The sequence below is a fragment of the Epilithonimonas sp. KH_059 genome (assembly GCF_057838485.1).
This window is the reverse complement of record NZ_CM174468.1, coordinates 461,371-519,041: the sequence shown is the minus strand read 5'-3', so window position 1 is coordinate 519,041 and position 57,671 is coordinate 461,371. Positions and strand designations below refer to the sequence as shown.

Below are 57,671 nucleotides of genomic sequence, written 5' to 3'. Positions count from 1 at the left end.
TTTAATTTCCAATGCCCTGTTTTGGCTCGATCGATACCATGTGGATGGACTTCGCGTAGATGCCGTCACCTCCATGCTTTATTTGGATTATGCACGAGAAGAAGGGCAGTGGATACCCAACGAGCACGGAGGCAATGTAAATTTAGAGGCCAAAACCTTTTTAGAAGAATTTAATACGGCTGTGGGAGAGTATTTCCCCCATACCCTTACAATAGCAGAAGAAAGTTCCGATTTTCCTCAGCTCACAAAACCGGTTTCAGAGGGAGGCGTAGGCTTTCATATGAAATGGATGATGGGATGGATGCACGATACCCTTAGCTATTTTTCGAGTGAGTTTACCTCTCGAAAAGAATTGCACCATAAACTAACCTTTTCAAGTGTTTATAAGGACAATGAGAGGTACATGATGCCCCTTTCGCACGATGAGGTGGTGCACGGAAAGAGTCCCCTGATCTACAAGATGCCGGGAGACGAATGGCAAAAGTTTGCAAACCTAAGGGCGCTCTACACCTATATGTTTACGCATCCGGGCGCAAAACTACTTTTTATGGGTGGAGAATTTGGGCAAACGAGCGAGTGGGATTTTTCCCAAAGTTTAGATTGGTCCTTGTTAGAACACAAGGTACATCAGGGACTTCAGTTGCTCGTGAAGGATTTAAATACGCTCTATAGAAATCAAAGAGCGCTCTTCGAGGCGCAGTTTAGTCCGGAGGGCTTTGAATGGGTAGAGGCGGACGATCTTGAGAATTCAGTTTTTGCTTATCTAAGGAAAACTTCCTCTGAAACCAAAGGCTATGAACAGATCCTTGTGATTTTGAATCTTAAGCCAAGCGTCCTAGAGTACCGTTTGGGAGCAGAGTATGGAACTTCGTGGGAAGTTCTACTCAATTCGGACGATCCTAGCTATGGAGGAAGCGGACAAAAAGTGGAGTTCTCTAGTGTAGAGTCCCATGAATGGAAAGACCAAAAGGAGAGTTATAGGGTAAGTCTTCCCCCCTTAAGTGCTGTCGTGTTAAAACAAGTTCAATTGCCAAACGGATCGAAGTAGGCTTTTACTCCTTTTGGGAAGTGAAAGTATGCAGTATTCAACTATAAAGAAATAAGGTATGAAAATTTACCATCTTTCAATGGAATGTTACCCAATCGCCAAAGTAGGCGGCTTGGGAGATGTCGTTGGGGCACTTCCAAAATACCAAAATAAAATTCCAGGGATAGAGGCCAGCGTCATTATGCCCTGGTACAACCGAGACTATGTCCACAGCCATGCATTTGAATCTGTTTTCGAAGGGTGGATTCATCAGAATCAGAAGGGATATTTTTTTGAGGTTTTAAAACAAAAAGAGTCTACTCTTGGTTTTGAACTCTATCTTGTTCGAATTCCCGGTCTTTTGGACCGAGAGAATCCCTACGGGTATTGGGACGAGAGTCAACAATTCTTAGCGTTTCAGCATGCGACCCTTCATTATTTATGTGGAAGTGGCGAAAAAGTGGACGTTCTGCATTGCCACGACTACCATACAGGTCTAATCCCCTTTATGGTGGAGCACTGCCCTGAATTTGAAGCGCTTCGGGGAGTCCTTACTTTTGGAACCATCCACAACGGAGAGTACCAAGGACAAATGCATTGGGAGATGCTTTCTTACTTTCCTTTGGTGAGGGACCGATCTCATTTAGGACTCTTAGATTGGGATGGGAAAATTAATCCCCTCGCCTCCATGATCAAATGCGCCCATGCCTTTAATGCGGTTTCCAGCGGGTATATGGAAGAATTGCTCACGGAGTTTAAAGGCTTAGAACATTTAATTCGTGCGGAAAAAGCCAAAGCCTTTGGGATTATCAATGGAATTGATACGGAGGTTTGGGATTCCCAGACGGATCCTTATTTGCCTTACACGTTTTCGAAAGAAAACGCTCTTAAAGGCAAAACAAAAAACAAAGCCAAAATTTGTGAAGAGTTCGGCCTGAATCCTGAGCTTCCGCTCTTTGGGTTTATTGGCCGTTTTGCGGGGGAAAAAGGAGCGGATTTTCTACCCGAAATCATCGTAGAGAGCATTGTGAAAACATATGGAGCACTAAATATTATTGTTTTGGGCTCAGGAGACAAAGCCTTAGAGCATTCCCTTGCAGAGTTAAATGAGAAGTTTTCTAATTTGGCTCTTGGACTCGGATATAACGAAGCGCTGTCTCATCAAATTTATGCGTCTTGTGATTTCCTACTCATGCCCTCGCGCGTGGAGCCCTGTGGGCTGAATCAAATGTACGCTATGCGCTATGGCACCGTGCCGATCGTCCGCTATACCGGTGGATTAAAAGATACCGTTCAGGACGTGAGTACAGGAGGAGCGGGACTGAATTTCGCATATGCAAGCGCAGAGGCCTGTGTGGATGCGATGATGAGAGCCTTAAGTCTCTACCAAGATCCTCCCACGATGGAAGCGCTTGTTTACGCAAACATGAATTTTGATTTTTCATGGGAGCGTTCCGCACAAAATTATGTAACTTTATATCAGAAATTTGAAGCGTAAAATGCAATTAATTGCGGATTTTTACGAGCACACTCGATAGCCAAGTTTTTAAAAACCATTACAAAAAAAAATTCAGTATGAAACCCAATGTAATTTCCATTGTTTTGGGCGGTGGGCGCGGAAGTCGCCTCTTTCCATTGACGCAATCCAGAAGCAAGCCTGCGGTACCTATTGCAGGGAAATACCGTCTCGTGGACATTCCGATTTCCAATTGTTTGAATTCGGGATTTAACCGAATTATGGTGCTTACACAGTTTAATTCTGCCTCCTTAAACTCTCACATTAAGAATTCCTATCACTTCGATATCTTTAGTCGAGGCTTTGTGGATATTCTAGCGGCGGAACAAAATATGGATAGCGAGGAGTGGTTTCAGGGCACCGCCGATGCGGTGCGTCAAAGCATGCGACACCTCGAAAAGTACGATTTTGATTACGTGCTCATTCTTTCCGGAGATCAATTGTATCAAATGGATTTCAGAGAAATGATTGATTTTCATATTGCACAAAAAGGTGACATTACGATTGCAACCATTCCGGTCAGCGCAAAAGATGCGCCTGGTTTTGGAATCTTAAAATCCAACGAGAGTAGTGCCATTGAATCGTTTGTGGAGAAACCGAGTGAAGAGGAACTTTCCGAATGGAGAAGCGAAGTCTCAGAACAAAATAAAAACAAAGGAAACCATTACTTGGCCTCGATGGGGATCTATGTATTCAACAAAGGCATTATTAGAAAAATGTTTGAAGAGGATCCCGGCGATGATTTTGGAAAGGACTTAATTCCGAATGCTATTGAAAAGGGATACAAGACCCTTAGTTTTCAATACGACGGGTATTGGACCGACATTGGGACCATTGAATCTTTTTACGAGGCGAACATTGACCTCGCTCAGGATTTTCCAAAATTCAATCTCTTTAGTAGCAAACCGATTTATTCTAGAGCGAGAATGCTACCGCCTACCAAAATTTTAGGCTCCTATGTGCAGCGCGCTGTCTTTGCAGACGGGTGCATTATTATGGCCGATAAGATTGAGAATTCAGTCATTGGAAACCGAACTAGGGTAGACAAGGGAAGTACAGTTCTAAATTCCTACATGATGGGGTCGGATTTTTACCAATCCACGATGGATATTGTAGAAAATGACCGCACGGGTGAACCCAACCTTGGCATTGGAAAATACTGCTACATTGACCGCGCGATCATTGATAAAAATGCGCGCATTGGTAACCACGTGAAGATCATTGGAGGGAAGCACCTCCAAGACGGAGATTTTCATACGCATTCCATTAAAGACGGCGTTGTGGTGATTAAAAAAGGAGCTGTGATTCCAGAAGGAACTCAGATTGGTTGATTTAAAAATTAGTTACTCAATTATTTTTCGTTAGCGGGGAGCAGGGGTTGCTCACTCGCTAGCGAATTGTTATTTTTGCCCATGCGTTGGATTCGATTTGCCTTTATTTTTGCGGCTCTTATTTTGCTAGGATACGGACTGTCTCTTCTTTTTGAAAAAGGCAGCACACAGTATACGATTGAAAAAAATGTAGACTATCCCCTTGAGAAAGTGTTTCCGATGTTTCGGGACTTAAAGCAATTTGCAAGATGGAACGTTTTAGTGAAAGGCTCAGAGTCCTCACAGATTCATTTCTTTCGCCCGTACGAGGGAAAAGGCGCCTCGCTTCATTATTTTGATCCGAAAAACAGCCATACGATGGAAATGTTTCTTCGCTACGAAAATCCCAATTCCACCCTTCGTTACCAACTTTTTGAAGGAACGGAAAGTCTTCCGTATCTGATTGATTTAAAGTTCAAAGAAATGGGTCCGAATCAAACCAAGATTCGTTGGAGTGTAAAGACCCCGAGTCGGTCTGTTTTTAAAAGTTCACTTAGCCGATGGAACGAAGAAGAATTTAGAAAGATCGTGGACCAAAGTATGCTTTCGCTTTCTTCGGTTTTGAGTAACCGCGTGGACAGGGACCAGTTGCTCTCCAAAATCACGTACGATTCTCTAATGGTAGAGGAGCAGGAGGGAGCCCTATTGGTGGGTGTCAATGTGAGTACTTCCAACCATGGCGATGCCCTGTTCAAAAACATTGTTTTGAATCACAACAAAGTCTTTAATTACATTACAACCGATTTGGGTAAAGACGAGGAAGAATTTGGCTTTCCGATCTTAGTTTCACAGGCTCAGAATACAAAATCGAGCGAAGTCTCGTACTTTTATGGGTTTCCGGTATCAAAACGCAGTGCGCTTTCAGACAATAGTTTTAGTTTTAAAACACTTAATGCTGCGAAAACCTATGTGCTTTATTACAAAGGCCCATTTGAAAAAAGACAAGGGGCCGTGGCGAAATTAGTGGCAAAAGCAAAGGCGGACTCCCTTCGTTATGGGGAACTCTCACAGCGATTTTTTCAAGCGCCGAAAGAAAACTCAGAGGTGAATTTAAAATTGTCACTACCCGTTTTTCGCTAAGGCGAAAAATTGGCGAATCATGCATAATTATTTTAGCGCTTTCATTCCCTTTGGGTCATAGAAATTTATTAAATTTGTAGACTAACATTTTTATTGAACAGAAACTGTAAATAATGGATCGATTTTCCTTTCTAAACGCAGCACATTCTCAACTCATTGAGGATTTGTACCAAAAATATTTAAAATACCCGGATTCTTTGGAGCCTTCTTGGAAGGCCTTTTTTCAAGGTTTTGACTTTGCCTTAGAGAATTATGGGGAAGATGGGCCCCCGGTAGTTTCTAGTTCCTCCTCGCTTAATACGACTCAAAAAGCCGTAAGTGCAAAGCCGGCGGTGGGTCAGGGAGAAATTCCTGAAGAAATTGTCAAAGAATTTAAGGTTTTGGATTTGATAAATGCGTACCGATTAAGAGGGCATCTTTTTACCCAAACCAATCCGATTCGCGAGCGTCGCCATTTTGAGCCGACCTTAGATATTGAGAACTTTGGCCTTAGCCAAGGGGATTTGTCTTTAAAATTTAATTGCGCCACCCAAACCGGGATGCCTAGCGCAGCCACTCTTCAAGACATTCTTGCGCATTTGCAGAAAATTTATTGCGATTCCATCGGAGTGGAGTATATGCATATAGACAATGTAGAGGAAAAGAACTTTGTTCAACAATGGTTGCAAGTCAATGAAAACCATCCGACGCTTTCTGCGGACGAAAAGGTCGAGATTTTGCAAAAATTAAACCAAGCGGTTGCCTTCGAGAATTACCTTCATACGAAATTCGTAGGTCAAAAAAGGTTTTCCTTAGAAGGAGGAGAATCTCTTATTCCAGCCTTAGACCAACTCATTACGCGTTCCTCTCAACTGGGTGTGGACGAAGTTGTACTAGGGATGGCTCACCGAGGAAGATTAAATGTACTCACGAATATATTTGGAAAATCCTACAAACAAATCTTTTCTGAATTTGAGGGAAAGGAATTTGAAGAGGATGTTTTTTCAGGAGACGTAAAATACCATTTAGGTTCTTCTAAACGAATTGTAACAGCCAACGGAGAAGAGGTTTCTATTAACCTAACTCCAAACCCTTCCCACCTTGAAACTGTAGGATCCCTTGTCATGGGAATTTGCCGTGCGAAAGTGGATCATTTGTACGAGGGAGATTTCTCCAAAGTGCTTCCTATCGTAATTCATGGAGACGGCGCGATTGCCGCGCAAGGAATTGTATACGAAGTCGCACAGATGATGTCTCTTGAAGGATACAAAACAGGAGGAAGTGTTCATATTGTAGTGAATAACCAAGTTTCCTTTACTACGAACTATGCGGATGCAAGATCGTCCAACTACTGTACGGACATTGCGAAAGTAACGAGTTCCCCGGTGATGCATGTCAATGCAGACAATGTGGAATCGGTCGTGCATGCCATTCGCTTTGCGGCAGAGTTTAGAGCGAAATTCGGGAAAGATGTTTACATTGACTTATTAGGCTACCGTAAATACGGACATAACGAAGGGGATGAACCTCGTTTCACCCAACCGAATCTTTATAAAGCCATCTCAAAGCACCCCAATCCACGTGAAATTTACAAGACTCAACTGGTAAAAGAAAATGTGGTTTCGGAAGAGGTTCTTAAAGCGATGGAAACGGACTTTAAGGCCCTACTTGATGAGGATTTTGATGCGTCAAAACAAATCGAGAAGAACGTCATGGATATTTTCATGAGTGAGGCTTGGAAAAAATTCCCACTGGGAAAAAGAGGGGGTCTGCAAGAACCGGTGAATACCAGTTTTAATTTAGAGACTTTAAAAGACTTAGCCGTAAAAATGGTAAGTCTTCCAAAGGATAAAAATTTCATTAAGAAAATCACGCGTCTTTTTGATCAGCGACTTAAGATGATTGAAACGGATTCCTTAGATTGGGCGATGGGTGAGTGGCTTGCCTATGCAACCCTACTTAACGAAGGCCATGACATTCGAATTTCAGGAGAAGACGTAGAGAGAGGAACTTTCTCTCACCGTCACGCAATCGTAAAAACTGAGGACACAGAAGAAGAATACATCCCGTTAGATCATTTAGGAGACACCACCTTCCGAATTTACAATTCCCACCTTTCTGAGTACGGAGTTCTAGGATTTGATTACGGATATGCCATGGCTTCTCCAAACACCCTTACCATTTGGGAGGCGCAGTTTGGTGACTTTGTCAACGGTGCCCAAATTATTATTGACCAGTATTTAGCGGCGGCTGAAGAAAAGTGGAAAACGCAAAACGGACTCGTAATGTTACTTCCTCACGGATCAGAAGGCCAAGGGGCAGAGCATTCCTCTGCAAGACTTGAGAGATTCTTAGGACTGGCTGCGAATGAAAACATGGTGGTGGCGAACATTACCTCACCTGCCAACTTCTTCCACTTATTAAGACGTCAATTAAAGTGGAACTTTAGAAAGCCTTTAATTGTCATGTCTCCAAAATCTCTTTTACGTCACCCGAAAGTGGTTTCGAAATTAGAAGATTTTGCTCAAGGCGGATTCCAGCCTATTTTAGACGATCCGATCGCGAAAGCGGAGAAGGTGAAAAAAGTAGTGCTTTGTAGTGGAAAATTTTACTTTGAGCTTTTAGCCAAACAAGAAGAACTCGGAAGAGAAGATGTTGCGATTGTTCGTTTGGAACAGATTTACCCAATTCAAGAGGATAAAATGCAAGAAATTCTTCAAAAATATAGTGGAAGAACAGAGCTTGTTTGGGCTCAGGAAGAACCAGAGAACATGGGAGCATGGTCTTACATTCTTCGAAATTTCCGCAAGGAAAATATTGAAGTGGTCGCTCCGATTGCAAGTGGATCGCCTGCACCGGGTAGCCATAAGATGTACGAGAACAACCAAGCCGATATCCTTCAGCGCGTGTTTACTTCGGCTTAAATTAAAAAGTACCGTCTTTAGAAAAATCAATAAAATAATTAACGAAAAAAAAACATTCAAATATGTCAATTCTAGAAATGAAAGTTCCTTCACCGGGCGAATCCATTACAGAGGTTGAAATTGCAACCTGGTTAGTGAAAGACGGTGACTACGTAGAGAAAGACCAGCCAATTGCCGAAGTAGATTCTGACAAAGCTACCCTAGAGCTTCCTGCAGAGGAAAGTGGGATTATTACCTTGAAAGCAGAAGAAGGTGATTTGGTAGAAGTAGGTCAGGTGGTATGTCTTATCGACCGATCTGGACAAAAGCCAGCAGCAGGAGCAGAGGCTCCGAAAGCAGAAGCACCAAAAGCAGAAGCTCCGAAACAAGAAGCTCCGGCGCCAGCAGCCCCGAAACAAGAAGCTCCTAAATCGGATTCTTACGCAGCAGGTACGCCTTCTCCGGCCGCTAAAAAAGTACTAGACGAAAAGGGAATTGACCCCTCTACGGTATCTGGAACTGGACGTGATGCTAGAATTACAAAAGAAGATGCGGTAAACGCAAACCCTTCTTTTGGAGCCGTATCCTCAACTTCAGGATCAAGAGAAATGACCACAACAAAACTCTCTATGCTTAGAAGAAAAGTGGCTAGTAGACTTGTTTCTGTGAAGAATGAAACCGCAATGCTAACTACTTTTAACGAAGTGGACATGTCTGAAATTTTCAGAATTCGCAAGGCGCACAAAGAAGAATTTACAGCGAAGCATGGAATTGGACTTGGATTCATGTCTTTCTTTACGAAGGCAGTGACAAGAGCCTTAGAAATGTATCCTGACGTGAACGCATCCATCGACGGAGATTACAAAATCAATTACGATTTTGCAGATATTTCGATTGCCGTTTCGGGTCCAAAAGGACTGATGGTCCCTGTATTAAGAAATGCAGAGAACATGAGCTTTAGAGGCGTAGAGGCAAACATTAAATCTCTTGCAGACAAAGTACGTGAAGGAAGCATTAGTGTAGACGAAATGACAGGAGGTACCTTTACCATCACCAATGGAGGTGTATTTGGATCGATGCTTTCGACTCCAATTATCAACCCACCTCAATCTGCGATCTTAGGAATGCACAACATTCTTCAAAGACCCGTAGCCATTAACGGACAAGTGGAGATTCGTCCGATGATGTACCTGGCCATGTCTTACGACCACCGTATCATCGATGGGAAAGAATCTGTAGGATTCCTTGTGGCTGTGAAAGAAGCCATTGACAATCCTTTGGAATTCCTATTGGGTGGAGACGAGCGCAAAGGACTAGAACTCTAATTAGTTCCTTTTTAAATAATAAGAAATCCTACAGCTAAATAGCTTGTAGGATTTTTTTTTGGCCCTAGATGGACTTAGGCAACCTTTTTGCAGCCATTCAGCAAAAACCTGGCATGGAGTCTAAAACGAGTTTCAATATTAAGGTAACCGCGCGCCCCGTATACGATAGCAAAAACAGCTATCCACTCGAGAATCGATTTGTCTTTCGGTACGATATTACCATCGAAAATCTGAGCAAAATTCCCATTCAATTGCTACGAAGGGAATGGCTGATCTACGATTTAGGTTTCGGATTTACCGAGGTGAAAGGGGAAGGGGTCATTGGGCTTACGCCTGTGATTTTACCAGGGCATGATTTTGACTATTTTTCCAATGTACTCTTAAGTTCTGGCGTAGGCTATATGACAGGAGAATATCAATTTCGAAACTTACTCACTCAGGAACTTATCAACGTCGAAATTCCAAAGTTCAAATTGCACTCGCTCGTTTTGTGCAATTAAAAGAGCTAAAGCTTTTTAATCTGCTTTTGAAAAACAGGCAGGATTTCCTCTGTCGAGGTAATGATAAGTCTTTCAAAGCCAAGTAGCGCTAATTTAGCGCACACTTCTGCATCTTCGCCCGCACGGTGGTGTTTAAACTCCAACTGATGTGCAAGGGCCAAATTCTTCAAACTATAACTCCCTAAACCTTTCCAAGAGCGTTTGGCCACCTGAATGGAACAGAGGTAATTTAATTTGGGAGTAAACAGACCATAATGTTCTAGACTCGCTCTTAACACGCCTGCATCAAAGCCAGCATTGTGCGCTAGGAAAAGATTACCATAAAGCAGCTCGTAGATCTCATCCCAAATCTCTGCAAAGGTCGGAGCGTGTGCGACGTCCTTAGGCTCAATCCCATGCACTTCAATGTTTCGGGGATGGAAGTACGGAAAACTTGGCGGTTTGATGAGCCAGGTTTTGGTCTGTACGATTTTTCCTTGCTCTACGACGGTGACCCCAAGCTCACAAGCGGAACTTCTCTCATGGGTGGCTGTTTCAAAATCGATGGCGCAAAAATCAATCATGGCTTAGCGTTTATTTGACTGAGCACTAAATAGGCCCAGGGTTCTAAAACGAGGCTTTGGTTAGGGCTCAGGGTTTGTTTTTTGCCCTCAAACACATTATTGTACTCTCCGCTATGCTCGCTTAGATCTAACGTGAAATTTTGAGCTGTAGGGCTTAGATTTACAACCGTAAGGACTTTGTCTCCGTTTTTTTCTCGAACAAAACTAAGTACGTGGTCTTTTTTTGAGTTGGTAATGCGCTGCATTTCTCCGCCCCATTTGCCATTCCATAAGGCTTGGTTTTGGTGTTTCAATTGAAATAGCGTGGTGTAAATTGCGCGGTTTTCATGCGCTTGCCACGAGATCGGATCTTTCTCAAAAAAATCAAGGGATCGGGAGAGGCCTGCTTCTTGTCCGCTATACACTAAGGGCATCCCATCGAGGGTGGTCATGAGTACCATAGCGGCTTTGAGGCCTTCTTTGAAATTGAGGTTTTGATTGCCTTCCCAAGAGTTTTTATCGTGGTTGTCCGTGAATTGAAGTCGGATGGCTTCTCTGGGGAAGATAGACACATGTTCTGCGATATAGCCTTCCGTGAGCGGAAAGATTGGGGTGTGCTTCGTTGTGATCTGATGAAGTACATTGTAGAGTTCCCATGCGTAGGTGGCATCGAATGCGTGACGATGGAGCTCTTTGTCCTGCGCTTCTGCTAGGAGAAATACCGGCTTTATTTCTTCTAGTTCTGCTCTTGCGTTTTCCCAAAACTCAAGAGGAACAAAACTAGCCATGTCAGATCGGTACCCGTCGATATCAAACTCCTCGACCCAGTAGGTAAGGGCCCTAGTCATGTATTCTCTTAAAGCAGGTTTTGAATAATCAAAATCAATTATATCGTCGTAATCTCGCCAAGGTGTAGGCTGAAACTCTCCCTTAGAATTGCGTAAATACCAATCCGGGTGGTCCGTCACAAGAGCATTGTCCCAACTGCTGTGGTTTGCTACCCAATCGAGAATGACATGCATTCCTTGGGCATGAATAGCCTCGATCAATTCTTTGAAATCTTCTTTGGTTCCAAACTCGGGATTGACACCATAATAGTCTTTCACCGAATAATAACTCCCTAAGGTGCCTTTGCGGTTTTTCTCTCCAATGGGATGAATTGGCATGAGCCAAAGGATGTCAATGCCCATCGCTTTTAGCTCGGGCAGTGCTTTTTGAACTGCCTTAAAATTACCCTCTTTCGAGAATTGTCTTACGTTCAGTTCGTAGAGTGTAGCGTTTTTAACCCACGAAGGGGTATTTAACTCTACATAGGGTTTAGGCTGGTAGTTAGGGGATCTTTTTTGGGCAGCAAGTAACGTTATATAGAGCAAAAGGGAAAGGCTAAGAAAAGAGCGAAGACATCTCATCGGTATGGAATTAAGGGTTCAATTTACTTAATTCCGAGCGTTATTTCAAAAGAAAATGTCTGAAAATAAGCCATTTGCTTTGGTAGAATTTTTTCATTTGATAAGCGCCTCTTCTCTTCCAGGTTTCTTTGGCCTGTCCATAGAATGCGAAGTGCGCTCGTACTACGGCCCAAAGGTGAGGCAGTCCGTTTTGGATTCCAAAACGAATGCCTGCGATTCCATCCAGACAAAGGCGAAGAAAAATCAGGCCCAGTAAAGAAGGAAAAGGAAGGTTCTTGAGTAGCATGGATAGGTTGTTTCGGAAGTTTAAATAGGTCTTTTGTGGACTTTGCTTATTAAGAGTTCCACCGCCCACATGGTATACTTTTGAAAATCCCGTATAGAAAATTTTTCTCCCCGAATTTTTGAGTCTCCAGCAAAGGTCAATTTCTTCCTGATGAGCGAAATATCGCTCATCAAATCCCCCTTGTACCCAAAAATCTTTGCTTCGAATAAAAAGACAGCAACCTGAGGCCCAGAAGATTTCTGTTTGGTCGTTGTATTGACCTAGGTCTTTTTCAAGAGTATCAAACTCTCTTCCCCGGCAATAGGGATAGCCTAAATTGTCAATGAGTCCTCCTGCAGCTCCTGCAAATTCAAATGTATCCTTTTGCGAATAGCTAAGAATTTTGGGCTGAATTGCGGCAATGTCAGGACGCGCGTAGAAAAGTTCAAGTGGCGCAGAAAGCCAGTCCGCAGTCACTTCTACATCGGAATTTAAAAGACAATAGAATTTCGCTTTGATCTTTTTTAACCCTTCGTTATAGCCTGCCGCAAAGCCATGGTTTTGCGTGTTTACCACGATATGAACCTGAGGGTAGTTCTCTTTCAAAAAAGTAAGAGAATCGTCGCTCGAGGCGTTGTCGATCACATAGATTTGGGCGCCTTCTGAGTGCACTAAAACCGAGGGAAGAAATTTTTCGAGCCATTTCTTGCCGTTCCAATTCAAAATGGCGATGGCTAAATCAGGAGTTGAAGTCATAGGGATCAAAGCATTATAAGGGCGGGAGTAGACTTTTAATCTGCTTTTGGTATTTCCACCTGCGGTGGGACCAAAGGTAATTTGCAGGTCTTTTTTGAATGGTATTTTCTAAAAGATGATGGAATTTTTGAACCACTTCGAAAGCAGCAAAGCGCTCCTGTTCAGGGTAAATTCTTTCGTAGTTAATTTGGTAATAGCCCCGTTTTACCTTTTTCATGTCGCAATAAATGAAGAAAAGATCCTTTCGTGTGGCGAGCTTATCGTACCCGATAAACACAGGGGTCTCTTGATTTAAAAAATCAAGACCTTTGTCCACGTGAGTGTGGTGAGGGGATTGATCCGCGACAAACATATACACGGAGTCTCCGTCATTGGGATGGCTTAAAATATGTTTTATTACGTCCTTATCTTCAAGAGACTGGTTTTGAAATCGGTTTCGGATTTTCAAAATCTGCTGATCCCAAAACGAATTGTTGATTTTTCGATAAACCGGATAGGAGTGGGATTGAGGAAGCGAGGTGGCTAATGCGGAAATCCACTCCCAATTAAAGACATGACCCGCTAAAAGGATGACGTTTTTCCCTTCCTCTTTTGCCTCTTTAAATACATTCTGATTAATATGCTGTACTCGGACTCTTAATTCTCGCTCTGAAATGCTCCAAAGCTTTACTGTTTCTACAAGATAATCCGTAAAATTTCGATAGAATTCTTTTTGAATTTTTGAGATTTCTTCTTTGCTTTTTTCTGGAAAGGCATTCTGAAGATTGGTTCTCACTACTTTTTTTCGGTAGCCAATCAAATAATAATTTAAAAAGTACAGAATATCGGACATGCCGTAATGCAGCCACAAGGGGAGTTTTGAGATCCAAAGGAATAAGCGTAAGAGTACCTTCATAAAGTGTACAAATTTAAGAATTAAATCCCGAGACAAGGTAAGGAGTAAAATAAAAGCTGTATTTTTGATTCCAATTTGAACTTATTAATATGAAAAAAATCAAAATTTTAGCCCTCGCCGTCTTTTCGTTAACGCTTTTTTCTTGTGCAAAGAAAAGCGAAACGGGCAAGACGACAGTGGACTCTACAGTAGTTGAAGTGCAGGACAGTGCGGCAATTGCGGCGAAGAAGAAGGCGGATCAAGATAAAGAAAAGGCCGCTCTTCCCAAGCCCTATAGTGAGACAGAAGATGCAGAAGCCAAAATTAAAGAACTCGTAGTGCAAGCACAAAAAGAAAACAAGAACATTATACTTCAAGCCGGAGGGAACTGGTGTATTTGGTGTTTGCGATTTAATCAATACGTACAAACCACGCCAGAGTTAAAAGAAATTATTGATCAGAATTACCTTTATTACCATTTGAACTATTCGCCAAAGAACAAAAACGAAAAAGTTTTTGCGAGCTATGGAAATCCTGGGGATGAGTTCGGATATCCTGTTTTTATCGTCCTTGATAAAAACGGAAAACAAATTCACACCCAAGAGAGTGGAAGTTTAGAACAAGATAAAGGCTACAGCCTAGAGAAGGTGAAAGCATTTTTCAATGCGTGGAAGCCAAAGGCATAAGCAGCAAAGAAATCAAGTAATATTTTTCTGAAGCCGTCTCAATTTGATTTTGAGACGGTTTTCTATTCAATATTTAAGTGAAATCGCAATGCAAACCTAACGAAAATTAAAGTTACCGGCCTAGAGGCTATCCTATACAACCGTCTAAACCTACCAAATGAAATTGCCAAAACGTCAGATACGCTGCGATATGAGTATTTAGCCAATGGCAGAAAACTGCAATTACAACATCAAGATACGGGTATAATCTACCATGGCGATTTCCTTTACAAAACTCAAGGACTATCTGGAATGAGGGTGAATTACCAGAAAATTGGACGGTGGCAAAACTGAAGGTAAAGCATCCTTCCCGACCCTACAATCCTGACATTGCTAATGCTTTTTTCAGAAGCGGACTTATCGAATCCTGGGGAAGAGGAACAATTAAAATTTTTAACGAAGCTAAAGTCGCCAAAATACCTGTCCCAATTTTTAGATATGAGGATAATGGATTCTATGTGATTTTTAATTACATAGAAGTAAGTATGCAGCAACAAGTTCTGGATTTGATTAAGGAAGATCCGAAAATTACTATTGTTGAAATGGGAAATAATCTTAGCACTTCCGTTCGAACAATGAACCGTATTCTTAATGAATTAAAAGATGAAAATGTTATAAAAAGATCGGGTAGTAAAAAAGAAGGGTTTTGGGAAATATTGTAATTATTGGCACATAAGTGGCACAAAAGAATTCTTGAAAGGTGTTTAATAATAGGCAATGTACACCATATGATTTTTATTTAGGATAAAATGTGACACTAAAATGGCACATCAGAAATGTGATTTTATTGGTAGGTCATTCCATATCTCAAACCCTTGAAAATTTTTTCTTGTGGATTTTGTCTTTCTCCTCACAAGTCTCTGGCTTGTTTTGAGATATATAAATATTCTACGCCATCCGTTTTTTCTTGTCGGAAATTGACCCTAGAAGTATCACCTTCATCACGAACTTCTTTCCAAATTAAAAAACTAATATCTGACCAGCGTAATCCTGATAAACACGAAAAAAGAAAAGTTTTCTTCAATACTGGATATTATTTTCTGCTTTGGCTAAGCGTTGTAACTCATCAAAAATCAGATATTCTCTTTGACTTTCAGCCTGTTCAAATGATTACTTTTACCCATAGTAGTTGATAGTGTAGGAACTTCAAACTTACTAAAAATTGAGTAGCCATTTTTTTGGTTACTCTTTTATCGGACAACAATGAAAAAGAATGATAAGATCCTGAATTTGTTTATCAGAGATGGTGTCTTATTCAGATTTGTCGTAGATGCTCTAGAGGTAAATCGTTTCATTTTGGACGGTCCTGCTTCACCTCTAGTCATCTAAAAAAAAATGAAGCAAAGCTAAAGCCTCAATTCAGGTCAGACAATATGTAGTTCGTAGGGCGGATACGTCTCATTTCTCAATTTCCTTTAAGATTACCGGAGCTAATTTATGACCAAACATTAAAAGAACTTGGTTTACTTTTGTTAAACTTAAATTCTCCTTTCCTTGTTCTATTTTTCTAACCACAGTCAAAGCAACACCTGCTTTTTCAGCAAATTCTTGCTGTGTAAGATGGGCTTCTTTGCGTTTATCTTTGGTAAATTGTGCTAAACTTCTATACATTTTTATATGCTTTTGCAGGTATTTACTACAAATATATAAAAGTATATGTAAATGCGTATATTATTTGTTTAGAAGTGTATTTTATATGCGATGTGATATAAAATACTTGAAATAATAGAGCATATTAAAAGAAAAAATAACTGTTTAATGTTAAATTTTCACATGGGTTTCATCAAATGATTCTGTCACAAATTTAGGAGATATTTGTAACAGAGCGTATTATCATTTGAATATGTTGAATGAGATAGGGTCGAAACTTAGTTATTTCGATTCAAAAGCCTAATCACTAACTTCTTCTAAAATGACATAAGTCTTTTAATCCATTCTAATTTGGACTTCGAGTAGGGAGGATATTTAATTGAGGGCTCTCCCCAAGTGGTTCGCTTAAGAATTGATTTTTCATGGGAAAAAGTGCGAAAGCCCTTTTCTCCATGGTAACTGCCCATTCCTGAAGAGCCCACACCGCCAAAGGGTAAACTTGGATTGGTGAGATGCATAACCACATCGTTTATGCAGCCCCCACCAAAGGAAAGCTGAGTTAAAAAGGCCTCTTTTTCCTGTTTTCGATTTGAAAAAAGATAGGCTGCTAGAGGTTTTTCGTCATGAAGTACGCTCTGAAGTGCCTGTGAAAAAGAGCTGTAAGAGAGGATCGGTAAAATAGGTCCAAATATTTCTTCTTGCATTAACGGACTCTCCCTAGTGACGCCGCGAATGACGGTAGGTTCAAAATAAAGGGTCTCTTTATTTCGATTGCCTCCATAATAGGGATCCTCTCCGACTAAGAGGCCTTCCAGCCTTTCGAAATGAGAAGGGGAGATGATCTTTGTGTAATGCGTACTTTGAGCTTCGTATCGAAACTTTTTAAGATAGTGAGTCACGTGCGATAAAAACTGGGATTCAATAGCAGAATCAACGAATACATAATCCGGTGCCACGCATGTTTGTCCCGCATTTAGGAATTTTCCCCACACGATTCTTTTGGCTGCCGTTTTTAAATCGGCGGAACGCGTGATGATTGCGGGAGACTTGCCTCCAAGTTCGAGAGTCACAGGGGTCAAATGTTTCGCGGCCGCTTCGTAAACGATTTTCCCGACTTTGGTGCTTCCTGTGAAAAAGATCTTGTCCCATTTGTACTCTAGTAGTTCACTTGCAACTTCTTGTCCTCCCTTTGCGCAGTAAAAGGAATGAGATGAAAACGTGGAGTTGATGAGACTAGTGAGGAGTGCCATCGTATGGGGTGCATGTTCACTCGGTTTTAGAATCACCGTATTCCCTGCTGCAAGGGCAGCGATTGCAGGGCACAATGAGAGTTGAAGAGGGTAGTTCCATGGAGCCATGACCAAAACTAAGCCTAAAGGCTCTAGATAGATGCGGCTTTGTCCCGGAAGGTTTGCAAGGTTGGTTCTTACTCTCTTAGGCCGAGATAGAGAGCGGAGATTCTTCAAATAGTAACCCAGTTCACTATAAACCATAGAAAGTTCGGTTGCATAAGTGTCGAATCGGGACTTACCCAAATCTTTCTCCAGCGCTTCATAGAGTAAATTTTCATTTTTCTTGAGCGTAGATCGCAGAAGTTCTAATTGAATTCTTCTGAATTTTAAATCTTTGGTTTTATGCGATTGAAAAAAGGTTCTTTGGGTAGAGATTATATCTTGGAAGTTCATTACATTTAAGCTTATTTGTAAAATTAGCACTTTTTAAATTCATTAAAGGAAACTTTGAAAAAGGAATTTGTATGAACTTTCAAAATAAAACCGTTCTGATTACAGGAGGTGCCTCTGGCATCGGAAAAATTATGGCTAGAAAAAGCCTTGAAAGGGGCTGTAAATCCCTTTTGCTATGGGACCTGAACCTTGATGCCCTTGAGGCGGTGTCGCAAGAATTTGAAAGTCTAGGCGCTGCCGTGGAGATCTATAAGGTAGATGTTTCTAAAGGCGAGGAAATTGCCGCGGCGGCAAAGCAGGTTTTAGAAAAGCACGGTGCAGTGGATGTTTTGATTAACAATGCAGGCGTTGTTTTTAAAGGCTATTTTCATGAAAATTCGGCTTTTCAGATTGAGCAGTCCCTTCGGGTTAATTCCACAGGACCCATGCTAATTGCGAAAGAGTTTCTAGGACCGATGACGGCGCAGAACAGCGGATCCATCTGTAATATTGCTTCTTCGGCAGGACTGATTTCAAATCCGAAAATGGCGGTCTATGCGGCCTCTAAATGGGCGTTAACGGGCTGGAGTGACAGTCTTCGTTTGGAAATGGAGGAGCTCAAAAAACAGGTGCATGTCACAACCATTATGCCCTTTTTCATAAATACGGGAATGTTTGACGGCGTAAAATCGAAGGTACTTCCGATTTTGGATCCGGAAAAAACCTCCGAAAAAATTATTAGAGCCATTGAAAAGCATTCAGGATTACTAGCTCTCCCGCTTCCTTATTGGTTCATAAGGCTTACGCAAGGAATTTTACCCGCAAAAGTATACCAGTGGGTCATGCGTGATGTTTTTGGAATTTACGACACGATGAACGGATTCAAAGGACGTACTCAAAAATAAAGCCTTACCATTTGCGCCGTTTTACATAAATATAGGTAACAATCACAATCGTAGCCATGACAAGGAGCACCCCAATGTACCCGTATGGACTACTTAACTCGGGCATGTGACGAAAATTCATTCCGTAAAGTCCCACAATAAAGCTAAGGGGTAAAAAGTACATAGAATAGATAGCTAGAACCTTCATCACATAATTGGCTTTTTGGTCCGAAATGGCCAAGAACAGGGAAATCAAATTTGTGATCTGAGAGAGCATATGCTCATAATCGGTCATGACATCTACGTATTTATCATGTAGGTCGGTCGACTGTGTACTGGAAAGCTCAAGATGCGCAAACTTTTCAACCCACTGAGAGGAATTGTTAAGGATGCGGATTGAAAGCCCGATTTTTCTCTTTAGTTTGTAGAGGCCACGAAGTTGGTTGGCTCGGTCCGCTTTCTTTAAAAAGATTTGCTCTTCTTTTTTGTTTAAGATTTCAAAAATATCCTGGGATTCTTGGTCGAAGGTTTGAATGACTTCTAGAGCAATCCTAAGGAGGATGTCTTCAGCACGAAGGGGCTTCTTTTTGGAGTGCAGGTATTCTTTTGCTTTTTGAATGCTGGTGTTGGGAAGTCGGTGAACCGTAATAATTTTCGAACCCATTAAAAAAACACCAATTTTTGTCGAGATATCACTTATCGCATTGTGAGCGCCTTGGGTTGAACCTGTGCTTTCTCGAATTAGGAAGAATTCGAGATTTTCGTCCTTTTCGTATTTCGGTAGGTGATTGGGATCGACCACGTCTTCTAAGAGTAGTCGTCCAATCTTATGTTCCTTGTGGAGATTCTCCAAGTCTTCTGCACTTGGTTTTTCCAGATCTAGCCATTGGCACTGGTCATTTTGATAAAGGGTTTCTAAGGGCATCTTAAAAGGGAATAGGTTGAGGGCGCTTGCTAGTTTAGATAACGAATTTAGTGCAAATTTTAACACAAGAGATTGCAATGTGTAAATTTATCCTGTCTTTTTTCAAGTTCGCTCGATTCCATGGCAAAACGTTTACCCGCCGCCCAGGCTTTGCACAGCGTAAAAATTCATAGGAAAGAGTTGAAAAAAATCCATTCTCACTCTTTTTCTTATATTTACTGTAATTTGTAAGGGAGCTTAAGAGTCCACTTACTTACGCAGAAAATAGAAAGAAAAGCAAAACGATAAACGAATACGAATTATGATAAGAAGTATCATCAAAGGAACGGGATACTATGTTCCCGAGAATGTAGTTACGAATGACGATTTGTCAAAGTTAATGACCACAAACGATGAATGGATCACAGAGAGAACTGGGATTAAACAGCGTCATCACCGAAAGGAGCGTAACGATGCCGAAGAAACGACTTCCTATTTAGGGCTAAAAGCAAGCCAAATGGCCTTAGAAAACGCGAAATTAGAGGCGAAAGACCTTGATTTCATCGTTTTTGCAACGCTCTCACCCGATTATTTTTTTCCAGGATGTGGAGTCTTACTGCAAGAACAACTAGGCTGTGATACCATCGGTGCACTCGATGTTAGAAACCAATGCTCCGGTTTTGTTTATGCTTTAAGCGTTGCGAATGCCTTTATTAAATCCGGTACGTATAAAAACATTTTGGTGGTGGGAGCAGAGGTACATTCCTTTGGTCTTGATTTTTCCGACGAGGGTAGAGGCGTTTCGGTCATCTTTGGGGACGGTGCAGGAGCCGTGGTTCTTTCTCGTGCCAGTGAAGACGAGAAAGGAGACATTCTCTCCTTCAACATGCACTCTGAGGGGAAATATGCCGAGGAGCTGTGCACGAAATTCCCAGGGTCTAAGTACGGATGGAGCGATCGAATGAGACTTGAGCCAGAGGCGGTTACAAGCGCAGAGATATATCCCCACATGAATGGAAATTTCGTATTCAAGCATGCCGTCACAAGGTTCCCTGAAACGATGCAAGAAGCCCTTGCAGAGGCCGGTAAAACGGTGGAGGATCTTGATGTATTCATCCCGCATCAAGCGAATTTAAGAATTGCTCAGTTCGTTCAAAAGAAGCTGGGTCTAAAAGACGAGCAGGTTTACAACAATATTGAGCGTTTTGGAAATACCACAGCCGCTTCAATTCCTTTAGCGTTTGCAGAGGCGGTAGAAAAAGGAAAGGTAAACAGGGGAGACCTTGTGCTACTTTCTGCTTTTGGAAGTGGCTTCACATGGGGAAGCGTCCTATTTGAATATTAGAAGAATTTTAGACACACACACATAGTTTAAAAAAAGACTACTCGATAAAGAATCGAGTAGTCTTTTTTGTATAGTTGTGTCTAGTCCTGAACCTACTGTTTCAATAGTTTGTACTGCGGGTTGAAGTTTCGATCTCCAACTTTGGTCACTTGAAATAGGTGCCCTTCCGCCACAAAATAAACAGAGGGAGTAGGCGCCAAGTCCTTTTCGTTTGACTTGAGGCTGATGTAGGACCCGTCTTTACTAAACTGAAAAGTGCCTTCTTCCTTAAATTCTGCCCCATCCTTTTGATCTGCCCCTTCATACACTTGATTTAAGGTGTACTTATCGTCCGTATTTATAGTCAGAGTCGTTTCAATTCCGCTGCAAGAAGCGCACGGAAGTGTACCTTTATAGGTGCCTTGCCAATCTAAAGAGTTCTGCGTGGTATCTCCAATAGGAATCTCTTGCGCGCTCGTAGAATCCTCTAGAGCTGCAATAGTAATGGTGTCCGCTGGGTTTTCAATCGTCTCGGTTTGTTTTTTCTGGCAGGAACCTAGAAAGAGTAGTACTGCTGCAGAAAGTATAATCGGTTTTTTCATCTTGTTTTTTATTTGAAAGTATAAATTCAAAAACTGTGCTAAAGGCCTTTTGCAGGTGCTTTTATTTATTTTTAGAAGTGCCATGTATTTGCATTGCTTTTGTTAGCATTTGTTACTCAATATAGTAAGAAGTGGAAAAAACAAAAGACCCCGCTTTGCGCGAGGTCTTTCTAAGAAATTCTTCTTCTTCGGCTTAGCCTAAGAAAGGGTATTTGTAGTCTTTTGGAGAAACAAAGGTTTCTTTGATTGAGCGAACAGAAACCCAACGAAGAAGGTTCATTTTTGATCCTGCTTTGTCATTGGTTCCAGAGGCTCTAGACCCTCCAAAAGGTTGTTGTCCTACAACGGCACCGGTAGGTTTATCGTTGATATAGAAGTTACCGGATGCATTTTCAAGGGCAGTGTATGCCTCTGCAATCGCGTAACGGTCTTGAGCGAAAATAGACCCTGTTAGAGAGTAAGGAGAGGTTTGATCTACTAACTCTAAGGTTTCATCCCAAGCTTTGTCTTCGTATACATAAACGGTAAGAATAGGGCCAAAGATTTCTTCGCAGATACTTTCGTACTGAGGATTGGTGGTTTCAATCACGGTAGGTTCAACAAACCAACCTTTCTTTCCATCGCAATTTCCTCCGAAAATAACTTTTGAATCTTTTGATTTTTTAGCTCTCTCAATATAACCTGCACATTTGTCAAAGGATTTTTTATCAATCACCGCATTAACAAAGTTCGATGGATCTTCTGGTGAGCCCACTTTGATGGTCTTTAATTGAGCGTCCATTACTTTTTTCACGTCTTTCCACAAAGATTTAGGAATGTACGCTCTTGAAGCCGCTGAACATTTTTGACCTTGGTATTCGAAAGCACCTCTTACAAGGGCGGTTGCCACAGCTTCTACATTGGCAGAAGGGTGAACCATTACGAAGTCTTTTCCTCCAGTTTCTCCTACGATTCTAGGGTAGGTTTTGTATTGGTGAATGTTTTCCCCAATCATCTTCCACATGCTTTGGAATACAGGCGTAGATCCCGTGAAATGAAGTCCTGCAAAGTCTGGGTGAGAAAGAACGCGTTTCGCAGTATCCGCTCCGTCTGCAAAGACCATGTTGATTACCCCTGCAGGTAAACCTGCTTCCGTAAGCACCTCCATAATCACTTTTGCAGAATAGATTTGCATGTTGGAAGGTTTCCAAACCACTACATTTCCCATTAGAGCCATACAAGTAGGAAGGTTCCCAGCAATAGCAGTAAAGTTAAATGGTGTAATCGCAAAACAGAATCCTTCTAACGGTCTGTATTCAGAGCGGTTCCAGATTCCTTCGTCAGAAACAGGCTGTTCGCTGTAAAGGTCCGTCATGAATTCTACGTTGAAACGTAGGAAGTCAATAAATTCACAAGCAGCGTCAATTTCCGCTTGGTGTACGTTTTTACCTTGACCGATCATGGTCGCTGCATTAAGTTTGTCACGGTAAGGTCCTGCAAGTAAATCTGCTGCTTTTAAGAAGATCGCCGCGCGGTGTTCCCAACCTAGAGCATTCCATTTTTCTTTCGCATCAAGAGCTGCTTTAATGGCACTGTCTACATGCTTCATGGTACCCTCATAGTAGAATCCAAGATTGTGCTTATGGTCTTGAGGAGAAGAGATTCTTACCTCGGTTTTGGTAGTCACTTCTTTTCCACCAATAACCATTGGAATTGCTACTTTTTCTTTCCACATCTTTTTGTAGGTAGCAATGAGTGATTTTACTTCCGGAGAGCCCGGTTCGTAAGTTCTTACCGGTTCATTCACCGCGAATGGCACCTGAGAAATAGCTTTAGACATATTTTTATTGATTTTTAGATTAAAATTTGAGTATGTACAAAGTTAAGGGATTTAAGTGGAAAGACAAAGTTTCTCGGAATGTAGGAAGGATTAAAAACTTGTTCTAGGATCGGCCTTCCTTCCTCTTCAATCCTTTTCGATTTAAAAAAAAAATCCGCCTGGCTTGAAAACCAGGCGGACATAGAGAAAATTTAAAGTTAGTCAAGACCTCCTTTACGAGTAGGTTCTGATACTTTTGGCCATTCCATTTGTTTCCCCGTTCTAGGGTTAATGGGAAGGTTGATTTTTTGGTTAGAAGACTTTTCAGGATCTTCACTTGCCATGTAAGTCAAAATTGAGATAAGAGCTACGTTGTTTTTAATATCGTCAAATACGATTTTGTCGTACGTGTCCCTTTGCGTGTGCCAAGTGTAACTTCCATACGCCCAGTTAAGAGAACCTAGCATAAATGCAGGGGCTCCAGCCGCTACGAAAGAAGCGTGGTCACTCCCTCCACCACCAGGAGTTCCTGGGAACGTAAAGTTAATGTCTCTTGTCAATTTTGAAGGCGCTGCACTAAACCAACGTCCTAAAAAATCATAAGCATTTAAGAAGCCTTGTCCACTCACGTTTTGAATTCTTCCGGTTCCGTTGTCTTGGTTGAAAACGGCCTGAATTCCGTCCATTTTGTCTTTGTGCATTGATACATAGCCTCTAGATCCGTTAAGGCCTTGTTCTTCACTTCCCCATAATCCTACGATAATGGTACGTTTTGGGTTCGGGTAGTATTTTTTAAGAATACGGGCTACCTCCATCATGGTAATGGTACCGGTACCGTTGTCGGTTGCTCCAGTTCCTCCATCCCAAGAGTCAAAATGGGCAGAAAGAATCACATATTCATTTGGTTTTTCACTTCCTTTGATTTCAGCCACCGTGTTGAATGTCGGTGCCATTCCGTGGTCTTTGCTTGAAGTTACGATGTTAAGTTTTGGAGTAATCCCATTTTGAAGCATACGGTAAAGTTGTCCATAATCTTCTAAAGAGACGTCTACTACAGGGATTTTTTTCGTTCCTGCTGAGAATATTTTATTCACCCCAAATCCACGGCTCCAATTGCTCCACACAAGACCTGCAGCGCCAGCTTCTTCAAATGGCTTATTAAGACTTCTCCATGAGAGTCCTAAAACGGCAAGACTTTCGTTCCAAGCTTTGCTTTCTGCGCGAGTTCTCTCTTGGTAAGCTTTGTACGATTCTTCGGTTGCAAATTCTTTCCAATTGTAATCAGGTCTACCGCTTGATTGGTATTGAGATACCATCACGAGTTTACCTTTTACTTGGGGAAGCCATTTTTCGAATTCCGCTTTGGTTTTGAATACAGGAAGCATGATGACTTCCGCAGTCACTCCTTTTGAGCTGGTTGCAGGGCTGAAAGCCAGCTGCATAGCTTCTAGAGATTTTGTGTAGGGATACACCATCGTAGCAGAGGAAGTTCCTCTTTCCCATGATTTCCATTCTCCCCACTGCTCATTTTTAGCCTCAATGCCCCAAGTCTTGAACTTGGCTACTGCCCAGTCGTGGGCTTGTTGCATTTTTGGACTTCCCACAAGTCTAGGGCCGATCCCGTCTAGTAACTCAAACGCAAGGGGTTCAAGTTGAGAGTTTTCATAGGTTTCTTTCATGATTTGATCCACCATAGCCTGCTGATTCTGAGCTGCTACGAGGCCTACCGTAAGCGATAGGGAAACCGTCATAATTCGTGTAAAATTCCTCATTAATTAAATTTTTGATGAAGATATTAAAAATATTTGAAATAAAACCCTTACACTGCGCTTGTAGTCGAGCTTTTACGCAATTTGCTTTTTGAATTCATCTCCACGCTTTGTGAAAAAAGGTCTTCTCGAAAGGGGATTAAAAAAACTAAATTCCGTAACTTTAACGTTTTAATACTTAAAGAATATGACTTCAAAAGAAAAAGTGGCTTTGCTTCGCAAGGAGATGGAAGCCAAAAATATCGATGCCTTTGTGGTGTTTTCCGCAGATCCACACATGAGCGAATATTTGCCTGAGCAGTGGAAAGAACGTGCATGGCTCACTGGGTTTACAGGATCCGCAGGATTTGCGGTTCTTACTAGAGATAAGGCAGGTGTTTGGACGGACGGACGTTATTTTATCCAAGCCCCTAATGAGCTGAAAGGATCTGATTTTGAATTGATGAAAATGGGAGCGGATGGTGTTCCCGATTATGTTACGTGGCTTAAACAGGAAGTGAAAGAAGGAGGAGTGGTTGCCACGAACGCCTTTGCAGCCGCCAATAGCAGCTGGGAGGAAATGAGCCAAGGCTTAAAAGACAAAGGAATTACCCTTGTGGACCTTCCTTTGTTAGATGCCGTTTGGACCGAGCGAGGAGAAGAAATCAAAAACCCCGTTTTTGTGCATCCTTTAGAGCGCGCAGGCCAAAGTGTAGAAGATAAATTGAGCGCGATTCGTCAAAAAATGGAAACGCAAAATGCAAATCTGCATGTGATTTCCAGTTTGGACGATGTGGCTTGGACCTTAAACTTAAGAGGAAGTGATGTAGAATGCAATCCTGTTTTCCTAGGATACGTTGTGATTTCTCTAGACTCCGCTTATCTATTTGTAGACGAATCGAAAGTGGATCAGGAGGTAAGAAACCACCTGCAGGCAGCCTCGGTAGAGATCAAACCTTACGAAGAATTTTATCCGTACCTAAAGTCACAAAAAGGGAAATCGGTTTTGGTTTCTCCAAACAGCAACCAAGCTATTTTTGTAGCCTTAGAAGGAAATGAAATCCTTAAAGCTCCAGTTCCTGGAAACTTAATGAAAGCCATCAAGAATGAAACCGAACTAGAAGGGTTTAGAACCGTGATGGTTCGAGACGGTGTGGCGATGGTTAAGTTCTTACACTGGCTTACAACGTCTGTAGGAACAGAGGTAATGAGTGAATATTCGATTGCTCAAAAGCTACAAGGTTTCCGTAGTGAAGGAGAGAATTTTGTAGGAATTAGTTTTGGAAGTATTGTGGGATACAAAGGCAACGACGCTATTCCACATTATGCACCTTCTGAAACTGCAAGTGAGATTGTAGAGGCAAAAGGAAGTATTTTAGTTGATTCCGGAGGTCAATACCTAGAAGGAACCACGGACATTACAAGAACTTTTCCTTTAGGAGAGGTAAGTGAGCAGTACAAACGAGACAGTACTCTTGTGCTAAAAGGAATGATCCGACTTTCTCGCGTGAAATTCCCAAAAGGAACGAAAGGCGTGCATCTGGATGCCATTGCAAGACTTCCGTTATGGATGGAAGGGAAGGAGTACAACCACGGTACCGGACACGGAGTTGGAAGTTTCATGAATGTTCATGAGGGTCCTCAAAACATCCGTAAGGATATGAATTTTCAAGATCTAATTCCAGGAATGGTCGTGTCAAACGAACCGGGACTCTATATTGAGAATGAGTACGGGATTCGTCATGAAAACCTAATTGCGGTGAAGGAATCCGAAACGACCGCCTTTGGAGAGTTTTACGAGTTTGAAACTCTTACGATTTGTCCTTTCTTTACCAGTGCGATTCAAAAAGATCTATTGGCTCAGGAGGAAATTGAGTGGTTAAATGAGTACCATAGATGGGTTTCTGAAAAACTCTCTTCCCACCTGAATGGAGAAGTAAAAGAGTGGTTCCTAGAAATGGTGAAACCGATCTAAGACCTTTTACTAAACTATATATAGAAAGTCGCCTATTTTTGGGCGACTTTTTATTTGTGGAAATTTCCAGAGTTCTATGAAACGAAAAACCACCAAAGCGTGAAGCTTAGGTGGTTTTTCTATCGTTGTAGTCTGAATTACCTTATTTCTTTTTGTAAGAAGCGTCTTTAATTCTTGCTTTCTTACCTCTAAGATCTCTGAAGTAAAAGATTCTAGCTCTTCTTACTTTACCTCTACGGTCTACTTCAATTTTTTGAAGGGCAGGAAGGTTAAGTGGGAAAACTCTCTCTACTCCAACCTCACCACTCATCTTACGAATGGTAAATGTTTTGGTACCTCCGGTTCCTCTTAATTGAATTACGGTTCCTTTAAAGAACTGAGTTCTTGTTTTAGCACCCTCTCTAATTTCGTAATACACAGTGATGGTGTCACCGGCTTTGAATTCTGGGAATTCTTTTTTTGTAATGTACTTGTCTTGTACGTACTGTAATAAATCCATTTTTTAATAAAAAAAATATGTCAAAGCTAAGCAACATGCACGTCCTTCGTCAGAGGTTGGTTAACAGGTTGCAAAAATACAACAAAATTTTAATTCTGCAACTATTTATTGTGAGTCTACTTATATTTATTCGTTTTAATTTCAATCATGTCCTAAATAAAATTCTTTAATTCAAAATTGTAGCATTTTTTTGAAATAAGGAGTTTGGTATATACCTTTTCTATTAAGAAAACTTTCTTTCAAACTACGCTTTAAACCCTAGGCAGGATTGTCAACTTTGTTCCTTAATAGCACCGTGTTGAGTGGTTAGTTCCAAAATGGAACAAACCACTTTTCGGTCACTACAGTGGTAATTTCTTGTTCACCATAGCTACTTACAGCAGCGAAGAAAGCCCAAGAGTTGGGACGCTTTATCAATCTATCGTCGGTGCATAGGCTATGGAGGGAGTAGTTTACAAGATCACGGCAAATGCCATTGCCCTAGGTATGCATAAACTCCTTAAGTGGAAGGGCAGATAAAAGACCAAGCAAAAACCCACGAAATGTCCAAGTCTAAGGTGGTAGAAGAGATCATGCTAAAGAAGCAAGCTGTAAAAAGTTTCGTTCCTATAGAGGAAATTGCGGAGTTATGCGTATTTTTAGCAACAGATAACGCAAGTGCAGTTTCCGGATCAGCCTTTACCTTAGATGGCTGCTGGAGTGCACAATAAAAGTAAAGACAATGATTGATAAACGAGTTAACAATGCAAAAGAGGCCACAGCGGATATCCAAAGCGGTATGACCCTCATGCTAGGAGGCTTTGGACTGTGCGGCATTCCAGAGAATAGCATAGCCGCCTTAGTGGAATCGGGTATTAAAGATTTAACCTGCATTTCAAACAATGCTGGGGTTGATGATTTTGGATTAGGCTTACTGCTGCAGAAAAAACAAATTAAAAAGATGATAGCCTCCTATGTAGGAGAAAACGCAGAGTTTGAGCGTCAGATGCTAAGTGGAGAATTGGATGTAGAACTCACTCCACAGGGAACTCTTGCTGAAAAATGCAGAGCGGCTCAAGCCGGAATTCCTGCCTTTTATACACCTGCCGGCTACGGTACGGAAGTAGCTGAGGGGAAACAGGTCCAAGAGTTTAATGGTAAAATGCATATCTTAGAGCATGCGTTTGAAGCGGATTTTTCCATTGTGAAAGCTTGGAAAGGAGATCATGCAGGAAACCTTATCTTTAAAGGAACCGCTCGTAATTTTAATTTTCCAATGGCCGGTGCCGGGAAGATTACCATTGCCGAAGTGGAAGAGCTTGTGGAGCCTGGTGAACTAGATCCCAATGAGATTCACATTCCAGGAATTATGGTTCAAAGGATCTTCCAAGGAGCTCAATTTGAGAAAAGAATCGAACAACGTACCACCCGAAAAGATTAGGTCTAATGCTTACAAAAGAACAAATTGCACAACGAATCTCGAAAGAGGTAGAAGATAGATACTATGTCAACCTAGGCATTGGAATTCCAACCCTAGTGGCAAATTATGTCCCTAAAGATTTGAATGTTGAGTTTCAAAGTGAGAATGGAGTCCTAGGAATGGGCCCTTTTCCAAGAGAAGGGGAAGAAGATGCGGATTTAATTAATGCGGGAAAACAGACCATTACTACGCTTCCTGGAGCCTCGTTTTTTGATTCCGCCTTTAGTTTTGGAATGATCCGAAGTCAAAAGGTTGATTTAACGATTTTGGGGGCTATGGAAGTCTCAGAAACGGGGGATATAGCCAATTGGAAAATTCCTGGGAAAATGGTTAAAGGAATGGGAGGTGCCATGGATTTGGTGGCTTCCGCCGAGAACATTATAGTAGCGATGATGCATACTAACAAAGCAGGAGAGAGTAAGGTACTAAAGAATTGTACACTGCCCCTTACCGGCGTAAGATGCGTGAAAAAGATTGTTTCTAACCTAGCAGTGATGGAAGTGACTTCCGAGGGACTTGTGCTTTTAGAAAGAGCTCCTGGGGTTTCTGTGGAGGAAGTGATTGCAGCCACTGAGGCGAAGCTAATCATCAAAGGAGACGTTCCGGAGATGCAGTTCGACTAACTAAAAATAGAAGAAACACAAATCTAGATCATAAAGCTCTGTGAAAGCAGATTAAAAATAGGCCAAGTGAAAACTTGGTCTATTTTATATTTAGGTATTTCCTTAGAAAAGAGAGTGTAAAAAAGCAGCCTAACTTACGGCTCAAAACTCTCAAATTTTCCATTTTCATAGAATAGCACAATTCTTTTAACTCTATTTGGTTCATTATTAGAGGGTTGCGCTTCGTTTTCACGAGGCTTCTCGTCTAATGGCTGAGAATCGTTTAAAAGGGAACCGAGTGAACTAGTAGGCGATTTAGGCGATTCTGGCGCTCTCTCTACTTGAGGGTTTGGAAAGGACGAGGGCAAAATACGGTCTTCAGACTCGGTCACTCCAAAGTTTTCATCATTAATTAAAGCAAATAAATCAGGCATCGATGGGGTTGAAGGGGCCTCAATCTCGCCTTGATCTTGCTCTGGTTTCGTAGGGGCGAGCATCTCGCCTTCGCCCAGTATGAGCCATTCCCATTGGAGTTCCGGGTATTTTTCTCTCACCTTCATTAAGAAGTCGAGTGAGGGTTTGTTTCGTCCCGAGGTAATGTGGGAAATGGAGGAGCGTTGAACTTCCACGGCATCTGCAAATTCAGAAGGAGAAAGCTGAGTGTACTCAATAATTTCAGAAATTCTCTCATTTAAGCTCATAACAATTGCTTTTTTACTAATTACAAATGTAAAACAATCTTTTACAATATTAAAATACAAATGTAATCAGGTGGAGAGATTCACAAGTTACAAAAGTAAAACCAACGCTTAAAGCATTGGTTTTACTATATTTACGTAATCTATAATTGTAAATTAGTGGCGGAAATTCTCATCATTCTCTGGATCGTACTTAAGTTTACGCTGCTTTTTCTGGTCTGGGAATATCAGAGATGCAAGTATGCTTAACGCTAGAATCGAGACGATAATGATTAAGGAATGGAAGGTTTGGAAGCCCCATTCTTCAAGCATATGATGAAAGATCATCTTGAGTCCAATAAAGGTTAATAGGAAAGAGAGTCCTACTTTTAAGAATCTGAACTTGTCGATAATTCCAGCTAGAAGGAAGAACATAGATCGAAGTCCTATAATGGCGAATATATTCGAAAAGAACACGATGTACGGGTCGTGGGTTACTGAGAAGATCGCAGGGATACTATCCACAGCGAAGATTAAATCGGTGGCTTCTATGATTAATAGAACCAGGAATAGGGGAGTCATTTTCTTAACTCCATCGATTACGACAAAGAAATTATGCCCTACAAACTGATTGTGAACCTTAAAATACTTGTTGGCGAATTTAACCACAGGGTGCTTTTCAGGGTCGATTTTATCCTCTTGGTCTTTCTCTAAGAACATCTTCACTCCTGTGATCACAAGGAAGGCCCCAAATACGTACATAATCCATCCGAACTTGGCGATAAGCGCTGCTCCGATGAAGATAAAGATGAAACGTAGGACAATAGCTCCTAAGATGCCCCAGAACAAAACACGGTGGTAGTTCTTTTCTGCTACACCAAAGGCGGAGAAAATTAGGATCATCACAAATATATTATCTACAGAAAGGGCGTATTCCACAATGTACCCTGTTAGATACTCTAAGCCTAGGTTTTGATTGTAGAGCTGTAAGGAATGCTCAAAATTGCCCGGAATGATTTTAATGGGATGTTTATGCTTTATAATGACTTCTTGCAATTGTTGCATGGAATCAATGCCGTGGAGTAGGTGACCGTATGTGGTCAATAGAAAATAGAACCCCATAGAAAGAAGGACAACGAAAAAGCTCATAAGACCCGCTTTTTTCATCGTGACGATTCCTTCTGATTTACGACCCATGTTTAGGTCAATGGCTAGAATAAATAAAATGAAGAGAAGAAATCCTCCCAGAAATAAAAGTTCGTTGTTCATAGAATTAATTATAACGGCAAAGATACTGAAAAACTCAGTTTTATAATAATTTACAAATGTATACACCGGCAAAGTGCTAAGGGAGTTTACAAGCTTGCACGTTTAAATTAATAACTCCAAAACGGGGAGAATACAAGTTATAAACACTTAAAGTAAATATGAAGTAAGCATTTAATAGAAGAATGTAACTATTTGAAATTAAATAAATTGATAATATTGAATTGAATTTAATGCAATCCACAAAATTATCCACAGACATTCTGACATTTTGACCTGTTTGATGAATTTAGGAATGTTAATCATTGTGGAAACTTAAAAAAAATCTATTTTTGATTTTTGTAAATTGAATGACCATGAGTTTTGAATGCTTTTATCGCCCCTGTCCTAATTTCCCTAATCGCTATATATCGCCCGAGAGTGTAGAAAAATTCCTACAGGAGAATCTGAGCGGTTTACGATCGAAGGTGGGAGTCTCGCATGAGGGAAGAGCGATATATAAAGTTTCCTTAGGAACCGGAAGAACTCGTGTGCTTGCTTGGTCGCAAATGCATGGAAATGAGAGCAATTCAACGCATGCGCTGTTTGATATGCTTTTTACTTTACAGGAGCTTCCTGCCCTCAAACAGGATCTTTTTTCTCGAATTACCTTAGATTTCATCGTGATGCTAAATCCTGACGGATCTTTGCGTTGGACACGACGAAATGCACTCGATATTGATCTAAATAGAGATTATTTATACAACTCAAGTCTTGAGTTTCCTATTTTGCGCAAGATTGCGCAAAGCGGATCCTATGATTATGGACTCAATCTACATGAACAAAGAACCCTATTTTCCACAGACGGAGTGCATCCAGCAACCCTAAGTTTTCTTGCACCTGCAGAGAATAAAGAAAGAGAGGTTACTCCTACAAGAAAAAAGGCCATGGCGGTCATCGCAGAACTTGGAAAGTTAATGCAAGGATTACTTCCTAATCAAGTGGCACGCTACAACGATGAATTTTATCCGAGTTCCACGGGGGATAATTTCACTAAGATGGGACTTCCTACAATCTTATTTGAAGGAGGACATTTTCAGGGAGATTACTTAAGAAAAGAAACGAGAAAGTATTATACCATCGCCCTCTATTATGCTTTACAACTCATAGCGGAATTAAAAGGGAGTACAGAAGGATATGAAGCGTATTTTGAGCTTCCAGAGAATAAAGAGTCCCACTATGACCTTATCTATCGAAATGTGAAATTAGAGACCTCTTACGAGTGCATACTCGACATTGCAGTTCAATACCGAGAAGTCAAAAAGGAAGAGAATCCAGATATTTCGTTTGTTCCCATCGTAGTAGAAGTGGGAGATTGCAGTTCGAAAAAGGGATGGGTGGAAATCGATTGCACAGGGAAGAAATTCAAAAGTTCTCGAAAGTACCCGAAGTTAGATGAGCCTATGGATTTTGAAATCATCTAAAGAATGAATCGGTTAGTCGACGACTTCAATGCCGCTAGCCAGGATTCGAATTTGCGTAGAGTCGCTGGATTTAGCACTTTCTTTCGTGCGCTGTCTCTCTTGTGCAATTCCTTCTAATAGGACCTGTTTACCCCGAATGTCTTGAGGCACGAAAAAACCATAATCTTTCATCTGGACTAAGAATTTTTCATTTTTTGGAGTTTTAATGACGATCCAACACCCTTTGTTTTCACAAACCTGAGTGACTTCACCCTGAAGGGTTATTTTTTTGCTGGATTTTCCGTCTTTAACCGTTTGTTGAATAGAGTTTAAGGATTGCGTACGAGGAGAAGAACCTACTTTTTCACCAAAAGTTTGGCCTTTTTGTACTGATTTGGAGGGAATTAAATTGGAAGAATCCACCTTTTGCGCAAGTACAAAGGTACTCAGGCCCAAGAGTAAAATGATTAGTTTACTTTCAATATATTTCATGGTGGGGCAAAAATAGTTAAATTTTTAGAAGTCACCATGCCCATTTTTTTAATTATTTGATATATTTACGTCTCCAAACTAATTTTATGAAAAAACAATTAAAGCTGTGGGACGGAATCATGCTCGTGATGGGGTCTATGATCGGGAGTGGGATTTTTATCGTCAGTTCCGATATGATGAGAAATTTGGGTTCCGGCTATTGGCTTCTCGTCGTATGGGTGATTACGGGGATCATGACCATCTCGGCTGCAATCTCTTACGGAGAGCTTTCTTCTATGTTTCCTAAAGCGGGCGGGCAGTACACCTACATGACGGAAACTTTTGGCAAAAGGACGGGATTCTTGTACGGATGGGGTCTTTTTACCGTGATTCAAACCGGTACGATTGCTGCAGTGGCCATGGCTTTTGGAAAATTTACCGCTTATTTAATTCCGGCTCTGAACGATTCTGATCCTTTGTTTCAAAGTGGAACCTTTCGAATTACTTACGTTCAAATTCTTGCGATCGTCGTCATTTTATTTCTTACTTATATCAATACGCGAGGCGTAAAGAACGGAAAGATTCTGCAAAATGTATTTACCGCGAGTAAAATTTTAGCCCTGGTGGGAATCATTATTTTTGGGTTCTTGCTTATTAAAAACTCCCATTGGACGGAAAACCTGAGTATGGGATGGAATGCCTTTCAAAATTTAGGAGAGCAGGTTGGAAACGATTTAATTTCCACAAGCTGGAAACCCATTAGCGGAATGGCTTTAATGGGCGCAATTGCAGCTGCAATGGTAGGCTCAGTCTTTAGTTCGGTTGCTTGGGAAAACGTAACGTTTATGTCGGGGGAGATGAAAAACCCAAAGGTGAATATAGTACGCTCGATGGTGATTGGAACCAGCGCAGTGATGGTGCTTTATTTGCTTGTGAATTTTGTGTACTTAAATGCATTAGACCGCGATGGAATGGCCTTTGCGGATAAAAATAGACCTGCTGTCGCCGTGGCTGAAGTCATGCTTGGAACCGGCGGAACTGTGGTTATGGCCCTTTTGGTTATGATTTCGACCTTTGGATGCATTAACGGACTTGTGCTCGCAGGTGCGCGGGTGTATCAATCCATGGCAAGAGACGGTCTTTTCTTCAAATCTGCGAAAGAAAACAACCGTTTTGATGTTCCGGGCAAATCGTTGTGGATGCAAGGTGCCTGGGCCTCTGTGCTTGCCCTCTCGGGGCAGTATGGGGATCTTCTTGATATGATTTCGTTTGTCATTGTGCTGTTCTATATGATTACGGTCTTTGGGGTCATTTACCTTCGCTATAAAAAACCAGAACTTCCTCGTCCATACAAAGCCTGGCTTTACCCCGTAACTCCGATTCTTTACCTCTTGATTGGATCTGCATTCTGTATCTTGCTTATCCTTTATAAACCTCAGTATACATGGCCCGGATTTTTGCTCATTTTAGCAGGTCTGCCTGTGTATTATTTTGTGAATCGAAAAAAATCCAAATAGAGCTGGCTTTAAAGCCAGCTGCCCTTCGAATCCCTTCCTTTGGGTACGAATAGGCCCTTTTTTATGCACTCAATAGAGTTCTCAAGAAAGTATAGGTCTTAGTCCATGGTTAAGTGGGATTCTTCATATAGAAAGCCTTACGAGCCATCGCTGTAAAGCTTTTTTCTTTTGCGAAGCTCTTTTGCATGGATTTCTTCTTTTAAATTGGCCTTCTTTTGCCTATTTTTACCAAAAATTTATCGACATGACGAATTGGAAAACTGTGAAGGAGTTTGAGGACATCACGTATAAGAAAAGCGGTGGGGTTGCCCGCATTGCTTTTAACCGACCAGAGGTTCGCAATGCCTTCCGACCAAAAACGACCTCAGAGCTTTATGAGGCGTTCTTTGATGCCTCAGAAGACCCGTCTATCGGAGTCGTTTTGCTCACTGGAGAAGGTCCCAGTCCCAAAGACGGAGGCCATGCATTTTGCAGTGGAGGAGATCAAAAAGCCAGAGGCCAAAAAGGCTATGTAGGAGAAGACGGTAGACACCGACTCAATATTTTAGAAGTACAACGACTTATTCGTTTTATGCCCAAAGTCGTGATCGCTGTGGTCAACGGCTGGGCCGTAGGAGGAGGGCACTCTTTGCACGTGGTTTGCGATTTAACGCTGGCGAGTGAAGAGCATGCTATTTTTAAACAAACCGATGCCGATGTGACTAGTTTTGATGGAGGGTACGGTTCGGCTTACCTAGCTAAAATGGTAGGTCAAAAGAAAGCCCGAGAAATCTTTTTTCTTGGACGCAATTACAGTGCTAAGGAAGCTTTTGAAATGGGTATGGTGAATAAGGTGATTCCTCATGAGGAGCTTGAAACGACAGCCTATGAGTGGGCTCAGGAGATTTTAGGAAAATCCCCAATGTCGATTCGCATGCTTAAGTTTGCAATGAACTTAACGGACGATGGGATGGTGGGACAGCAGGTTTTCGCTGGCGAAGCCACACGTCTTGCATACATGACCGATGAGGCCAAGGAGGGGAGAAACGCCTTTTTGGAAAAAAGAGATCCTGACTTTGGTAAAGACCAATGGATTTCATAAAAAAGAACTTTTTTAGTAGAGAATAAAAGAATGACAGAATGGATTAAAGCTGCACGTCTAAGAACACTTCCTTTGTCGGTGAGTGGAATTATCGTGGGCTCGTTTATCGCCAAATGGCGTTTGGAAGAAAGAGGAGAGTTTTGGGATTGGAGCCTGTTTGCACTTGCACTACTCGTCACACTCCTTTATCAAATTCTATCGAATTTTGCCAACGACTACGGCGATGGCATCAAGGGAACCGATGCACTTCGCTCTTCGAAAGCAGAAGCAAGGGCTGTAGGTTCGGGAAAAATTACAGCCGACCAAATGAAAAAAGCGGTGATCGTCTTGGCGGCACTTTCGCTTTTGGCGACGCTAGCACTCTTATATCAGGCCTTTTGGCGCTATGGACTCAACCAAGAGTTCTATACCTTTTTGGGACTTGGAGTGGCCTCTATACTTGCTGCCATCGGATATACAGTAGGCAAGAAGCCTTACGGATATTTAGGACTTGGGGATCTGATGGTCTTTTTGTTTTTTGGACTTGTGGCCGTAATGGGAAGTTACTTCCTTTTCACCAAATCCTTTGACTACGATGTACTTGTGCCTGCAGCGGCCATAGGCCTGCTTGCCACAGGGGTATTGAATTTAAATAACATGCGGGATTTTGAGAGCGACAAAGCTTCAGGAAAAAAGACCTTTGCTCAGAAGATTGGATATCGCTACGCAATGGTCTACGAAATGGTTCTTTTGCAACTGCCTATTATTCTTATTTTGGTGTTTTTGATGCTCAATCAATTCCACGAAAAAGGCCAATATTATGCATTTATCGTCATGATTATGCTCTTTCCTATGGCGGCCTTACGACGACGCATTTTGCAAACCAAATCCCCAGAGGAACTTGATCCGTTCCTAAAACAATTGGGTATTCAGACCCTAACCGTAAGTATTTTACTAGCGGCAGGGCTCACCTTTTTTAATTAATGCTGCGTTCACTTTTTTGGCTTTTAAAATCAAGGGAGTGAACTAAAAATAAATACAATGAAAATACAATTTTTAGGACAAAATTGCTTTTTGTTTACCTACAAAGGCCAAGTAATTTTAAGCGATCCTTTTTATTCGTTTCAAGAGAAGCTCTCAGGTTTTCAACTCGAGAACCAAAAAATCGATTACATTTTAATTACCCATGCGCATGGGGACCATATCGCGGATGTAGACAAAGTTTTAAAGGCGTATCCTGAGGCTGTGGTCATAGGACAACCTGAAATTTGCGATTATTTCAAAAGCAAAAACCAAATTGACATCAATTTGGGCGGTTCTGCAAAGCTGCAAGATCTAAAGATCACGATGCTTCCTGCGCAGCATACGAGCTCGTTTCCGGACGGATCGTATGGAGGAGTACCTTGTGGGTATATGTTCCGATACGAAGGCAAAAATCTATATTTTGCGGGCGATACGGGCGTGATGGCAGATATGGCTATCTTCCCAAGAGAGTTCGGAGCGATTACAGCCGCTATTCTTCCGATTGGGTCGCATTATACCATGTGCGCGAACAAAGCTAGTTTTGCTGCTTCAGAACTCTTAAATACGCCCCGAGTGATCGGATGTCATTTTGATACGTTTGATGCAATTAAAATTAACCATGAGTCGGCTCAGGCTAGTTTCAAAGAAAAAGGGGTGGAACTTGTTTTGCCTAAAGTAGGGGAAAGTTTTGAGGTATAGGCATAAAAAAACGGCAAGCGATCTACATCACACCGCTACAACCAATTACCTTTGCTGCGTTCCCGCCCTGGAGGATTCTCAGGAGCTGGTTGTGTAGGACTTGCCGAGTGCAAAGATAAGGCAATTATTTAAAATTCAAAATATCCATTCAAAATTATTAATCAATTCTTATATCACTTTATGTTCAAAAATGTTTATACCACTGGATTCATGCTCTTTATCGTCGTCATGATCGGTTTTTTCATTACCAATATATTTTTTCGAGACATCAATTACTACCGAACTTCGATCACACTTAGTGCTTTTTTCTTACCCTTTGTCTTTGCTTTAGGGGCCTTTTTCTCCGTCACTACCTTTGTGAAAAACTCAGAGAAGGTAAGTTTTAAGGAAGCCTATGGAAGAGCCTTCATGCCTATGTTCGTAGGCGGTCTGCTTTCCATTGCCTCTATTTTTGTGTACTTAAATTATGTGGATAAAGACAGTAAGGATCTTTTAAATTACCAATACATCGAGAGCTTTGAACGCTCACTCGATGAAGAATATAACAAAGGAAAGAATGTCTTTAAACCCGAGAGTGAGGAGATGAAAGACATTGAAAAGAAGTACGCTCAAGGGAAAGAGCGGATTGAAAACAAAAGACAAGTAGGGGAAGATATGTTCTCCATGAAATACTTTGGGTATGTTTTTGCTGGCTACTGCGCCTTTTTCCTTTTGTTTTCTTTATTTTTTGGATCTTTTTTCAGAACGAGAACTTATGCGTAAATTTGCGTAAGTCAAGTTTTTTAATCGCTTGTTAAATTCTAAATATTATCGTTTGAATCTGTCTCTAGTAATTCCGCTACTCAATGAAGAAGATTCCCTAGAGGAACTCTTTACACGGATCGACACGGTCTGCCGCACTGAAAATCTTAGCTATGAACTGTGGTTTGTAGACGACGGAAGCACGGATCTTTCGTGGAGCATTATTGAAAATATTAAAATACAGCACCCCCAGGTGCACGGAATCCGTTTTGCCAAAAACTATGGAAAATCGCAGGCTTTGCATGCGGCTTTTCAAAGGGTCGAAGGGGATGTCGTGATCACCATGGATGCGGATTTGCAAGATTTCCCTGAGGAAATTCCGGAACTCTACCGAATGGTTCTCGAAGGGGGATACGATATTGTTTCCGGCTGGAAGAAAAAGAGGTTCGACAACGTGATGACTAAAAATCTGCCTTCCAAGCTTTTTAATGCGGCGGCAAGAAAAGTGTCAGGCGTCAATTTGCATGATTTTAATTGCGGATTAAAAGCCTATCGAAAAAAAGTAGTGAAAACCATTGACGTGCATGGAGATATGCACAGGTACATTCCGGTCCTCGCAGCCAATGCAGGGTTTAGGAACATTACGGAAAAACCGGTTCAGCACCAAGCTCGGCCTTACGGAGTCTCTAAATTTGGGACCGAACGTTTCATTCGAGGCTTTTTGGACTTAATCACCTTATGGTTTATGAGTCGATTTGGAGCAAGACCGATGCACTTTTTCGGAGCCTTGGGAACTCTAATGTTTGTGGTGGGACTGCTTAGCGCTTTAGGGCTAGGTATCTCCAAATTGATTAATGTTTCCAAAGGAATTTATGGGAGCTTAATTGCCCAAAATCCATGGTTTTATATTTCCCTTACCATGATGACTTTAGGAACTTTACTTTTTATTGGAGGTTTCCTTGGCGAACTTTTGATCCGAACCAACCGAGATCACGAAAATTACCATATTGAAGATGTAATCTAAAATGAAAAACAGTCCATTTTATCTGATCCTACTGCTTCTTCTAAGCGCCTGTGGAGAGGTTTCGCCGAAAGGCGATTTAGAAAGTAAAGAAGTTCCAATTGAAAGTTTTAAAACACTTGAATTGGATGGGAAATTTCGTGTGTTTTATGTTCGAAACAGCGCGAATGAAATCTATATTGAAACCTACGGGAACTTCATCAAAAACTTAGACATTAGTCAAAAGGATGGGGCGCTCTCCATCAAAGAAAAGAGAGAAACGAAGGGAGGAGACTTTTACAATATAACGATCTTTTCCTCCTCTGTGCCTACCTCTATTGAAGTGGGAGATCAAGTGGAGCTTTCCATTTCAGGCGCCATCAAGGGGGAGTCTTTAGCGCTGAAATTAAAAGACCAAGCCAAATTTATTGGAGCGCTGGAATTTTCAAATACTTCTATTGATATGAGCAGTTTGGCGAGAGCCAATTTCTCAGGTTCCTCGAATTTAGCGCAAATTAAGATTCAAGATACGGCGCACATCATTGCTCCTTATTTTGAAATTGGTACGCTAAAAATAGAGGCTCAAAACGGTCCTTATGTCGAGGTGCACGCTGTGGATACCTTGAAAGGGGAGATTAAAAACACGACAAAGCTTTTGTATTACAATACGCCTACCACAGCCTTGAAGAAAGAATCCACGGTTCAAGTAGAGCAAAAGCAGTTAAATTAAAAAACCAAGTGATATGACAACATTGGAAAAAGCAAAATTATGGCTGAGCGATCCTTTTGATGCTCAGACCCAAGGACTCGTACAGGCACTTATTGATTCCAATTCTCCGGATTTAGAAGATAGTTTTTATAGAGAGTTAGAATTTGGAACCGGAGGCATGAGAGGTATTATGGGAGTAGGGACCAATCGTCTCAACCGCTATACGCTTGGGCAGGCCACACAGGGTCTTGCCAATTACCTGCACGAGCAATTTCCTTCGGAAGAAATCAAAGTAGCGATTGCGTACGACGTACGTCACAATTCAAAAGAATTTGCAAAACTCGTAGCGGATGTTTTAACGGCCAACCGAATTAAAGTGCTTTTGTTCAAAGAGCACAGACCGACACCTGAGCTTTCCTTTACGGTAAGAAATAAGAACTGTAATGCAGGTATCGTACTTACCGCTTCGCACAATCCTCCTGAATACAACGGCTACAAAGTATATTGGAATGACGGAGCTCAAATCGTACCTCCGCATGACGAAGCGATTATAAGAGAAGTTTACTCTGTGAAATTTGATGAAATCAAGTTTGGTGGAAACGACGCCTTAATTGAATGGCAAGATGAAACCGCGGACGAGGCTTATATAAAGGCCTGTATAGAGAATTCCATTTACCAAAAAGTAGGCTTTGAAGATTTAAACATCGTCTTTACTTCTATCCATGGAACGACCTATACAACCGTTCCCCAAGCCTTAGAGAAGGTGGGATTCAAGAAAGTAGACCTAGTCAAAGAACAGATGATTCCTAGTGGGAATTTCCCAACGGTGAAAAGTCCAAATCCTGAAGAACCTGCAGCCTTAGAAATGGCTTTAGATTTAGCGAAATTGACCAATGCAGACATCGTCATTGGAACGGATCCGGATGGAGACCGATTAGGCATTGCCGTTCGAAATTTAGAAGGAGAAATGCAACTTCTCAATGGCAACCAATGCAATACAATCCTTACTTATTACATCCTAGAACAATGGAAAAAGAAGGGCAAGATTAAAGGCAAAGAATTCATTGGTTCCACCATTGTAACCTCGGATATTTTCTTTGACATTGCAGAGAAATTTGGAGTGGACTGCAAAGTGGGACTTACCGGATTCAAATGGATTGGAAAAATGATTCGGGATCACGAGGGAGAGGAGAAATTTATTTGTGGAGGCGAAGAGAGTTTCGGCTTTATGACAGGGGACTTTGTTAGAGACAAAGATTCCTGTGGATCCATACTTTTGGCCTGTGAAATTGCTGCTTGGTGCAAATCGAGAGGGACCACAATGTTCGAATACCTAATCGAAATTTATGAGGATCTTGGCCTTTACTACGAGGGACTTATAAACGTCGTGAAGAAAGGGCAACAAGGAGCCTTAGAAATTCAAGAAATGATGCGTGAGTTCCGTGAGAATCCTCCAAAAACGCTTGCCGGTTCTCCTGTGGAAGAAATAAAAGACTTTCAGTCTCAGAGCTGCACTCGGGTATCCACTGGGAAAACCGGTCCAATGGACGGGATTCCAAAGAGCAATGTACTTATCTATTATACGATGGACGGAACCAAAGTCTGCGTGAGACCTTCAGGAACCGAACCTAAAATTAAGTTCTATGTTTCGCTAAAAGATACCTTGGATAAGAAAGAAGAATTTAACTCTAAAATAGAAAATTTAGAACTTAAATTGCAAGAAATAAAAACAGACTTAAATCTGTAAATGATTTTTAAAAGAGCGGTCTTCTTAACTGAAGACCGTATTTTTTTGATAAATCTGAGGGCTAAACACTAGGAATGACCTCTCGGTTCAGAATTATTTTTGTATTTTTGAAAGCCTGAAATTTATAAATTAATCAATTGATTTAGAATAGGATAGGGCTTAACCTGCCTTTTTTAGAATTTCAGAATGAAGAGAGTAAAAAGTAAACGTGTTAGTCAAAAGATAGAAAGTAGTACAAAACAAAATCCCTAAAGAAGTGAAAGTATCTCGACTCGCCGCCCATTTGATCGGCTCGGAAATCATTAAGATTGGAAATCAAGTGAATGAAATGAAAGCCCAAGGGGCCGATATCGCCAATTTAACGATTGGAGACCTTAATTCGGATTTGTATCCCATTCCTAGCTTTTTAAAAGAAAGGATTGAAATTGCGTACGATCATAATTTGACAAACTATCCTCCTGCAAACGGAGTAAAGGAGCTCCGAGAGGCCATTTCTGGAGATTTAGATTCTCGTTATGGGTTAGACTACAGTCCAGAGGATATTCTAGTGGCCGGAGGGTCAAGACCTTTAATTTATGCAGCGTTTCAAACGTTAGTAGATCCAGGGGATAAGGTGGTCTATCCGGTTCCTTCCTGGAACAACAATCATTATTCTTACCTTTCCCAGGCGGAAAAAATTGAAATTCAAACCTCAGAAGAAAATTTCTTTCTCCCTACCGCGAGTGAGCTAGAGCCGCATTTAAAAGGCGCGACCCTTTTAGCACTTTGTTCTCCATTGAACCCGACAGGAACTATGTTTTCGAAATCACAATTGGAAGAAATTTGTGAGTTGGTCGTGAAAGAAAACGAATCAAGATCTTCAGATCAAAAGCCTCTTTATCTTTTGTACGATCAGATTTATGCCCTTCTCACGTTTGATAAAACTCATTTTAACCCTGTATCGCTCAATCCAAAAATGCGTGCGTACACCGTTTTTATTGATGGGAGTTCCAAATGCTTTGCCGCCACTGGACTTCGCGTGGGATGGGGCTTTGGTCCGAGCGAAGTCATTTCCAAAATGAAAGCTCTGTTAGGTCACGTGGGAGCTTGGGCACCTAAACCTGAACAGAAAGCGGTGGGTGAGTTTCTAAATGAAAGTGAAAAAGTAGATACCTATGTAGAGGAGTATAAGGGCAAATTAAATGAAAGTCTTAAAACGCTTCACGGGGGAATTCAAACGCTTAAAGAAAAAGGATTTTCGACGGACAGTATTGAGCCGATGGGAGCTTTGTACCTAACAGTGAAGCTTGATTATATAGGAATGAAGCAGCCTAGCGGTAGTTTGATTGAATCTTCCAGCGATTTGGTTTTCTATCTAATAGAAAACGCAGGCGTAGCCTTGGTTCCTTTCTCCGCCTTTGGCGCGAGCCCTGAGATGCCCTGGTTTAGAGCCTCGGTTGGAGGGCTAAGCCTTGAGCAAATTAAAGAGCTCTTTCCTCGATTGGAAGCGGCACTTTCTAAATTGAGCTAAGTTTATATTCAATCGATCGTGCGCAAAGAGCGCACCCTATTTTAAAATCTCTATTTATGAAAACCATTGCAGTGATCCCCGCTCGCTATGAGGCGAGCCGTTTTCCAGGCAAACTCTTAGAAAAACTAGGCGATCGGTCTGTTATTTTAACGACCTATCAGAACGTGGTGGAGACAGGACTGTTTGATCAGGTTCATGTGGCCACGGACAGCCCCCTTATCTATGAGGAAATTGTTTCCCACGGAGGAAATGGGGTGCTCACAGGGGAGCATGAAACCGGTAGTGATCGCATTGCAGAAGCGATTAAGGATTTAGACTGTGATATTGTGATCAATGTGCAGGGTGATGAACCCTTTTTGAAAGCAGGTCCTCTTGAACAACTCATTTCTGTTTTTGAGAAGGATGCGAATAAAGAAATCTCTTTAGCTTCGCTAAAAATTGAGATGAAAGAGTGGGAGGATATTGAAAATCCAAACCATGTGAAGGTCATTACGGATGAAAAAGGGTACGCCCTTTACTTTAGTCGGTCGGTTCTTCCGTTTCCGAGGGAACGAAGTGAAAAAGTTCATTATTACAAGCACGTAGGGGTGTATGCCTTTCGAAAACAGGCGCTTCTGTCCTTTGCCTCGCTGGAGCAGAAACCTCTTGAAATTTCAGAAAAAATCGAGTGTCTTCGGTACCTTGAACACGGTATGAAAATAAAGATGGTAGAAACCGATTTTGTAGGCGTCGGGATCGACGTACCTGAGGACTTAGAAAAAGCGAGAGCCCTCTTAAGTTCTAGGAAGGAAAACAACCCGTTTTAAATAAAATATTTTATCTTTGGTCATTAATCAAATATGAAAGTACTCTATAAAATACTCTTTGTTCTCTTTGTGAGTTTCTCACAATTTGCGTTTTCACAAACAGGCAAGGAAATTATTGAAAAAAATATTGAGCTCTCCGGAGGTCTTCGCAATTGGAAGTTATTGAACTCTGTGATCCTTTCTGGAAAAGTCACATTAGGAATCAAAGATGAGTATCCGATTCGGATCTATCAGCAGAGGCCTAATTTAACCAAAACCATGATTACCATTGGTAAGAAGAACATGGCAATTGAAGGCTACGACGGAAAGGACGGGTATGCGATGAATTACGCGGCAAACAAGCTTCAGAAGTATCCAAGCTATAGCCCTGAGAGTTTTGATAATGATTTTATTGATTTTGAAAACAAGGGGTTTCAAGCCAAGTATTTAGGGAAAGAAAAGGTAGGGGATAATTACTGCTATAAAGTAGAGCTACTGAAGAATGTGAACCGCACGGTGTATTATTTTGATACGAAAACCTACATGCTTTTAAAAGAAGAAAAGAAAGACGAAACTCTTTTGTATTCGGATTATGAAAAGGTAGGAAGTTTGCTGTTTGCACATCGTATTGCGAGTGAAACCGAAGGTGAGCAGTCGGATTATGTGATGCTCATTACAAAAATAGAGGTGAATAAGGAGATTCCAGCCTCTGCATTTAAATTCTAATTCAAAACGAATTAGTAGAAACCTAAAAATAAGGAAACGATGAAAAAAGTATTTATTTTATTGTTGTCCGCCTTGAGTATTGTGCAGTCGTGCATGAACCAGAAAAGCGAAACATCAAAAGAAAAAACCAAAGAGCAGATGGGAAAAACAATATATGACTTTAAAGTGGAGAGCCTTGACGGAGGCGAGATTAATTTCGCCGATTTTAAAGGCAAAAATATTCTGATTGTCAACACAGCCTCTGAGTGTGGATTTACGCCTCAGTATGCCGATTTAGAAACCTTAAGCAAAACTTATGGGGATAATCTTGTGGTAGTAGGGTTTCCGGCAAATAATTTCGGTTCTCAAGAGCCCGGAACGAACGAAGAAATTGGCGCATTTTGCGAAAAGAATTTTGGAGTAACCTTTCCAATGGCTGCCAAGGTCTCAGTAAAAGGTGATGATACAGCGCCCATCTTTAAATACCTGACGGAAAAAGAACTCAATGGAGTGAAGAACACAACCATTCTATGGAATTTCACAAAATTCTTATTAGACGAAAATGGAAAACTAGTGGATACTTATATTAGTACGACCAAACCTACGGACGAAGCGATTACGAAGCACTTATAGTCGTGCGCTTTGTCTATCAATGCTAAAAGCCTTCCAAATAAAATGGAAGGCTTTTTTTATGGCTTTTTAGCAAAGCTAAATATAGATCCAAGAGAGATCACAGATTCTCCACTGGATTTTATTTTGGTGCTATGAACCATCGCTTGGGCAAGGGTGCTCGTTTTTAAGGGTCTTAGTTTTTGAAGTAAATGCAATCGGTTGAGGAATTTAAGAACCGTGGCACCCAAAACCTCACTCGGTCTATCACTCTTTTTGCGCTCCAGCATGCCCGGTTGAAAAACGGTAAGTTTTTCAAAGTGTAAAGAGCGGATTTCCTGTTCCAATTCCCCTTTCATTTTGGAATAGAAAAGTTTTGAATTTTCACTCGCTCCGTACGATGAGATTAAAACAAAGTGGGGGACCTCCAGTTCTCGGCATCCTTTTGCAAAGTCGAGTTGATACTCAAAATCGACCTTACGCTGCGCCGCTTTTCCTCCTGCAGCCTTAAGGGTAGTACCAAGACAAGAGAACGCCACATCGCCCTGAAGGAAGGGTTTCCAATCTTGTGGTTTTTCAAAGTCAACAATCTCTACATGAAGTTTTGGATCCGTAAAGTCTAAAGGTCTTCTAGAAAAAGCATGGACAGAATCAAAATCAGGATCTTTTAGTAGCTGCTCCACTAAATCTTTTCCAGTAGCGCCCGTAGCGCCGATTACAAGTGCTTTCATTTTTTTCTTGGTATAAGTACCGAATTTACTACTTTTGAATGACATCTTGACCAACTACCCTAAAACTACAATTTCAAAATTACTTCACCATGGATGCAGAACAGATTCGCACGTATTGTCTCGGAAAAAAGGGAGTCAGCGAAAGTTTTCCTTTTAATCAAACCACTTTAGTCTTTAAAGTGGGAACAAAAATGTTTTTGCTTCTTTCGCTTGATGCAGTTCCTTTAAGCTTTGCTGTCAAGACCGCCCCGGATTGGAGTGAGCAGCTACGTGAATCCTATAGTCAGATTAAGGGGGCCTACCATATGAACAAGACCCATTGGAATTCTGTAGAGCCAGAAGGAGTCCCAAGCGAACTGTTATTTGAATTGATAGACCATTCTTATGAGTTGATTTTCAGTACTCTAAGCCGTAAGGACAGGGAAGGGATAGTAGAGGGGTAAGGGTTTAAAGCACTTATTAAATTGCATTTTTCCTATTTATTTTCTTTGTCCATTTATTTGTAGGATGCACCGAATAATTTCTAATACTTATTAAATTTTTCACAATTAATACTAAAGAGATTAGGTTTTATTAAATCTATCTTCATATTTGTTTCTATTATCTTGCAATATGGGAATAATAATTATATAAAGTAAAATTCATTTCTTTAACTATTTTTATTATTTTCTTGTGAATTGGTAGTTATATCGTTTTTATTGCTTAGTTTTGAAAGGTAGGTAAACATGTGCACAGTTTATTTTCAAATCTTGTTTAACTTTTATAAAAAAAAAATTATGAAAAATTTAATTTTATTTTTATGTTTTGTTTTTCTTGGTTCAACGACCGTGTTTGCTAGGGCAGATGAAGGTAAACCGCGGAAAAGTGATGTTCCTGTCAAAGCTGTCTTGAATAACAGTAAAGCTGAGAAAGTTGCAAATGGAGATTGTACAATTGTAACTGTGTATCGTGTTACAGGTATGTGCGGTGGCGTACTTGGTGATGTTAGCATACAAGAAGAAGCGACAGGTGATGCTTGTCATGGAACTGAAGGTGGCGTTATTTTTAATGTAGAAACAGTTGCAGTTGATGATTGTCCATAAATTTTTTTGGCTGCTTGCTTGCAAGCAGCCAAATTTCAAGTATACCTCCTTAATATCTAGAGGAAATTATTTCATTTTTCTCCTGGTAGCAGCTCTCTATTTTCCACAAGAGAAATATGTTGGTCTTGTCGAATATACGCTCGTGAAGGAGATTGGAGGCACACATACGATTTCTGAATACTTACTTTTAAACGAGAACAATTCTTTTTACTTTACCTATAATCAAAAAAAGGATACCTATGAAGAGTTAACTCGGGAGTTTGAATTTAGATATTCCAATAATATCGTAAAATACAACGCGGATAAAAATGAGTTTACTGAACTCAGGAATCTCAGGGCCTTCTATAAAATGTCAGATACTCCTCCTATGATCCAGTGGGAAATTAAACAGGAAACGAAAGAAATACTCGGCTACATTTGTACCAATGCCATTGGTGAATTTCGTGGACGTACTTATTCTGTATGGTTTGCAAGCGAGATCCCCTTTTTCTACGGACCTTGGAAGTTAACGGGATTGCCAGGACTTGTACTTGAAGCTCAAGATAATTATGGATATTTTCATTATATCGCTAAAGAGATTTCCCTTAATAAAGATTTTTTTGTGCCCACCGTGTTGGAAGAAAAACTATCTGAGCAACCTTCTATCCCTTACGCAGAGTTCATTGAGATTGAAAATGATTTTTTCAGGGATATTAAAAATAAGATCCAAGCTTCTCGTCCGCGAGGGACCGTATTTAAGGAAACTCCTCTTCGAGAATTATTGAAAGAGACCGTATTTGAGTGGGAATAATATAGGGTCTGTTTATGAGGTATTTACTCTTAGTATTGCTACTTGGGTTCGTGAAAATTTCAGCCCAGTCTGAAGTGAGCGGCACCGTGGTTTTAGAAGACCATTCCGGAGACTTTAAAGCGAGCGTACTTCTCAAAAATGAGCAGGGAGCAATTGAGTCTTATACGTTTACAAACAAAGCGGGTGGATTTAAGATTTTGACGAGCAATATCGGCCAATTTAAATTGGAAGTCAAAGTATTCAATTACAATCCCAAATCAATCGATATTACGCTTGATTCGACCCATCAGAAGGTAGAACTAGGTCTTATTGAAGTGGATAAACTCAAAGAGGCGGAGATTAAGGAAGTAGTCATTACGAGGACGACCCCGATTAAAATCAGAAAAGATACAATCGAATTTAACGTACAAAGTTTTGAAAGCGGCACAGAATTAAATCTTGAAGAGCTTCTGAAGAAATTACCGGGTATTACGGTCGAGAATGACGGGAAAATAAAATACGGCAATACAGAGATAGAGCGCGTGATGATTGAGAACGACGATCTGTTTGAGCGAGGTTATCAGACCTTGACGCAAAACATGCCGACAAACCCCATTTCAAAAGTTCAAGTTCTTAAAAATTATTCCAAAAATAAGCTCCTAAAAGGCATTGAGGATTCACAAGGAGTGGCCCTAAATTTAACCCTAAAAGAGGGCGCAAGGAGCAAATGGTTTGGTAATGCGATCCTTGCCTCCTCAAGCTTTGACGAGAAAATGCATCAAGTTAAATTCAATGCAATGAACTTCTCGAAGAAGAAAAAAATCTATGCGCTATTTAATTACAACAATTTGGGACTCGATGAAATGAAAGGAGTAGAGTATCTCACGGAGCCAAGTTCTGAAAAAGAGGTTGAAAATGTGGGCGAGCTTTCCATGCTTTCCATTCTAAATCTTCATTCCAAAAATGCGCAGTTCGAAGACAAGCGATCTAATTTCAATGACGATAAATTAGCCTCTCTTAATTACATTTATAATTTTGATCGAGACTGGAAGTTGAAGGTAGTAACGGTTTTCAATCAAACGGAAAATAGAAATCACCTAGAAGGGTTTTATAAGTTTGACGATGGGAACGTACAATTTACCAATACCGAAAGTAAGTCATGGAAGCAAAATCGTCAAAACATAGTGGGGAAACTTGAACTTTTAAAAGAGTCTAAAAACGCTTCACTCTTGATTTACAATAAGGTTTCACAATTAAATGAGGATAACCACAATGAGTTCCTATTTAATCAATTATCCAACTTTCAAAGCGGGGAGAACCGTTTGTTTGCAAATGAAAATAGGGTAGTGTACACGAAGAAACTAGATTCGAGCCAGGCTTTTGTCGCTGTGGCTAAATACAACCTGCAGAGGCGCCCTTATCAATTCCTCGATGAGAATGATGTTTTCGCCCAGATTACAGGGGATTCCAAGGTCGTTAAATCTAGGCAAGACATTCACTCAAGTATGCATTTTGGAGGCCTTAAGTTTTCTTATTTAAAAAGCTGGAGCGAAGATCAATCGTTTGAGTGGCAATTGGGAGATGAGTGGAAAAGAGACGACTTAAGCTCGGGTATTTCCCTATTTGATAGGGAGAACGAAAGGATTTCTTTTGAGGATGCACGATTTAAGAATTCAACGGAACTAACTCGCAATAAACTTTTCACTCAAATCAAATATGCCAATCAATATAGAAAATGGCGCTATGGTCTGACGCTTCTAAGTCAGTATATTTCATCTCAGCACAATTTTGAGAAGGAAAAGCAGCAGGGGCTGTACCTTTCTCCAACACTTAAATTAGCGTATAGCGATCAAAAACTGGGAAACTTTACTCTTTCGGCCGCTAGGAGTTACGCATCCACAAACATACTAGAAAGCTTTACGAATTTCATTTACCAAGGGAACCGCAGTTTTCAGGAAAGCCAAATTGGTCTAAAGCAGTTGCCAGAACTCAATCTTACATTTCTGTACAATGTAGGAGACATCCTATCCGAATACCTGACTTTCAGTGCTATGTATTTCAAAAATGAGGACTATATCGCGACGCATCGAATCGTGAATCCGCAGTACACCTTTAGTCAAAGTATCCTTGTCAAAGACAATTCAAACCTTTTTTTGAATCTAAATTTGCATAAATACCTTCGGTTTTTGAATTCTCGACTTAGTTTGCACAATTCCTTTGGAGCCTCGACCTATGCAAACAAAGTAAACGACAGCGATCTTATTCAAACGAAGTTTTCCAATTTCAAAACGGGTTTTGAATTGAAATCTGGTGCAACCCAAAAAATCTCTTATGAGTTGGGATACGAGTGGATCTTCAATTCGATTGATTCGGATGTGAAAAAGGGAAGATATACGGATCAGAAAGGGTTTTTAAATCTGTATTACAGTTTAAATCAAAACCTACAACTTGAGACCTTCTACGAATTCTTCGCCTATGGGAATACCCAAAACAGCTCCACTCAGTTTTTAGATTTTAAGGCGGCTTATCATTTGAAAAAATGGAAACTGAATCTGTTTTTAAGAGGAAACAATCTTTTAAATACGGACGAGATTCAGCGTTATTCCCTTTCCAATATTAGTGAAAGTCTTTACACGCAAAAGCTGTTGCCAAGGCATATTGTCCTAGGATTAAATAAAACCTTTTAGTTCTGGAAAAAATCTCTGGTTTTACGTTCGTCCTCTTTTAGTTTTTCTACGAGTGACTCAAGGCCTTCAAATTTTATTTCTTCGTGAAGAAATTCTTTAAAATGCACTTCCAGTTGTTGTCCGTAAAGATCTTGGTTAAAGTCAAGCAAATTGACCTCCACTGTGAGCCGCTCTCCTCCCACCGTAGGGTTTGTTCCGATGCTGAGCATTCCTTTGTGCGGTATTCCTTTATGGAAAACCTCGACAATGTAGGCGCCTTTTTGGGGAAGGAGTTTTAGGGGACTTACCTCTAAGTTTGCGGTAGGGTAGCCAAGGGTACGTCCTAGTTTTTTCCCATGAACCACAGTTCCCGTTAGACTGTAGTCATAACCTAGCATGGCATTGGCCTGCCCAATTTTTCCTTCTTCTAAGGCTTCCCTAATTTTAGTCGAAGAAATCGTTTCCAAATGAAGGTTCACGGCTTCCATTTGTTCAACTTCAAAACCTAGTTTCGGAGCGAGCGATTCAAGAAGTTGAAAGTTTCCGCTGCGGTTTTTTCCAAAGACATGGTCGTATCCAACGATAAGATGCTTCACTTTTAATCGTTTTACGAGGATTTCCTCGACAAATTCGGTACCGCTTAGGTTTCTAAATTCCTCTGAAAAATCTTGAATTTGAAGAAAATCAATTCCTAGAGTTTCGAATCGATGGGTTTTTTCCTCCAAGGTGCTAAGCAGTTTTAAAGAATCCTCGGGATTAAAAACGAGTCTTGGGTGCGGCCAAAATGTGAGAATACCCGTTCTTAATTGGCGAGACTCGGCGCGCTCATGAAGTTTCCTTATAATGGACTGATGCCCTAAATGAACTCCATCAAACATGCCAAGAGAGAGTGCCACAGGGCCACTGCTCTTATTCTCCTTTATATTTTGGTAAACTTCCAAGCGATTTAATTTAGGTGCAAAAGTAATAAATTGAAATGAGCTTCAAAGCATAAGTGCGCTAGACCCGCTAGAAGTCCTAGGCAAAATCTTCACTACTTTGATTTTTTGCTTTTTAAGAAAAGAAGGAGCAGATAAAAATCATGATAAAAATCTTGGAAATTGAAATTGCAAATCTGTTAAATATCATTATATTTGCACTCAAGAAAAAATTTAGCAATGGCAAACCAAATTAAAGGAAAAATTTCTCAAATTATTGGTCCGGTAATCGACGTTGTTTTTGGAGATGCTCAAGAGCTTCCCAATATTTATGACGCGCTGGAGGTGACCTATTCAAACGGTGAAAAGTTGATTCTAGAGGTAGAGCAACACATCGGTGAAGATTCTGTACGATGCATCGCAATGGATGCTACGGACGGTCTTCAAAGAGGACAGGAAGTAATCGCCCTAGGAAATCAAATTACCATGCCGACAGGCGAAGGGGTATACGGTCGACTTTTCAACGTGGTGGGTAACGCCATTGATGGACTTCCTTCCCTTTCAAAAGAAGGCGGACTTCCAATTCACAGAGAAGCTCCTAAATTTGATCAATTAACAACTTCTGCAGAAGTACTATTTACAGGGATTAAAGTAATTGACCTTGTAGAGCCTTATGCAAAAGGGGGTAAAATTGGACTCTTTGGTGGTGCTGGAGTAGGGAAAACCGTACTTATTCAGGAATTAATTAATAACATCGCAAAAGGACACGGAGGACTTTCCGTTTTTGCTGGAGTAGGAGAAAGAACCCGTGAAGGGAACGACTTACTTAGAGAGATGTTAGAATCAGGCATTATAAAATACGGAGACGATTTCATGCATTCTATGGAAGAAGGCGGATGGGATCTATCCAAAGCGAATCTGGAAGAAATGAAAGATTCAAAATGTACTTTCGTTTTTGGTCAGATGAACGAACCTCCAGGAGCAAGAGCTCGTGTAGCACTTTCGGGTCTTACCATTGCTGAGTACTTTAGAGATGGAGATGGAGAAGGTCAAGGAAGAGACGTACTTTTCTTCGTAGACAACATTTTCCGATTCACTCAAGCAGGTTCCGAGGTTTCTGCCCTTCTAGGACGTATGCCGTCTGCGGTAGGATACCAACCGACCTTAGCTTCTGAAATGGGGGCGATGCAAGAGAGAATTACTTCTACTAAAAACGGATCGATTACTTCTGTACAGGCGGTTTACGTACCTGCAGATGACCTTACCGACCCGGCTCCGGCAACTACGTTTGCCCACCTTGATGCAACCACCGTACTTGATAGAAAAATTGCTTCCCTTGGTATTTATCCAGCGGTAGATCCACTTGCTTCTACTTCAAGAATCTTAACTCCTGAGATCTTAGGAGCTGAGCATTACGATTGTGCACAAAGAGTAAAAGAAATTCTACAGAAATACAAAGCACTTCAAGATATTATCGCAATTCTTGGGATGGAAGAACTTTCAGAAGAAGATAAACTTTCTGTAAACCGTGCAAGAAAAGTTCAGAGATTCTTATCTCAACCTTTCCACGTGGCAGAACAGTTTACAGGTCTTAAAGGAGCCCTTGTAGACATCAAAGACACCATCAAAGGATTCAACATGATTATTGATGGAGAGTTAGATCAATATCCAGAAGCGGCCTTTAACCTTAAAGGAACCATCGAGGAAGCGATCGAAGCAGGTCAGAAAATGCTTGCAGAAGCGTAAGAAGTTAAAAGCGCTTTATGCCTAAAGCTTAAAGCCCAAAGCAAAAACGTATGAATATTAAAATTTTAACTCCAGAGTTCGTTGTATTTGAAGGAGAAGTGAAATCCGTTTTACTTCCTGGAAAAGCAGGTGAGTTTCATATCATGAAGAATCACGCAGCCATCGTTTCTTCTTTAGGGTTTGGTAAGATCAAACTTTATACGAATGAAATTAGCGATGAGTTTGCTAAATATTTCACGAAAGAGAATGAGAAAGACTCTGTCTTCTCTTACGAGATCAAGAGCGGTGTCGTGGAATTCAATCATGAAAAAGGAATTATTCTAGCTGACTAAGCTTAAAAGAGTATAAACACAAAAAAGACCTCTACTTATTGTAGGGGTCTTTTGCTATGTGAAAGCTAGGTGATTTTCTAACTCGAAGTTTACGCTTCGTAATCACCCTCCGCTTCCGGTTGGTAAATAATTTGATCAATGATAATCTTAGTGGATCCTGAAGGAAGCTGCCAATCGATTTCATCGCCTACTTTGTATCCGATCAGTGCGATGGCTACAGCTGAGAAAATAGAAATTTTCTTTTCTTTTATATTGGCTTGACTTGGATAGACGAGTTTGATTTCGTTTTGTGTTTTCGCATTTGCAAAATGGAATTTCACTACGGAGTTCATCGTGATCACATCCGATGGAACATCCTTGGGATCTACAAGTTTTGCAGATTTTAGTTCCTTGGAAAGTTGTTCTGCTTCCGCTGGTTTTATGCTGCCGTCTTGTTTTGCAGAACTGATGCATTGGAAAATCTTTGCATAGTCGTTTTTGTTAACGATTAAGGTATTCATAATAATTTGGTTTTGGTTTATAGACATAAAAAAACCGTTTGAGAAGTTTCAAACGGTTTTGTAGTACTTTATAAAAGTTTACAAAGGTTTAAAACTCTGAGTTTTTGTCCTCTAGCATTTGTTCTGCTTTTTGTTTGTAGAATCCGTCGGTGAGTTTGCTATGGATTGCTTCAAAGGCAGCAAGTGTTTCATTGATTTCAGCATCTGTATGAGATGCGGTTGGAATTAATCTTAAAAGAATCATTCCTTTTGGAATTACCGGGTAGATTACTACGGAGGTGAAGATTCCAAAATTCTCTCTTAGGTCTTTCACAAGTAGAGTAGCCTCTACAGTTGAGCCTTGCATCATTACTGGAGTTACGCAAGTGTTGGTTTCTCCAATATTGAATCCTCTTTCTTTAAGACCCGTTTGAAGTTTAATTACGTTTTCCCATAATTTTGCTTTAATCTCTGGTCTTGTTCTTAAAAGTTCTAAACGCTTAAGTCCACCAATAACCATAGGCATGGTCAGAGATTTTGCAAAGATTTGAGATCTAAGGTTGAATTTAAGGTAACGGATGATTTCTTTATTTCCTCCGATGAAGGCTCCAAATCCTGCCATTGACTTAGCAAAGGTAGAGAAGTATACATCAATTTGATCTTGACATCCCTGCTCTTCGCCAGCTCCCGCTCCGGTAGCCCCTAAGGTTCCGAACCCGTGAGCATCGTCGACTAAGAGTCTAAAGCTGAATTTTTCTTTTAGGGCACATATTTCTTTAAGTTTTCCTTGCTGTCCTCTCATTCCGAAAACACCTTCCGTAATGACAAGAACGCCACCGCCTTGCTCTTGGGCCACTTTCGTAGCTCGGGCTAGGTTTTTCTCTAAGCTTGCCATATCGTTGTGCTTAAAGGTAAAACTTTTCCCCATGTGAAGTCTCACACCGTCTACAATACAAGCATGAGAATCGGCGTCGTATACGACGACATCGTGTCTTGATAAAAGAGCATCAATGGTGGAAACCATTCCTTGGTATCCGAAGTTTAATAAGTAAGTCGATTCTTTCTTAATGAAAGAAGCAAGTTCTCTTTCTAATTCTAAGTGTTGATCTGTTTCCCCAGACATGGCTCTAGCGCCCATTGGGTAAAACATTCCGTATTGTGCAGCTGCTTTTGCATCTGCCTCCAAAACTTCGGGATGGTTACAAAGTCCTAAATAGTCGTTTGCCGACCAAAAAATAACTTCCCGTCCTTGAAATTTCATTCTAGGTCCAATTGGGCCTTCTAGTCTTGGGAAAATAAAGTATCCTTCTGCATAATCTGCAAATTGTCCTAGAGGTCCAGGATTCTGCTCGATGCGATCAAATATATCTACCATTAATTGAGTAATTTATTAAGTTTCAAAGTTACTGAAAATTTACCTATTTTTTGGTCTTTTGCCAAGGCAAAGACCTGAGAGTTAGCCTCGTTTTTCTCTTAGTCTGCACATTCGGGTGCGAGGGGAGAATCGGCACTGGTTTCTCGCGTGGTTTGAAAGCCTTGCTCGAGCATCCACTCGTCGCTATAGACTTTGGTCATGTAGCGAGAACCGTGGTCTGGAAAGATTAATACGACAAGATCCGTAGAGCTTAAATCATTCTCCTCACAATACTGCAAAAAGCCTTGGGTGACGGCTCCTGTGGTGTAGCCTCCCATAATGCCTTCACGAAGTGCAATCTCTCGCGTGCGGTACGCAGAGTTTTCATCGTTGACGCGAACATAGGAATCAATTTGATCAAAAAGAAGGGCGCCGGGAATTAAATTTTTCCCCATACCTTCAATCTGATAAGGACCAATCTCTTCAGGGTTTATTTTCCCTGTATCAAAATAGCCTTTTAAAATAGAGCCTACCGCATCCACACCAATGACCTTGATGTTTGGATTTTGTTCTTTCAAATATTTTCCCGTACCCGTTAAGGTGCCTCCTGTTCCCGTACAAGCAAAAAGATGCGTGATCTTTCCTTGGGTTTGTTCCCAAATTTCAGGACCGGTAGATAGGTAATGCGCCTCTGTGTTGAGTTCGTTAAAATACTGATTTATGTATACAGAATTCGGAGTGGCTTTCGCAATGCGTTTGGCCACTTCATAATACGATCTTGGATCCTCAGGAGCGACATTTGCAGGGCAAATGTGTACTTCGGCCCCTAGGGACTTAAGAAATGCGATTTTTTCAGGTTTGGTTTTGTCACTCACGGCAAGAATACACTTGTATCCTTTCACGACACTTACCATGGCTACGGAAAATCCCGTGTTTCCGGAGGTCGTTTCCACAATAATAGATCCTTCTTTTAGAAGTCCTTTCTTTTCTGCGTTCTCAATGATATGAAGCGCAATGCGGTCTTTTGCACTATGTCCCGGATTGAAAGCTTCAATCTTTGCATAGACAGTAGCCTGCGTGTTTTCAGTCACATGATTAAGTTTCACCAAGGGTGTTTTCCCAATCAGCTCCAGAATGTTATTGTAAACTTTTGTCATTTTAAATGGTGCTAAAAAAGCATGGGCAAAAATACGAAAAATTATTGATTTAGCTGAACGTTGCCTTTTCTTTTCCTAGGCAAACCTATGCACTTAATAGGATGTATACGGGAGAATAGGAGTCTCAAGAATCGCTGATAGACTTAAATTTAGGGAGCAATAACTCACGCTTTTAAGATAAAAAATCCTATTTTCGCATCATTAATTTATACGAATGAAAAACTGGACGTTTAAGACTTGGAATACGGCCTTAGGTTGGGGTGTATTTGGGGTATCTTTACTTACTTACTTTCTTACAATGGAGAGAAAGTTTAGCTTTTGGGACACAGGAGAATACATTTCTTCCGCCGTGAAACTAGAAGTAACCCACGCACCGGGAGCTGCGCTCTTCCAATTGGTAGGAGCGGTCTTCGCGATGTTCGCCTTAGGGGATGGAGCGAATTATGCTCTAGTTATTAATGCGATGTCGGCTCTTTTCTCAGCCCTTACTATTCTTTTCCTTTTCTGGACGGTGACTCATTTATTAAGTCGAATTATAAGCAAAGAGAACTCCACTCTTTCGCTCAATCAACAAATCACCATCCTTTTCTCTGGACTTGTAGGCTCTTTAGCTTTTGCTTTTTCCGATACGTTTTGGTTTTCAGCGGTCGAAGGAGAGGTTTATTCGATGGCTTCTCTGTTTTTAGCCCTGATTTTATGGTTGATCACCAAGTGGGAGTCTCAGTATGGCGAGAAAGGAAATGAGCGATGGCTCATTTTAATTGCCTTTACCGTTGGGCTGTCCGTGGGTGTGCATATGATGGCCATGCTCGTGATTCCTGCCGTCTGCCTTATTTACTATACGAGAAACTATGAGTTCAGCTGGAAGAGTTTTCTCTACGCCAATTTAATTACCCTAGGGGTGCTTATTTTTGTGTTTAAGCTGATTTTCCCTGCAGTGATGAGTCTTTTCGGGAAAATTGAGATCTTCACAGTGAACGGTCTTGGACTTCCTTTTCACTCCGGTACCCTGATTGCCTTTTTGCTTTTGGTCGGAGCGGGCTATTTTGTTTTAAAATTTGCGAGAAAAAAATCCTCGCTCGTTCAAACCACTGCGCTCTCTGTGGTTTTCATGATTGTCGGTTTTTCTTGCTGGCTTGTGATTCCCATCCGTGCCA

At 41.0% G+C, this 57,671-nt stretch carries 54 protein-coding genes and 1 other RNA gene (2 of these 55 only partly in view); 35 read left to right on the top strand and 20 right to left on the bottom strand.

Annotation, left to right across the window (positions count from 1 at the left end):
- The 7 genes from glgB to apaG all read left to right on the top strand — a co-directional run.
- Positions 1-1,048, top strand: partial view of a 1,4-alpha-glucan branching protein GlgB gene (gene glgB / locus AC3IRX_RS02345; protein WP_489210880.1) — the 3' portion only. Its footprint begins 884 nt before the window's first position; only the last 1,048 of its 1,932 coding nucleotides appear in the window; the start codon falls outside the window, past its left edge; it ends in the stop codon at positions 1,046-1,048.
- Positions 1,049-1,106: 58 nt separating this feature from the next.
- A complete protein-coding gene (locus AC3IRX_RS02340) occupies positions 1,107-2,525 on the top strand; it encodes a glycogen synthase (protein ID WP_489210879.1) in 1,419 nt (472 codons plus the stop codon).
- 77 nt (positions 2,526-2,602) lie between these two features.
- Positions 2,603-3,874 (top strand): glucose-1-phosphate adenylyltransferase, encoded by a 1,272-nt coding sequence (locus AC3IRX_RS02335; protein WP_489210878.1) that lies wholly within the window; start codon positions 2,603-2,605, stop codon positions 3,872-3,874.
- Between the two features lie 81 nt (positions 3,875-3,955).
- Positions 3,956-4,993, top strand: a complete 1,038-nt coding sequence (locus AC3IRX_RS02330) for an SRPBCC family protein (RefSeq protein ID WP_489210877.1) — start codon at positions 3,956-3,958, stop codon at positions 4,991-4,993.
- A gap of 113 nt (positions 4,994-5,106) precedes the next feature.
- Positions 5,107-7,896 carry a 2-oxoglutarate dehydrogenase E1 component gene (locus tag AC3IRX_RS02325; RefSeq protein WP_489210876.1) on the top strand — a complete coding sequence of 930 codons (2,790 nt, stop codon included), beginning with the start codon at positions 5,107-5,109 and terminating at the stop codon, positions 7,894-7,896.
- 62 nt (positions 7,897-7,958) lie between these two features.
- A complete protein-coding gene (odhB, locus tag AC3IRX_RS02320) occupies positions 7,959-9,200 on the top strand; it encodes a 2-oxoglutarate dehydrogenase complex dihydrolipoyllysine-residue succinyltransferase (RefSeq protein WP_489210875.1) in 1,242 nt (413 codons plus the stop codon).
- A gap of 68 nt (positions 9,201-9,268) precedes the next feature.
- Positions 9,269-9,700: a Co2+/Mg2+ efflux protein ApaG gene (apaG, locus tag AC3IRX_RS02315; protein ID WP_489210874.1), complete on the top strand. Its 432-nt coding sequence runs from the start codon at positions 9,269-9,271 to the stop codon at positions 9,698-9,700.
- A 5-nt stretch (positions 9,701-9,705) separates the two neighbouring features.
- On the opposite strand, the gene AC3IRX_RS02310 is transcribed toward apaG, so the two are convergent.
- From AC3IRX_RS02310 to AC3IRX_RS02295, 4 genes are read right to left on the bottom strand one after another with little or no spacing between them, the layout of a single operon-like run.
- Entirely contained in the window at positions 9,706-10,263 is a 558-nt protein-coding gene (locus AC3IRX_RS02310) for a 3'-5' exonuclease (RefSeq protein WP_489210873.1), read from the bottom strand.
- Positions 10,260-11,651, bottom strand: coding sequence for an alpha-amylase family glycosyl hydrolase (locus AC3IRX_RS02305; RefSeq protein ID WP_489210872.1), 1,392 nt, complete (start codon positions 11,649-11,651; stop codon positions 10,260-10,262). Before AC3IRX_RS02305 ends, AC3IRX_RS02310 begins: the two co-directional genes overlap by 4 nt.
- 40 nt (positions 11,652-11,691) lie before the next feature.
- The gene (locus AC3IRX_RS02300) at positions 11,692-12,672 is read right to left on the bottom strand and encodes a glycosyltransferase family 2 protein (RefSeq protein WP_489210871.1); all 981 of its coding nucleotides are present in this window, start codon (positions 12,670-12,672) and stop codon (positions 11,692-11,694) included.
- A gap of 13 nt (positions 12,673-12,685) precedes the next feature.
- On the bottom strand, positions 12,686-13,567 hold the full coding sequence (locus tag AC3IRX_RS02295) for a lysophospholipid acyltransferase family protein (protein WP_489210870.1): 882 nt from the start codon (positions 13,565-13,567) through the stop codon (positions 12,686-12,688).
- An 89-nt stretch (positions 13,568-13,656) separates the two neighbouring features.
- On the opposite strand from AC3IRX_RS02295, the gene AC3IRX_RS02290 reads away from it, so the two are divergent.
- Together AC3IRX_RS02290 and AC3IRX_RS02285 are read left to right on the top strand one after the other, a co-directional pair.
- Positions 13,657-14,232 carry a thioredoxin family protein gene (locus AC3IRX_RS02290; protein ID WP_489210869.1) on the top strand — a complete coding sequence of 192 codons (576 nt, stop codon included), beginning with the start codon at positions 13,657-13,659 and terminating at the stop codon, positions 14,230-14,232.
- 221 nt (positions 14,233-14,453) lie between these two features.
- Positions 14,454-14,933 (top strand): ATP-binding protein, encoded by a 480-nt coding sequence (locus AC3IRX_RS02285; protein ID WP_489211460.1) that lies wholly within the window; start codon positions 14,454-14,456, stop codon positions 14,931-14,933.
- A gap of 736 nt (positions 14,934-15,669) precedes the next feature.
- Here the strand turns inward: AC3IRX_RS02285 and AC3IRX_RS02280 are convergent.
- Positions 15,670-15,882, bottom strand: a complete 213-nt coding sequence (locus AC3IRX_RS02280; RefSeq protein ID WP_489210868.1) for a helix-turn-helix domain-containing protein — start codon at positions 15,880-15,882, stop codon at positions 15,670-15,672.
- 296 nt (positions 15,883-16,178) lie between these two features.
- Complete coding sequence (locus tag AC3IRX_RS02275; RefSeq protein ID WP_489210867.1) at positions 16,179-17,546, bottom strand: aldehyde dehydrogenase; 1,368 nt, start codon at positions 17,544-17,546, stop codon at positions 16,179-16,181.
- 71 nt (positions 17,547-17,617) lie between these two features.
- On the opposite strand from AC3IRX_RS02275, the gene AC3IRX_RS02270 reads away from it, so the two are divergent.
- On the top strand, positions 17,618-18,430 hold the full coding sequence (locus AC3IRX_RS02270) for an SDR family oxidoreductase (protein ID WP_489210866.1): 813 nt from the start codon (positions 17,618-17,620) through the stop codon (positions 18,428-18,430).
- A gap of 4 nt (positions 18,431-18,434) precedes the next feature.
- Here AC3IRX_RS02270 and AC3IRX_RS02265 read toward each other — a convergent pair whose 3' ends face one another.
- Positions 18,435-19,334, bottom strand: coding sequence for a CorA family divalent cation transporter (locus AC3IRX_RS02265; protein ID WP_489210865.1), 900 nt, complete (start codon positions 19,332-19,334; stop codon positions 18,435-18,437).
- 301 nt (positions 19,335-19,635) lie between these two features.
- Between AC3IRX_RS02265 and AC3IRX_RS02260 the strand changes: the two genes are divergently transcribed.
- Entirely contained in the window at positions 19,636-20,658 is a 1,023-nt protein-coding gene (locus AC3IRX_RS02260) for a 3-oxoacyl-ACP synthase III family protein (protein ID WP_489210864.1), read from the top strand.
- Positions 20,659-20,750: 92 nt separating this feature from the next.
- Here AC3IRX_RS02260 and AC3IRX_RS02255 read toward each other — a convergent pair whose 3' ends face one another.
- The 3 genes from AC3IRX_RS02255 to AC3IRX_RS02245 form a co-directional block, all read right to left on the bottom strand.
- On the bottom strand, positions 20,751-21,239 hold the full coding sequence (locus AC3IRX_RS02255; protein WP_489210863.1) for a copper resistance protein NlpE: 489 nt from the start codon (positions 21,237-21,239) through the stop codon (positions 20,751-20,753).
- 193 nt (positions 21,240-21,432) lie between these two features.
- Positions 21,433-23,058: an L-glutamate gamma-semialdehyde dehydrogenase gene (gene pruA / locus AC3IRX_RS02250; RefSeq protein ID WP_489210862.1), complete on the bottom strand. Its 1,626-nt coding sequence runs from the start codon at positions 23,056-23,058 to the stop codon at positions 21,433-21,435.
- Between the two features lie 197 nt (positions 23,059-23,255).
- Positions 23,256-24,809, bottom strand: a complete 1,554-nt coding sequence (locus tag AC3IRX_RS02245) for a M20/M25/M40 family metallo-hydrolase (protein WP_489210861.1) — start codon at positions 24,807-24,809, stop codon at positions 23,256-23,258.
- Positions 24,810-24,993: 184 nt separating this feature from the next.
- Between AC3IRX_RS02245 and AC3IRX_RS02240 the strand changes: the two genes are divergently transcribed.
- Positions 24,994-26,760 (top strand): aminopeptidase P family protein, encoded by a 1,767-nt coding sequence (locus tag AC3IRX_RS02240; protein WP_489210860.1) that lies wholly within the window; start codon positions 24,994-24,996, stop codon positions 26,758-26,760.
- Positions 26,761-26,902: 142 nt separating this feature from the next.
- On the opposite strand, the gene rplS is transcribed toward AC3IRX_RS02240, so the two are convergent.
- Positions 26,903-27,259 (bottom strand): 50S ribosomal protein L19, encoded by a 357-nt coding sequence (gene rplS / locus AC3IRX_RS02235; protein ID WP_459083869.1) that lies wholly within the window; start codon positions 27,257-27,259, stop codon positions 26,903-26,905.
- Between the two features lie 503 nt (positions 27,260-27,762).
- Between rplS and AC3IRX_RS02230 the strand changes: the two genes are divergently transcribed.
- The 3 genes from AC3IRX_RS02230 to AC3IRX_RS02220 are packed head-to-tail and all read left to right on the top strand — an operon-like array spanning position 27,763 to position 29,341.
- Positions 27,763-27,969 carry an SDR family oxidoreductase gene (locus tag AC3IRX_RS02230; protein WP_489210859.1) on the top strand — a complete coding sequence of 69 codons (207 nt, stop codon included), beginning with the start codon at positions 27,763-27,765 and terminating at the stop codon, positions 27,967-27,969.
- 11 nt (positions 27,970-27,980) lie between these two features.
- The gene (locus tag AC3IRX_RS02225) at positions 27,981-28,679 is read left to right on the top strand and encodes a CoA transferase subunit A (RefSeq protein ID WP_459083871.1); all 699 of its coding nucleotides are present in this window, start codon (positions 27,981-27,983) and stop codon (positions 28,677-28,679) included.
- Between the two features lie 5 nt (positions 28,680-28,684).
- Positions 28,685-29,341, top strand: a complete 657-nt coding sequence (locus AC3IRX_RS02220; protein ID WP_459083872.1) for a CoA transferase subunit B — start codon at positions 28,685-28,687, stop codon at positions 29,339-29,341.
- A gap of 134 nt (positions 29,342-29,475) precedes the next feature.
- Here AC3IRX_RS02220 and AC3IRX_RS02215 read toward each other — a convergent pair whose 3' ends face one another.
- Positions 29,476-30,021 carry a helix-turn-helix domain-containing protein gene (locus AC3IRX_RS02215; protein WP_459083873.1) on the bottom strand — a complete coding sequence of 182 codons (546 nt, stop codon included), beginning with the start codon at positions 30,019-30,021 and terminating at the stop codon, positions 29,476-29,478.
- 153 nt (positions 30,022-30,174) lie between these two features.
- Positions 30,175-31,266 (bottom strand): TerC/Alx family metal homeostasis membrane protein, encoded by a 1,092-nt coding sequence (locus AC3IRX_RS02210; protein WP_489210858.1) that lies wholly within the window; start codon positions 31,264-31,266, stop codon positions 30,175-30,177.
- Positions 31,267-31,619: 353 nt separating this feature from the next.
- Here AC3IRX_RS02210 and AC3IRX_RS02205 point away from each other — a divergent pair, with 353 nt between their 5' ends.
- Positions 31,620-32,726, top strand: a complete 1,107-nt coding sequence (locus AC3IRX_RS02205) for a M14 family zinc carboxypeptidase (protein WP_489210857.1) — start codon at positions 31,620-31,622, stop codon at positions 32,724-32,726.
- Positions 32,727-32,738: 12 nt separating this feature from the next.
- On the opposite strand, the gene AC3IRX_RS02200 is transcribed toward AC3IRX_RS02205, so the two are convergent.
- Positions 32,739-33,197 carry a DUF4920 domain-containing protein gene (locus tag AC3IRX_RS02200; RefSeq protein WP_489210856.1) on the bottom strand — a complete coding sequence of 153 codons (459 nt, stop codon included), beginning with the start codon at positions 33,195-33,197 and terminating at the stop codon, positions 32,739-32,741.
- An 86-nt stretch (positions 33,198-33,283) separates the two neighbouring features.
- Here AC3IRX_RS02200 and AC3IRX_RS02195 point away from each other — a divergent pair, with 86 nt between their 5' ends.
- The 4 genes from AC3IRX_RS02195 (at position 33,284) to AC3IRX_RS02180 (ending at position 37,475) form a co-directional block, all read left to right on the top strand.
- On the top strand, positions 33,284-34,693 hold the full coding sequence (locus AC3IRX_RS02195; RefSeq protein WP_489210855.1) for an APC family permease: 1,410 nt from the start codon (positions 33,284-33,286) through the stop codon (positions 34,691-34,693).
- A 244-nt stretch (positions 34,694-34,937) separates the two neighbouring features.
- Positions 34,938-35,774: a 1,4-dihydroxy-2-naphthoyl-CoA synthase gene (locus tag AC3IRX_RS02190; protein WP_489210854.1), complete on the top strand. Its 837-nt coding sequence runs from the start codon at positions 34,938-34,940 to the stop codon at positions 35,772-35,774.
- Between the two features lie 30 nt (positions 35,775-35,804).
- Positions 35,805-36,737 carry a 1,4-dihydroxy-2-naphthoate octaprenyltransferase gene (gene menA, locus AC3IRX_RS02185; RefSeq protein WP_459083879.1) on the top strand — a complete coding sequence of 311 codons (933 nt, stop codon included), beginning with the start codon at positions 35,805-35,807 and terminating at the stop codon, positions 36,735-36,737.
- A 57-nt stretch (positions 36,738-36,794) separates the two neighbouring features.
- The gene (locus AC3IRX_RS02180) at positions 36,795-37,475 is read left to right on the top strand and encodes a metal-dependent hydrolase (protein ID WP_489210853.1); all 681 of its coding nucleotides are present in this window, start codon (positions 36,795-36,797) and stop codon (positions 37,473-37,475) included.
- Between the two features lie 8 nt (positions 37,476-37,483).
- Here AC3IRX_RS02180 and ffs read toward each other — a convergent pair.
- An RNA gene (gene ffs, locus AC3IRX_RS02175) (signal recognition particle sRNA small type) lies at positions 37,484-37,581 on the bottom strand.
- A 74-nt stretch (positions 37,582-37,655) separates the two neighbouring features.
- Here ffs and AC3IRX_RS02170 point away from each other — a divergent pair.
- The 8 genes from AC3IRX_RS02170 (at position 37,656) to AC3IRX_RS02135 (ending at position 45,305) form a co-directional block, all read left to right on the top strand.
- Positions 37,656-38,237, top strand: a complete 582-nt coding sequence (locus AC3IRX_RS02170) for a DUF4199 family protein (protein WP_459083881.1) — start codon at positions 37,656-37,658, stop codon at positions 38,235-38,237.
- 52 nt (positions 38,238-38,289) lie between these two features.
- Positions 38,290-39,240: a glycosyltransferase family 2 protein gene (locus AC3IRX_RS02165; RefSeq protein WP_459083882.1), complete on the top strand. Its 951-nt coding sequence runs from the start codon at positions 38,290-38,292 to the stop codon at positions 39,238-39,240.
- Position 39,241: 1 nt separating this feature from the next.
- Positions 39,242-39,946: a GIN domain-containing protein gene (locus tag AC3IRX_RS02160; RefSeq protein WP_489210852.1), complete on the top strand. Its 705-nt coding sequence runs from the start codon at positions 39,242-39,244 to the stop codon at positions 39,944-39,946.
- 13 nt (positions 39,947-39,959) lie between these two features.
- A complete protein-coding gene (locus tag AC3IRX_RS02155) occupies positions 39,960-41,672 on the top strand; it encodes a phospho-sugar mutase (protein WP_489210851.1) in 1,713 nt (570 codons plus the stop codon).
- A gap of 256 nt (positions 41,673-41,928) precedes the next feature.
- Positions 41,929-43,182, top strand: a complete 1,254-nt coding sequence (locus AC3IRX_RS02150; RefSeq protein WP_459083885.1) for a pyridoxal phosphate-dependent aminotransferase — start codon at positions 41,929-41,931, stop codon at positions 43,180-43,182.
- A 56-nt stretch (positions 43,183-43,238) separates the two neighbouring features.
- The gene (gene kdsB / locus AC3IRX_RS02145; RefSeq protein ID WP_489210850.1) at positions 43,239-43,988 is read left to right on the top strand and encodes a 3-deoxy-manno-octulosonate cytidylyltransferase; all 750 of its coding nucleotides are present in this window, start codon (positions 43,239-43,241) and stop codon (positions 43,986-43,988) included.
- A 33-nt stretch (positions 43,989-44,021) separates the two neighbouring features.
- Positions 44,022-44,693, top strand: a complete 672-nt coding sequence (locus AC3IRX_RS02140) for a LolA-like protein (protein ID WP_489210849.1) — start codon at positions 44,022-44,024, stop codon at positions 44,691-44,693.
- 39 nt (positions 44,694-44,732) lie between these two features.
- Positions 44,733-45,305 carry a glutathione peroxidase gene (locus AC3IRX_RS02135; protein WP_489210848.1) on the top strand — a complete coding sequence of 191 codons (573 nt, stop codon included), beginning with the start codon at positions 44,733-44,735 and terminating at the stop codon, positions 45,303-45,305.
- Positions 45,306-45,361: 56 nt separating this feature from the next.
- On the opposite strand, the gene AC3IRX_RS02130 is transcribed toward AC3IRX_RS02135, so the two are convergent.
- On the bottom strand, positions 45,362-46,012 hold the full coding sequence (locus tag AC3IRX_RS02130) for an NAD(P)H-binding protein (RefSeq protein WP_489210847.1): 651 nt from the start codon (positions 46,010-46,012) through the stop codon (positions 45,362-45,364).
- 89 nt (positions 46,013-46,101) lie between these two features.
- Here AC3IRX_RS02130 and AC3IRX_RS02125 point away from each other — a divergent pair, with 89 nt between their 5' ends.
- From AC3IRX_RS02125 to AC3IRX_RS02110, 4 genes are all read left to right on the top strand, one after another.
- Positions 46,102-46,455: an MmcQ/YjbR family DNA-binding protein gene (locus AC3IRX_RS02125; RefSeq protein ID WP_489210846.1), complete on the top strand. Its 354-nt coding sequence runs from the start codon at positions 46,102-46,104 to the stop codon at positions 46,453-46,455.
- Between the two features lie 333 nt (positions 46,456-46,788).
- Positions 46,789-47,094, top strand: coding sequence for a hypothetical protein (locus AC3IRX_RS02120; RefSeq protein WP_489210845.1), 306 nt, complete (start codon positions 46,789-46,791; stop codon positions 47,092-47,094).
- Positions 47,081-47,884, top strand: a complete 804-nt coding sequence (locus AC3IRX_RS02115; RefSeq protein ID WP_489210844.1) for a GLPGLI family protein — start codon at positions 47,081-47,083, stop codon at positions 47,882-47,884. Before AC3IRX_RS02120 ends, AC3IRX_RS02115 begins: the two co-directional genes overlap by 14 nt.
- A gap of 14 nt (positions 47,885-47,898) precedes the next feature.
- Positions 47,899-50,550, top strand: a complete 2,652-nt coding sequence (locus AC3IRX_RS02110) for a hypothetical protein (protein WP_489210843.1) — start codon at positions 47,899-47,901, stop codon at positions 50,548-50,550.
- Here AC3IRX_RS02110 and AC3IRX_RS02105 read toward each other — a convergent pair.
- Positions 50,547-51,470 (bottom strand): bifunctional riboflavin kinase/FAD synthetase, encoded by a 924-nt coding sequence (locus tag AC3IRX_RS02105; protein WP_489210842.1) that lies wholly within the window; start codon positions 51,468-51,470, stop codon positions 50,547-50,549. The genes AC3IRX_RS02110 and AC3IRX_RS02105 overlap by 4 nt on opposite strands.
- Before the next feature lie 216 nt (positions 51,471-51,686).
- On the opposite strand from AC3IRX_RS02105, the gene atpD reads away from it, so the two are divergent.
- On the top strand, positions 51,687-53,192 hold the full coding sequence (gene atpD / locus AC3IRX_RS02100; protein WP_459083892.1) for a F0F1 ATP synthase subunit beta: 1,506 nt from the start codon (positions 51,687-51,689) through the stop codon (positions 53,190-53,192).
- Between the two features lie 50 nt (positions 53,193-53,242).
- Positions 53,243-53,524 (top strand): FoF1 ATP synthase subunit delta/epsilon, encoded by a 282-nt coding sequence (locus AC3IRX_RS02095; protein ID WP_459083893.1) that lies wholly within the window; start codon positions 53,243-53,245, stop codon positions 53,522-53,524.
- Positions 53,525-53,613: 89 nt separating this feature from the next.
- Here AC3IRX_RS02095 and rnk read toward each other — a convergent pair whose 3' ends face one another.
- The 3 genes from rnk to AC3IRX_RS02080 all read right to left on the bottom strand — a co-directional run bounded on the left by rnk (position 53,614) and on the right by AC3IRX_RS02080 (position 56,514).
- Positions 53,614-54,024, bottom strand: coding sequence for a nucleoside diphosphate kinase regulator (gene rnk / locus AC3IRX_RS02090; RefSeq protein ID WP_489210841.1), 411 nt, complete (start codon positions 54,022-54,024; stop codon positions 53,614-53,616).
- An 88-nt stretch (positions 54,025-54,112) separates the two neighbouring features.
- Complete coding sequence (locus AC3IRX_RS02085; RefSeq protein ID WP_489210840.1) at positions 54,113-55,378, bottom strand: aminotransferase class I/II-fold pyridoxal phosphate-dependent enzyme; 1,266 nt, start codon at positions 55,376-55,378, stop codon at positions 54,113-54,115.
- Between the two features lie 98 nt (positions 55,379-55,476).
- Positions 55,477-56,514, bottom strand: a complete 1,038-nt coding sequence (locus AC3IRX_RS02080; RefSeq protein WP_489210839.1) for a PLP-dependent cysteine synthase family protein — start codon at positions 56,512-56,514, stop codon at positions 55,477-55,479.
- 214 nt (positions 56,515-56,728) lie between these two features.
- Here AC3IRX_RS02080 and AC3IRX_RS02075 point away from each other — a divergent pair, with 214 nt between their 5' ends.
- Positions 56,729-57,671, top strand: the beginning of a protein-coding gene (locus tag AC3IRX_RS02075) for a glycosyltransferase family 117 protein (protein WP_489210838.1). It continues 2,540 nt past the right edge of the window; the window shows 943 of its 3,483 coding nt (coding positions 1-943); it begins with the start codon at positions 56,729-56,731; its stop codon lies off the right edge, out of view.

Bases quoted from the DNA above. Each gene is read 5' to 3' on its own strand.
- atpD (WP_459083892.1), top strand. From the start codon at position 51,687: ATGGCAAACCAAATTAAAGGAAAAATTTCTCAAATTATTGGTCCGGTA.
- AC3IRX_RS02215 (WP_459083873.1), bottom strand. From the start codon at position 30,021: ATGAGCTTAAATGAGAGAATTTCTGAAATTATTGAGTACACTCAGCTT.
- apaG (WP_489210874.1), top strand. From the start codon at position 9,269: ATGGACTTAGGCAACCTTTTTGCAGCCATTCAGCAAAAACCTGGCATG.
- AC3IRX_RS02325 (WP_489210876.1), top strand. From the start codon at position 5,107: ATGGATCGATTTTCCTTTCTAAACGCAGCACATTCTCAACTCATTGAG.
- AC3IRX_RS02260 (WP_489210864.1), top strand. From the start codon at position 19,636: ATGATAAGAAGTATCATCAAAGGAACGGGATACTATGTTCCCGAGAAT.
- AC3IRX_RS02275 (WP_489210867.1), bottom strand. From the start codon at position 17,546: ATGAACTTCCAAGATATAATCTCTACCCAAAGAACCTTTTTTCAATCG.
- AC3IRX_RS02330 (WP_489210877.1), top strand. From the start codon at position 3,956: ATGCGTTGGATTCGATTTGCCTTTATTTTTGCGGCTCTTATTTTGCTA.
- AC3IRX_RS02160 (WP_489210852.1), top strand. From the start codon at position 39,242: ATGAAAAACAGTCCATTTTATCTGATCCTACTGCTTCTTCTAAGCGCC.
- AC3IRX_RS02310 (WP_489210873.1), bottom strand. From the start codon at position 10,263: ATGATTGATTTTTGCGCCATCGATTTTGAAACAGCCACCCATGAGAGA.
- AC3IRX_RS02295 (WP_489210870.1), bottom strand. From the start codon at position 13,567: ATGAAGGTACTCTTACGCTTATTCCTTTGGATCTCAAAACTCCCCTTG.
- rplS (WP_459083869.1), bottom strand. From the start codon at position 27,259: ATGGATTTATTACAGTACGTACAAGACAAGTACATTACAAAAAAAGAA.
- AC3IRX_RS02140 (WP_489210849.1), top strand. From the start codon at position 44,022: ATGAAAGTACTCTATAAAATACTCTTTGTTCTCTTTGTGAGTTTCTCA.
- AC3IRX_RS02280 (WP_489210868.1), bottom strand. From the start codon at position 15,882: ATGTATAGAAGTTTAGCACAATTTACCAAAGATAAACGCAAAGAAGCC.
- AC3IRX_RS02305 (WP_489210872.1), bottom strand. From the start codon at position 11,651: ATGAGATGTCTTCGCTCTTTTCTTAGCCTTTCCCTTTTGCTCTATATA.
- AC3IRX_RS02255 (WP_489210863.1), bottom strand. From the start codon at position 21,239: ATGAAAAAACCGATTATACTTTCTGCAGCAGTACTACTCTTTCTAGGT.
- AC3IRX_RS02240 (WP_489210860.1), top strand. From the start codon at position 24,994: ATGACTTCAAAAGAAAAAGTGGCTTTGCTTCGCAAGGAGATGGAAGCC.
- menA (WP_459083879.1), top strand. From the start codon at position 35,805: ATGACAGAATGGATTAAAGCTGCACGTCTAAGAACACTTCCTTTGTCG.
- rnk (WP_489210841.1), bottom strand. From the start codon at position 54,024: ATGAATACCTTAATCGTTAACAAAAACGACTATGCAAAGATTTTCCAA.
- AC3IRX_RS02270 (WP_489210866.1), top strand. From the start codon at position 17,618: ATGAACTTTCAAAATAAAACCGTTCTGATTACAGGAGGTGCCTCTGGC.
- AC3IRX_RS02130 (WP_489210847.1), bottom strand. From the start codon at position 46,012: ATGAAAGCACTTGTAATCGGCGCTACGGGCGCTACTGGAAAAGATTTA.
- AC3IRX_RS02095 (WP_459083893.1), top strand. From the start codon at position 53,243: ATGAATATTAAAATTTTAACTCCAGAGTTCGTTGTATTTGAAGGAGAA.
- AC3IRX_RS02170 (WP_459083881.1), top strand. From the start codon at position 37,656: ATGTTCAAAAATGTTTATACCACTGGATTCATGCTCTTTATCGTCGTC.
- AC3IRX_RS02085 (WP_489210840.1), bottom strand. From the start codon at position 55,378: ATGGTAGATATATTTGATCGCATCGAGCAGAATCCTGGACCTCTAGGA.
- AC3IRX_RS02210 (WP_489210858.1), bottom strand. From the start codon at position 31,266: ATGAACAACGAACTTTTATTTCTGGGAGGATTTCTTCTCTTCATTTTA.
- AC3IRX_RS02245 (WP_489210861.1), bottom strand. From the start codon at position 24,809: ATGAGGAATTTTACACGAATTATGACGGTTTCCCTATCGCTTACGGTA.
- AC3IRX_RS02290 (WP_489210869.1), top strand. From the start codon at position 13,657: ATGAAAAAAATCAAAATTTTAGCCCTCGCCGTCTTTTCGTTAACGCTT.
- AC3IRX_RS02120 (WP_489210845.1), top strand. From the start codon at position 46,789: ATGAAAAATTTAATTTTATTTTTATGTTTTGTTTTTCTTGGTTCAACG.
- AC3IRX_RS02340 (WP_489210879.1), top strand. From the start codon at position 1,107: ATGAAAATTTACCATCTTTCAATGGAATGTTACCCAATCGCCAAAGTA.
- AC3IRX_RS02265 (WP_489210865.1), bottom strand. From the start codon at position 19,334: ATGCCCTTAGAAACCCTTTATCAAAATGACCAGTGCCAATGGCTAGAT.
- AC3IRX_RS02190 (WP_489210854.1), top strand. From the start codon at position 34,938: ATGACGAATTGGAAAACTGTGAAGGAGTTTGAGGACATCACGTATAAG.
- AC3IRX_RS02110 (WP_489210843.1), top strand. From the start codon at position 47,899: ATGAGGTATTTACTCTTAGTATTGCTACTTGGGTTCGTGAAAATTTCA.
- AC3IRX_RS02300 (WP_489210871.1), bottom strand. From the start codon at position 12,672: ATGACTTCAACTCCTGATTTAGCCATCGCCATTTTGAATTGGAACGGC.
- AC3IRX_RS02125 (WP_489210846.1), top strand. From the start codon at position 46,102: ATGGATGCAGAACAGATTCGCACGTATTGTCTCGGAAAAAAGGGAGTC.
- odhB (WP_489210875.1), top strand. From the start codon at position 7,959: ATGTCAATTCTAGAAATGAAAGTTCCTTCACCGGGCGAATCCATTACA.
- AC3IRX_RS02200 (WP_489210856.1), bottom strand. From the start codon at position 33,197: ATGAAATATATTGAAAGTAAACTAATCATTTTACTCTTGGGCCTGAGT.
- pruA (WP_489210862.1), bottom strand. From the start codon at position 23,058: ATGTCTAAAGCTATTTCTCAGGTGCCATTCGCGGTGAATGAACCGGTA.
- AC3IRX_RS02225 (WP_459083871.1), top strand. From the start codon at position 27,981: ATGATTGATAAACGAGTTAACAATGCAAAAGAGGCCACAGCGGATATC.
- AC3IRX_RS02155 (WP_489210851.1), top strand. From the start codon at position 39,960: ATGACAACATTGGAAAAAGCAAAATTATGGCTGAGCGATCCTTTTGAT.
- AC3IRX_RS02205 (WP_489210857.1), top strand. From the start codon at position 31,620: ATGAGTTTTGAATGCTTTTATCGCCCCTGTCCTAATTTCCCTAATCGC.
- AC3IRX_RS02080 (WP_489210839.1), bottom strand. From the start codon at position 56,514: ATGACAAAAGTTTACAATAACATTCTGGAGCTGATTGGGAAAACACCC.
- AC3IRX_RS02115 (WP_489210844.1), top strand. From the start codon at position 47,081: ATGATTGTCCATAAATTTTTTTGGCTGCTTGCTTGCAAGCAGCCAAAT.
- AC3IRX_RS02135 (WP_489210848.1), top strand. From the start codon at position 44,733: ATGAAAAAAGTATTTATTTTATTGTTGTCCGCCTTGAGTATTGTGCAG.
- AC3IRX_RS02195 (WP_489210855.1), top strand. From the start codon at position 33,284: ATGAAAAAACAATTAAAGCTGTGGGACGGAATCATGCTCGTGATGGGG.
- AC3IRX_RS02335 (WP_489210878.1), top strand. From the start codon at position 2,603: ATGAAACCCAATGTAATTTCCATTGTTTTGGGCGGTGGGCGCGGAAGT.
- AC3IRX_RS02220 (WP_459083872.1), top strand. From the start codon at position 28,685: ATGCTTACAAAAGAACAAATTGCACAACGAATCTCGAAAGAGGTAGAA.
- kdsB (WP_489210850.1), top strand. From the start codon at position 43,239: ATGAAAACCATTGCAGTGATCCCCGCTCGCTATGAGGCGAGCCGTTTT.
- AC3IRX_RS02180 (WP_489210853.1), top strand. From the start codon at position 36,795: ATGAAAATACAATTTTTAGGACAAAATTGCTTTTTGTTTACCTACAAA.